This window comes from Georgenia halophila (genome assembly GCF_039541595.1).
Window position 1 is genome coordinate 1 of the sequence record NZ_BAABGN010000015.1, and the last position, 57,671, is coordinate 57,671.

The window sequence follows — 57,671 nt, forward strand, 5'->3', positions numbered from 1 at the left end:
CGGTCCTCCACCTCGGGTGGCCGCTGGGAGATCATCACCATCGAATCGGTGAATCGGGGTGTGCGCTGGTCGGGCTGCCGGTGTGGCTTACGTCGGGTGCGCCCGGTACGCAACGCGGCGGCGACCTGGGTTCCTGCTCCAGGCGGCCACGCGATCTGCCAACCATGTCTCAGCGTTACGCTTCGGCAGCGAATGCACCGGGCTGACCCGGTTAGCCTTGCTCGCGCATGACCGGGCGGACGCTACGCTATGCGAAATCGATTACACTCGTCGGCGAAGCAGCTCGGCGACGCCACGAGAAGTTCGCATGGAAGCCGGCTCGCGTCCGAACATCATCCTCATCTTCATGGACGACATGGGGTACGGGGACCTCAGCTGCACCGGCTCGCCGCTGGTCTCGACGCCCAACATCGAGCAGCTCGCGGCCGAGGGCATGCTTCGAGCAGATGTACTCCACCTCGCCGATCTGCACACCTTCCCGGGCGGGGCTGCTCACGGGCCGCTACGCCCAGCGGGTCGGCCCGCGCTGGGTGGTCTTCCCGGAGGACCCCGAGGGCATCTGCGAGTGGGAGAAGCACTTCGGCGACGTGCTGAGCGACGCCGGCTACCGCTGCGGCGTGTACGGCTAGTGGCACCTCGGCGCCCGCCCCGAGCACAACCCGCTGCGCCACGGCTTCGGCGAGTTCTACGGCCTGCCGTACAGCAACGACATGCACCCGCTGAACCTCTGGGTCTACGCCGACCGGATCGAGGAGGCCGTCGACCACACTACGCTGACCTTCCGGTACACCGACCAGGCGATGGACTTCATCAGCCACCACGCCGACGAGCCGCCGTTCTTCGCCTACCTCCCGCCACCATGCCGTACATCCCGCCCCACGTGGAGGGGAGGTTCCGCGGTACGTCGGGCGCCGGGGCGTACGGTGACACCCTCGAGCTCATCGACTACCACGTCGGCCGGCTTGTCAGTCACGTCGAGCAGCTTGGGCTGGCCGAGGACACCATCTTCATCGTCACGAGCGACAGCGGCCCGTGGTTCGGGGGGCACCGGCGGGCGCCGCGGGCGCAAGATTGATACCTACGAGGGCGGCATCCGCATGCCCTTTATCGCCCGCTGGGTCGGACAGATCGACCCGGGCACGGTGACGAGCGACGTGCGCTCGCTGCTCGACGTGTTCCCGACGCTCGCCGCGCTCGCCGGGGGCAGAGGTCCCCGACGACCGGTCGATCGACGGCGTCGACATGAGCGACCTGCTCCGCGGTGAGCAGGTCCCGCCGCGTCCGCCGCTCTACTTCTTCTCCCACTGGCACCTCAACGCGGTGCGCGGCGGGCGCTGGAAAGCCCACGTGGACCGCTTCCCGAATCCCGGCCTGCGCGAGCTGCCCCAGCTCTTCGACGTCCAGGCCGACACGGAGGAGAGCTACAACCTCGACGACCTGTACCCGGACGTCCTCGAACGGATGCTCGGGCTGGTCGACGACTTCTCCCGGGAGATCAAGTCGCAGCGGCAGGACGCCGAGGCGAGGGCGCGATCGTGACGGCCACGGTCGGCGCGAGCGTGGGTCCCTCGCGTCCCTCGAACTCAGGGAGCGAAGGCCACTCCCCGCACCGAAGGCCACTGTTGCACCAGTAGCCCTCGATGGTGCGAGTGGCCCTCGATGTTGCGAGTGGCCCTCGCCGCGCGCGGGCCGCCGGCGGGTGCCGGTGGGTGCCGGGCGCCCGAGGGGAGGTCAGCCGGTGGGCGTCCTTTCGCCGGGTGGGCCGGTGACGATAGGAATGGCGTACCCGATGGGCCTCCGCGCAGGAAAGCCCGAACCGAGCACCGACGGAGGTCTCATGCTGCCGCTCGTCCCGGCCCCTGCCCACCTCGAGGAGCACGACGGGCCGGGATTCCCGCTCGCCGGCCCGCTCCGGCTGGTCACCCCCGACGCCGGCACGACCGACGCCGACCCGGTCGCCGCGCCGCTCGCGGACCTGGCCGACTCGCTCGCCGCCGCCGGCGCCGCCCTCGGCGCTTCAGCGGGAGCGCCGGAGATCATCGTCGAGCTCGATCCCGACGACCCGCAGTGGGTGCTCGCCCGGGACGTCCCGCCGGCGTCGCTCACCCACGACGCCGCCGCGCTGGAGGCCTACCGGCTCACCGTCGGCGCCGACCGGGTGCACCTCCTCGCCCCCGCACCGGTCGGTCTCGCCCGCGGCCTGACGACCCTCGTCCATCTCGTCCGCGGGTCCGCCGACGCCATCCCCGCCGTCGCCATCTCCGACGCGCCGCGGTACGCCTGGCGCGGCCTGAGCATCGACATCGCACGGCACTTCTTCCCGCTGTCCGTCCTCAAGGAGGTCGTCGACCTCGCCGCGGGGTACAAGCTCAACGCCCTCCACGTGCACCTGACGGACGACCAGGGTTGGCGCCTCGAGCTGACGCGCCGGCCGCTGCTGACCGAACGCTCCGGCGGCACCGAGGTCGGCGGGGGAGAGGGCGGCTACCTCAGCCAGGCGGACTGGGCGGAGCTCGTGGCCCACGCCGCTTCCCGTGCCGTCACGGTCGTGCCCGAGATCGACCTGCCCGGCCACACGCACGCCGCCCTCCACGCCTACGGTCAGCTGACCCCGACCGGGGAGGCGCCGCCGCCCTACACCGGCACCGACGTCGGGTTCTCCCAGATCACCCTGAACGAACCGGCGACCAAGCCCTTCCTCGACGACGTGCTCGGCGAGCTCGCCGACCTCACGCCGGGGCCGTACCTGCACGGCGGGGGCGACGAGGCACACGTCATGACCCGGCAGGACTACCTCGACGTCGTCGCCGAGCTCGGGCGTGTGGTGGCGGGCACGGGCAAGGTTCTCGTCGTGTGGCAGGAGGGTGGCGCCGCGGACCTCCCGCCAGGCTCGTTGGTCCAGCTGTGGGCCTCCGGCACCGACCTCACGCCCGTGCTCGACGCCGCCGAGCGGGGCCACGACGTGATCATGTCGCCCGGCAACCACATCTACCTGGACATGAAGTACACGCCGGAGTTCCCGCTCGGGCTCGACTGGGCCGGTCACGTCGATCTCGAGCGGTCATGGAGCTGGGACCCCGACACCTACGCCGACGGGCTCGACCCGGCCCGGATCCGTGGGATCGAGGCGGCCGTCTGGACCGAGACGCTCGCCACGCGCGACGACCTGTTCACCATGCTGCTGCCACGCCTGGCCGCGGTCGCCGAGGTGGCGTGGTCCCCGCAGTCCGTGCGCGACGCCTCCGGCTTCGCCGGCCTCGTGCCACGCCTGGCGGTGCAGGCCCCCACCTGGCGCGCCCACGACTGGGCCTTCCACCCGGTTCCGGAGGTGCCGTGGCTATGATCGTGACATGGGTTTCGGCATGGCGAACAATCCGTGGAGGGGGCGCCTACATCTGACGGTGTCGGCCGTGGCCGCGCTGTGCCTGGCCGTGCTGACCGGGTGCTCGGCGGCGCCCGCCCGGACCCCCACGCCCGACGACGGCCGGTCACTCGTGCTGACCACCTTCACCGTCCTGGCGGACATGGTCCGCACGGTCGGCGGCGGCCACGTCCGCGTCGAGTCCGTCACCGACGTCGGCGCGGAGATCCACGGCTACCAACCCACGCCCGACGACCTCCGCCAAGGCGCCGAGGCCGACCTCGTCATCGACAACGGCCTCGGCCTCGAGGCGTGGTTCGAGCAGTTCCTCACCGACGTCGACGCCGAGCACGTCGTCGTCAGCGAGGGCGTCGACCCGCTGCCGATCGCCGGCACCCACGGGACCGGCGAGCACACCGCCAACCCGCACGCCTGGATGTCGCCCACGGCGGGTCAGGTCTACGTCGACAACATCGTCGCCGCGCTCAGCGACCTCGACCCCGCGCACGCCGAGGAGTACGCCGCCAACGGCGAGGCGTACGGCGCGGAGCTGGCGAAGGTCCGCGAGCAGATGGTCACGGCCCTCCAGCGACTGCCTGCCGAGAGCCGCGTCCTCGCCACCTGCGAGGGTGCCTTCTCCTACCTCGCCCGCGACACCGGCCTCGGCGAGGCCTACCTGTGGCCCGTCAACGCCGAGCGCCAGTCCACGCCCCGCCAGGTCGTCGGTGTCATCGACCGCGTCCGCGCCGACGACGTCCCCGCCGTCTTCTGCGAGTCCACCGTCGACGACACCGGCCAGCGCCAGGTGGCGGCGGAGACGGGCGCCAGGTTCGGCGGCACCCTCTACGTCGACTCCCTCTCCGGCCCGGGCGGGCCCGTGCCCAGCTACCTCGACCTGCTCCGGCACGACGCCGAGACGATCGTGGCCGGCCTCACCGGGGAGGACCCGCCGTGATGTCCCAAGCACCCCGCGCGACGGCGGACCCGGCTCTCGAGGTCCAGAACCTGTCCGTGCGCTACGGCGCCGTCACGGCGCTCGACGGCGTCACGCTCGACCTGCGACCCGGCACCGTGACCGGCCTCGTCGGCATGAACGGCTCCGGCAAGTCGACCCTATTCAAGTCCGTCATGGGGCTCGTGCCGCCCGAGTCGGGCAGCATCCGCCTCCTGGGCGGGCCGGCAGAGCGGGCGCGTCGCCGCGGCGCCGTCGCCTACACCCCGCAGTCCGAGGACGTCGACTGGAGCTTTCCGGTGTGCGTGCGGGACGTAGTGCGCATGGGGCGCTACGGCCGGCTCGGACTCACCCGCCGACTGCGGCGAGGGGACGAGGAGCAGGTGGCCGGGGCCCTCGAGCGGGTGGGACTGAGCGACCTCGCCGACCGTCAGGTCGGTGCCCTGTCCGGCGGGCAGCGCAAGCGGGTGTTCGTCGCCCGCGCCCTGGCACAGGAGGCCGACGTGCTGCTGCTGGACGAACCGTTCGCCGGCGTCGACCGGCTCACCGAGGACACGCTCACGGCGCTGCTGCGCACCCTGGCCGCGGAGGGGCGCACCGTGCTGATCTCCACCCACGACCTGCAGAACCTCGACGTCCTGTGCGACGACGCGGTCCTGCTGCACCGCCGCGTCATCCTGCACGCGAGCCCGCGAGAGGTGCTGCGACCGGAGAACCTGGCGCTCGCCTTCGGCGCGGCCGACGACGGGACCACCACCAGCGGCGTCGCCCGTGCCGCCGAGCGGGAGGTGGGGCCGTGACGGAGCTGCTGCCCGAGCTGCTCACCGAGCCGTGGGCGTACGGGTTCATGCGGCGCGCCTTCGCCGTCGCCGTCGTCGCCGCCATCGTCTGCGGGGTGCTGAGCTGCTGGCTCGTCCTGATCGGCTGGTCCCTCATGGGGGAGGCGGTGTCCCACGCGGTGCTGCCCGGCGTCGTCCTCGCCTACCTCGTCGGCGCGCCGTTCGCGATCGGGGCGTTGGCGTTCGGGCTCCTCGCGGTGCTGCTGATCGGCCAGGTCCGGGCGAGATCGGTGCTCAAGGAGGACGCCGTCATCGGCGTCGTCTTCACGGTGCTGTTCGCGTTCGGGCTCATGCTCATCTCGGTGGTGCCCAGCCAGACGGACCTCGGCCACATCCTCTTCGGCAACCTCCTCGGGGTCTCGCCGGCCGACCTCCTCCAGGTCCTCGTCATCGCGGCCGGTGCGCTCGCCGTCGTGCTGCTGAAGAACCGGGACCTGACCCTGTACGCCTTCGACCCCACGCACGCCCGGGCGATCGGGCTGAGTCCTCGTCGGCTCTCGGCACTGCTGCTCGTACTGCTCGCCCTGACCGTGGTCGTCGCCATCCAGGCCGTCGGCGTGGTCCTCGTGGTCGCCATGGTCATCATCCCCGGGGCGACGGCGCGGCTGCTGACCGACCGGATCGGCCGGATGCTCGTCGTGGCCCCGTCGCTGGCGGCCGGTTGCGCGGTGGTCGGCATCTACGCCAGCTACGCCCTCGACACCGCCTCCGGGCCGATGGTGGTGCTCGCCCAGGGGAGCGTCTTCGCCGTCGTCCATGTCTTCGCGCCGCGGCGCGGGCTGCTCTGGCGTGGGCTGGTCCGGCGTCGTCCGCAGCGGACCGCTCGCGTAGCGTGGTCGCCGTGATCGGGGAGCTCACCGCCGCCAACCAGGACTACCTCAAGGTGGTCTGGTCGGCCCAGGAGTGGTCGGACGAGCCGGTGACGACGACGCTGCTCGCCCGCCGCATGGGTTTCTCGCCGTCCACCGTCTCCGAGGCGGTCAAGAAGCTCACCGGGCAGGGGCTGCTCACCCACGCCCGGTACGGAGCCATCGAGCTCAGCGACGCCGGCCGGTCCGCCGCGCTGACCATGGTCCGGCGCCACCGCGTCATCGAGACGTTCCTCGTCGAGGAGCTGGGCTACGGCTGGGACGAGGTCCACGACGAGGCGGAGGTGCTCGAGCACGCCGTGTCCGACCGGCTCGTCGAGGCCCTCGAGAACAGGTTGGGCCACCCGGAGCGCGACCCGCACGGTGACCCGATCCCGCGGCCGGACGGGACGGTGCCGGCCCCGGCGGCCCGGCAGCTGCACCTCGTCGAGGCGGGCTCGCACGTGCGCGTGGCACGCATCTCCGATGTCGACCCGCAGGTGCTGCGGTACTTCGCGGGCCTCGGGATCGCGCTGGACACCGTCCTCGACGTGGTGGAACGACGCGACTTCGCCGGGACGCTGTCGGCCCGGGTCGCCGGTGCGGTGCCCGTGGAGATCGGGCTCGCGGCGGCCGAGGCGGTCTGGGTCACCACCGCCTGACGATCGTGAAGAGCTGACATGGCAGACACCGTCCGGATGGTCACCCTCAACGTGCTGGCCCGCTCGCACGCGGACGGGCCGGCGCGCGAGCCGGTCCTGCGACGCGCGCTGCGCGAGCTGCGGCCCGACGTGGTGGCGTTGCAGGAGGTCACCCGCGACGGCGCCGTCGACCAGGCGGTGGACCTCCTCGGCGAGGAGTACACGTTCGTCGACCACCCCGGCTTCTCCCCGGACGGGGTGGGCGCCTGCCTGGGCAGTCGGTGGCCGATGTCCCACCTCGGCACGCACCGGTTCCAGGACGCCGAGGACCTGTCCTGGGCCGGCGCCGTCGCCGTGGAGGTCGACGCGCCGGCGGTCGGGCCGATGCTGGTGGTGCACCACAAGCCGAGCTGGCGGCTGGACCGGGAGGACCTTCGGGAACGGCAGGCAGTCGTCGTCGCTCGGCTCGTCGAGGAGCTCGTCGCCGACCGGCCCGGGCTGCCCGTCGTCCTGCTGGGGGACCTCGACGCCGATCCCGAGGACGCCAGCATCCGGTTCCTCACCGGCCGGCAGTCCCTCGACGGGACGGGAGTGCGCTACGAGGATGCGTGGGAGGCCGTCCGGGCGGGCGATGCGGGCCATACCCTCAGCCCACGGAACCCGCTGGTGCGCGCCGGCGAGGTGCCGCTCGAACGCGGGCGCCGCATCGACCACATCATGATCCGCTCGGGGCCCCACGGGCCGCTGCTGGACGTGGCGGCCTGCCGGCTGGTGCTCGACCGTCCGACGGGCGGCGTCTGGGCGAGCGACCACTTCGGCGTGGTGGCCGATCTGCGGCGCCCGGCGCACCCGCCTGGGACGTGGGCCTGACGGCGGTCGCCACCTGTCGATCACCCTCGCCCGGTGAACGTCTCCATGGACCGGTGGACGCCGAGCACGCCGGCCAGGGCGTCGAAGCCGCGGGTCGGCAGCAACGCCCGCGCCGCCCGGGCCAGGTGGACGGCGGCCGGCGCCACGACGTGCGCGCGGCCGGCCAGCATGGCCCGCCAGCCGATGTCGACGGCCCGCTCGGGCGTGAGCAGCGGGCTGAGCCGCACGGCCGCCGCGCCCGCGAACATGCCGGTGTCGACGTAGGAGGGGTTGTAGGTCGTGACTGTCACGTGGTCGTGCCCGGCCTGCGCAAGCTCGAGCCGCAGCGTCTCGGACCAGTGCATGATCGCGGCCTTGGACGCCGCGTAGCCGGCCATGCGCGGGTTGGGCACCAGACCCGCCGCGGAGGCGACGGTGAGGATGCGCTTGGGCCGTCCGGTTCGCCGTGCGTCGTCGATCATCGCCGGCAGCAGCCGGGTGGTGAGCCGGATCGGGGCGAGGGTGTTGACGGCGAAGGTGCGGTCGGCGTCGTCGGGGTCGAGGTCCCAGGCGTAGGCGTTGGAGCTGATGGTGCCGGCGTTGTTGACCAGGACGTCCGGGGCGGCGCCGTCGGTGATGAGCCGGGCGGCGTCGTCGATCTGCCCCGGGACGGAGAGGTCGACGACGTCCGTGCGGACGGTCAGTCCTGGCCGGACCAGGTCCGCGGCGACGTCGTCGAGCGCCGTGGTGTCGCGGCCCCACAGATCGAGCGCGGTCGCGCCCTCGTCGGCGGCGCGGTGGGCGAAGAGTCGGCCCATGCCACGGGTGGCGCCGGTGATCAGGACACGGGCACCGCGCACGCTCACGTCGTTCTCCTTCGGTCGGGGAGGTTCATGCTCGCAGCCGTGGCGACGGTCGAACGCGGCGACCACCTCGGCCGTGACCCGTCACCACGGTAGCGGGGCACTCAGATCCAGCTGGGCAGCCACATGTGGGCGCGCCAGAAGTCGTACGAGACCGGCTGCGCGGACCACAGCGGCCACCAGAAGGCGGCGGCGACGACGGCGAGGGCCACCACGGCCAGCAGGATCGCCCAGGCTGTCGGGGTGGGACGGACGGAGCCGTCGTCGGTGAGGAAGCGGGCGAGGCGGGTCGGTTCGTCGGTGCGCCACCCGCCGCGGCGGGACGAGGCCGCCGGGCCTGCGGCGAGCCAGCCGTCCGTGTGCGGCGGCGGTCTCAGCAGCCCGGTCGCCCAGCCGACGACGAAGGTCAGGCACAGCACGACGTAGGGGACGAACGCGACGGAGTAGAAGCTGAAGACCGTCCGGTGCGCGTAGGCGAACCATGGGAGGTACATCGCCGCGTAGCCGGCGAGGATCGCCCAGGCGCGCCAGTCCCGGCCCTTGATCGCGGTGTGCAGCAGCACGCCGAGCGCGGGCACGGCGAGCCACCAGATGACGGGGTTACCGAGGTTGGTGATCGCCTCGGCGCAGCGGGCGGCCCCGCAGGCCTCGGGTGGCGGCTCGTTCTCCGGCCAGTAGAACGAGGTGGGGCGCAGCTGCAGGATCCACGTGATCGGGTGCGCCTCGTAGGAGTGCTCGGACCGGAGTCCGTTGTGGAAGTCCCACATCGCGAGGTGGTAGTCCCACCAGGAGTTCAGCCAGTCCGGCAGCCAGGGCCGTGGCACCGGCTCACCGGCCGCGCGCAGGTCCGCCGCCCACTGCCGGCGGTAGGCGCCGGGGTGGGCGAACCAGGACGCCCAGCTCGCGACGTAGGTGAGGGCCGCCGTGGGGACGAGCGCGACGAACGCCGGGATCCCGCCGCGCACGACGCTCGTCGTGAACCACCGACGCTCGCCGATGGCCCGCCGTGCGCTCAGGTCCCATGCGAAGGCCAGGACCCCGAAGACGGCGACGGCGTAGATGCCGGACCACTTCACCCCGCACGCGAGGCCGAGGGCGACGCCGGCCCCCACCAGCCACCACCGCACACCGACGCCCCGCCCGCGGCGCTCCGGCTCGGCGGGGCGGTCCGGTTCGGCGGGGCGATCCGGCTCGGCGGGGCGAGCTGCGGCATCGGCCGCGGCGTGGAAGGCGCGTGACTCCTCGGCGGCGCGGATGGGCGCCGTCCGGTGCGCGAGCCGCGCGCGGCTCGCGTCGCGGTCGCGCAGGACGCACCAGAACCCGACGAGCACCCAGAACATGAGGAAGACGTCGAGGAGCGAGGTGCGGGACTCGGTGAGATGCACGCCGTCGATCGCCAGGAGCAGCCCGGCGACCGTGCCGAGAGCCGCGGAGCCGAACAGTCGCCGTGCGGTGCGGGCCAGAAGCAGCACGGACAGGGCGCCCACGATCGCGGCCGAGAAGCGCCAGCCGGCACCGTTGTCCGCCCCGAAGAGTCGCAGCCCGACGGCGATCATCCACTTGCCGACCTGGGGGTGGACCACATAGTCGGCCTCGGAGACGAGGTCCGAGTAGTCACCGTCCGCGAAGCGGGAGTTGATGGCGTCGTTCTCGTCGTCGTCCTCGGCCGGCCAGTCACCCTCGTAGCCGAGCGTGAGCAGGGAGAACGCCTGCTTGACGTAGTAGGTCTCGTCGAAGATCAGCCGGGTCGGGTGGTTGAGGTCCACCAGGCGCATGACGGCGGCCAGCGCCGTGACGACGAGCGGGCCGAGCCAGCCCCACAGCCACGGCGTCGGGTCCAGGCGTTCACCGAGCCGGCCCAGGCCGAGCCGACGGCGGAGACTGTTCTCGATCTCCCGGGTGCTGCGGGGCGGGCGCCTCACAGTGGTGGCCGCGAGCTCGGTGGTGACGGAACGGCGCTCGCGGAACTCGGTGCGCATGAGCGTGCGGGTCAGGTCGCGCGCCTCGTGGGACCCGGCCGGCCGGTCCGACGGGTGCTCCATCCGGGTCCGGTCCCGTCCGCCGTCGTCGTCATGCGGCGTGGGGGCGGGCGGGGTCACCCGGTGAGTCTAGGTCGGTGAGGGACACTGATCGCGTGACCACGGGCCCAGAATCCTCGACGTCCCGCGCCGTCATGGCACCGGGCGTCATCCTGCTTGCCGCCACCCCGATCGGGGACGCCGCCGACGCACCACCCCGGTTGCGCCACGCCCTCGCGGAGGCCGACGTGGTCGCTGCCGAGGACACCCGCCGGCTCCGGGCGCTCGCCGCACGCCTGGGCGTGCACGTCGGTGGCCGGCTGGTGAGCTATCAGGAGCACAACGAGGCCCGGCGCGCGCCCGAGCTGGTCCGCGCCGCGCAGGAGGGGTCGCGCGTCCTGGTGGTGTCGGACGCCGGCATGCCGTCGGTGTCGGACCCGGGATACCGGCTCGTGAGCGCGGCCGCCGAGGCCGGCGTCCGGGTCAGTGTTGCGCCCGGTCCTTCCGCGGTCCTCACGGCGCTGGCACTGTCCGGGCTGGCCACGGACCGGTTCTGTTTCGAGGGATTCCTGCCTCGCAAGACCGGCGACCGGTCCCGAGCGCTGCGTGCCCTGATCGACGAGCCGCGGACGATGGTCTTCTTCGAGGCGCCGCACCGGCTGGCCGAGACGCTCGGCGCGATGGCGTCCGCCTTCGGCGAGGACCGCGCGGCGGCGGTGTGCCGGGAGCTGACCAAGACGTACGAGGAGGTGCGCCGCGAGCCCCTCGGCGACCTTGCCGCCTGGGCCGCCGACGGCGTGCGCGGCGAGATCACGGTGGTCGTGGCCGGGGCGTCGCCGGTCGAGCCGACCGTCGAGGACCACGTCGCCCGCGTGCTGGAGCTGACCGAGAGCGGCAGCCGGCTCAAGGACGCTGCGGCCACGGTGGCGGGGGAGACGGGCCTGAGCAAGCGGGATCTGTACGAGGCGGCCCTGACCGCCCGCGCTGACTCGTGACTCGTCACCGGTTGCGCCGAATGGTCACCGGTGTGCCGAGTGGTCGTCGGGTCTCAGCGCGTCGAGGCGGACGCCTTGGCTTCGAGCCCAGTCCACGGGGCCTGGAAGTCGTGCGTGCCGCTGCTGACGGCGACGGGCTCGCCGCCGGGTAGCTCCACGGTGGCGGCGGAACCTGTCGGCACCGTGACCTCCACGTGGAGCGTCTCGCCGTCGATCCGCCACGCGATCGCGGCGCGGCCGTACGGAGTCTCGTGCTCCGCGGACGCACGGGTCAGACCGCCGCCGGGCTGGGGACGGAAACGGATGCGGCGGTAGCCGGGCTCCGCCGGCTCCAGGCCGGCGACGACCCGGTGCAGCCAGTCGGCCACGGCCCCGAGCGCGTAGTGGTTGAATGAGGTCATCGTCCCCGGGTTGACCGTGCCGTCAGGACGCAGGCTGTCCCACCGCTCCCAGATCGTCGTGGCGCCCTGCCGGACGGCGTAGAGCCACGAGGGCGCCCGCTCCTCCAGCAGCAGGTCGTACGCGGCATCGGCATGCCCGGTCGCGGTGAGCGCGTCGCAGACCAGCGGCGTACCGACGAACCCGGTCGCGATGCGGTGCCCGGCCTCCTCGACGAGCTCGGCGAGGCGCTCGCCGGCGAAGTCGCGCAGATCCTCCGGCACCAGCTCGAACGCGATCGCGAGCGAGTACGCCGTCTGCGCGTCGCTCGCCATGCGTCCGCCGGGTTCTACGTAAGCGGCGGCGAAGGCCTGGCGGACCTCGGCGGACAACTTTGCGAACCGCGCCGCGTCGTCGCGCAGACCGAGCACCTCGGCCATGCGTGCCACACGGTCCGCGGAGCGCGCGAAGTACGCCGTCGCGACGAGGTAGCGATCGGTACGCGCGTCGGCCGGATCCTGCGGCGGCGCGGCCGGATCCAGCCAGTCACCGAGCTGGAACCCTTCGTCCCAGAGACGATCGGGGCCGGCGACGCGCTCGACGAGCTCGACCCACTTCTTCGCACTCGCGTACTGCGCCCCGAGAAGGCCGGCGTCGCCGAAGCGCTCGTACAACGCCCACGGCGTCAACGCGGCCACGTCGCCCCACGCCGCACCCGGACGGATCGGCGTCCACATGCGGTGTGCGGGGATCACCGGCACGTACCACGGCACGGTGCCGTCGGGAAGCTGCTCGATCGCGACATCGCCCAACCAGGACTCGAGCATGCCCGACACGTCGTAGAGAAAGGACGCCGTCGGTGCGAACACCTGGATGTCGCCGGTCCAGCCCACCCGCTCGTCGCGCTGCGGGCAGTCGGTGGGGATGTCCAGGAAGTTGCCGCGCATGCTCCACACGACGTTCTGGTGCAGGCGCTCGACGGACGGGTCGGAACAGCTGAACCAGCCGGTGCGCTCCATGTCGGTGTGATAGACGCGAGCGACGATCTCACCGCGTGCGACCGCCGCCTCGAGGTCACCGGGCCAGCCCGTGATCTCCGCGTAGCGGAAGCCGTGGAACGTGAACCGCGGTTCCCACTCCTCGACGCCGCGGCCGGCGACCACGTACTCGTCGGTCGACCGGGCGGTGCGCAGCGGGCGGGTGTAGATCTCGCCCTCCTGCAAAACCTCCGCGGTGCGGATGACGACGCGATCTCCGGCAGCCCCGGACAGGCGGATGCGGAGCCGGCCCACGAGGTTCTGTCCGAGGTCGAGCACCCGGGCGCCGGACGGCGTCGTCAGGACCTCGACGGGCGTGACCTCCTCCGTGCAGCGCACGGGCGGCCCGGCGGGAGCCACGAGCGTCTCAGGATCCCGGTGCGCCGCGACGACGCGATACCACGCGGCGTCGTCGAACCCGGGTTCCGACCAGCCAGTCAGCTCGAGCCGTGCGTCGTAGCACTCGCCGTCGTAGTTGCCGGTGTGCAGGATCGGGCTCGGGGCGGCGCGCCACGTGTCGTCCGTCGCGACCACCTGGGTCGAGCCGTCGGCGTAGCGAAGCTCGAGCTGGGCCAGAAGCGACAGATCGTGGCCGTAGATGTTGCGGAAGCCGCCGTACCAGCCGAGCCGGCCGCGGTACCAGCCGTCGCCGAGCCAGGCACCGATCGCGTTCTCGCCGACGGCGATCGCGTCCGTGACGTCGTAGGTCGAGTAGCGCAGCTTGTCCCGGTAGGGCGTCCAGCCGGGTGCCATGGCGTCGTCACCGATACGTCGACCGTTGATCTCCATCTCGAAGACACCGTGGGCAGTGACGTAGAGACGGGCCGAGGTGAGGCGTTCGGAGGCGGAGAACTCGCGTCGCAGGATCGAGGGTCGGCGCTCGTCGAGGTCGGGATCCTCCTCCCACGCCGCTCCGACCGCCTGCGCGACCCAGTCGCACGCCGACAGGAGCCCGGTCTCGACGGCGGCCGGCTCGCTCCACCCGGACGACGTCCCGTCGGCTCCGAGCACGCGCACGCTCACCGTCGCGCGCTCACGGGAGTGCAGGGGGTCGACGGGCCACGGCACGAGCACGGACTCGGGCGACCGCACCGGTGACGGCGTCCGCCAGAGCCGGCCGCCGCGCTCGACGCGGAGCTCGTACGCCGCCTGCTCCCAGCCCGGGGGAGCCGCCGTCTTCCACGACAGGCGTGGGGTCGACGTCCCGATGCCGAACGCCTCGCGGTGGTGCTCGAAAATCGGTGGGGTCACGGCGAGCGTCATCGGTACTCCGTTTCGTGAGTGGCGACCCCATCTTGACGCAACCGGTTGACCGGTACAAGTCCGGTTCGGTGGCGTCGCGTTTCTGCAGACGGCTGCCGCCGGTCGGGTGGACACGCCGCGCCGCTGGCGCGCTACGCTGACCGGTAAACCGGTAGGCCGGTTTGCGGTGAGAGGCAGCGAAGGGGTGCAGCATGCGCGGCGGATCGACGGTGGCTCTCTACTCGGTCGTCGAGCTGCCCTTCACGGGTCCCGCGACGCCCGTGCCAGCTGATCGCACGCCACTCACGGTCACCTTCGCGCACGAGGGCGGGCACGTCGTCGAGGTGCCGGGGTTCTGGGACGGGGCGGACCGCTACCTCGCGCGATTCGCCCCTGAGGTCGAGGGCCGGTGGACCTGGTCGAGCGCGAGCGACGTCCCGCGGCTCGCGGGGCGGTCGGGGGAGCTGGCGGTCGGGCCCGCCGAGCCGGGCGAGCACGGACCGGTTCGCGTGGCCGGCACGTTCCACCTCGCGCACGCCGACGGCACACCGTTTCGGCCCGTAGGGGCGACGGTCTACAACTGGCTGCACCAGGACGAGCCGCTCTTCAGCGAGACGGTCGACGCGATCGCCGGGGCGGGTCTCAACAAGCTGCGTTTCATGGTGTTCCCCCAGGCGGGTGGTTACGTCGAGCACTTCCCGGAGCTGCTGCCGTTCGAGCGTGGCGCCGACGGGCGGTACGACGTCTCCCGGCCGGTCGTCGAGTACTTCCGCCGCCTCGACGCGGCGGTCCGCCTGCTGCAGGCCCGGGGCGTCCAGGCGGACGTGCTCATCTACAACGCCTACGACAACGCCCGCTTCGGTCTGGACACGCTCACGGAGGACGAGGACGCCGCGTACCTGCGCTACCTCGTCGCACGGCTCTCGGCGTACCCGAACGTGTGGTGGTCGCTGTGCAACGAGTTCGACCTGCTCGATCGTCCTACCGCACGGTGGGACCGCGCCGGCGAGCTGCTCGCGGCGACCGATCCGCACGAGCACCTGCGCTCGGTGCACAACTGGGTGCGCCTGTACGACTACAACAAGCCGTGGGTCACCCACGCGTCCATCCAGCTGGGGCAGGCCACCGAGGACGTCGGCCGTGCCTCGCTGTTCCGGGACGCCTACCGCAAGCCGATCGTGCTCGACGAGATCAAGTACGAGGGCGACGTCCCCGAGCGATGGGGCCACCTGACGCCGCAGCAGCTCGTGCACCAGTTCTGGATCGCGACCGTCTCGGGCTGCTACGCCTCGCAGGGCGAGAGCTTCACGCTCGAGAACGGAAGCCTGCACATCGTCCAGGGCGGCCCCCTCCGCGGCGAGAGCCCGCCGCGCCTGGGTTTCCTCCGTGGCCTGCTCGAGCAGGTCGACGGCGCCGGCCTCGATCCCATCGACGGCTGGTGGGACGACGGGTTCGTCGTCGGCGTCCCAGGCTCGACATATCTGCAGTACCTCGGCCGGCGGTCGCCCGCGACATGGACGTTCCGTCTCCCGCAGGGCCGGTGGGGCGCCCGCCTCGAGACGGGGGACCGCTTCGAGGTCGACGTCATCGACACCTGGAACATGACGGTCACCCCGGTGGGCCGAACGTTCGAGCTCACGGACGTCCGGCGCAACGAGGCGTTCGCCGGAGACGCTGCGCCCGTGCGCCTGCCGGCCGGTGAGGCGCTGGCCGTCCGCGTCCGGCGCAGCGGCCCAGCCGCCCCCACATCGACGACCTGAACGGACGGCATGGACGCGTACTGGGAATCCTTCACGCCCGGAGAGGGACGGCGCCGGCCACGAGCCGACGCGCTCTCGGACGCGCGCCGCATCACGCTCAACGGCCGCTGGCGCTTCCGGCTCTCACCCACGGCCGCCGGCACGGGGCCGGCATTCGTGCGCGCCGGCTTCGACGACAGCCGCTGGGACGAGATCACGGTGCCCGCCCACTGGGTCCTCGAACCGGTCACTCCCCTCGCCGGCGGACCGGCGCGATCGCTGCGCGGCACCGGTGAGGGGCCCGTCTACACGAACACCGCGCTCCCCGTGCCGCTCGACCCACCGTTGGTTCCCACCGAGAACCCGACCGGCGACTACCGGCTCGTGTTCCGTGTCCCCGACGACTGGGGCGCCGCCGTGCTCCGGTTCCAGGGCATCGACTCCTGCGCGAAGGTATGGCTGAACGGCGAGCCGCTGGGCTTCTCGACCGGCAGCCGGCTGCCCGTCGAGTTCGACGCACCGGTCGTGCCCGGGGAGAACGTGCTCGCCGTGCGGGTCCACCGTTGGTCGAGCGGCACCTACCTCGAGGACCAGGACATGTGGTGGCTGCCGGGCATCTTCCGGGACGTCGAGGTCATCGAACGCCCCGACGGCGCCATCGACGACCACTTCGTGCACGCCGACTTCGACCACGAGACCGGACTCGGCACCCTCCGGGTGGAGGCTTCGGAGCCGGCCGTCGTCGAGATCCCCGAGCTGGGTGTCCGCATGGCGGCGGGGCAGAGCGCCACCGTACCCGTCGAGCCCTGGAGCGCGGAGTCGCCGCGCCTCTACGACGGCACCCTCACCGGCGCGGGGGAGACGGTCGAGCTCCGGATCGGCTTTCGCACGGTCGCCGTCGTCGACGGCACGCTGACGGTGAACGGACGCCGCGTGCTCCTGAGGGGCGTCAACCGGCACGAGCACGACCCCGACTCGGGCCGGGCGCTCGACCACCAGACGATGGTCCGCGACATCGTCCTGATGAAGCAGCACAACATCAACGCCGTACGCACCAGCCACTACCCACCGCACCCCGACTTCCTCCGGCTCTGCGACGACTACGGGCTCTGGGTCGTGGTCGAGTGCGACCTCGAGACGCACGGATTCATCTACGCCGGCTGGGAGGGCAATCCGCCGGCGGACACCCGGTGGCTGCCGGCGATGCTCGACCGGACGCGCCGCATGGTCGAGCGGGACAAGAACCGGCCGAGCGTTATCATCTGGTCCCTCGCCAACGAGAGCTGGGTGGGCGAGAACTTCGACGCGCTCGAGTCTTGGGTCCGTGACCGCGACCCCTCGCGCCCGATCCACTACGAGCGTGACCCCAGCTACCGGAACTCGGACTTCTACTCGCTCATGTACCCGGCCCAGGAGCTGCTCGAGCAGATCGGCCGCCGGGAGGAGCCCCGCCCCGAGGGGGTGAGCGACGAGGAGGACTCCCGCCGGCGGACCCTGCCCTTCCTGCTCTGCGAGTACGCCCACGCCATGGGCAACGGTCCTGGGTCACTCGTCGACTACCAGCGGATCCTCGAGTCGTCCGACCGCTTCTGCGGAGCCTTCGTCTGGGAGTGGATCGATCACGGCTTCCGGCACCGCGCCGGGGACGGCGAGTACTTCATGCACGGCGGTGACGTCGCGTACGCACCGAACGGCGGGCGCTACTGCCTCGACGGGCTGCTCTTCCCGGACCGCACGCCCTCGCCCGGCCTGCACGAGCTGAAGAAGGCGATCGAGCCGGTCGCCATCGAGATCGACACCACCGTGTCGATCCGGAACCGCCACGACGTGCGCGGCCTCGACCACCTCGCCTTCCGCTGGCGGCTCGAGGTCGACGGCGAGCGTCGGGAGGAAGGCGACCTTCCGGTTCCACCGGTGCCGCCCGGCGAGTCGGCGGAGGTGCCCCTGCCGGCGCGGCCTGGCGGCGAGCCCGGCGAGTGGTGGCTCACCGTCGAGGCGCGCCTGGTCGGTGACACGCCGTGGGCCCCGGCCGGTCACGTCGTCGCCTGGGGACAAGGCCTCCTGGCCGACGGCGCTCCCCGGTCCCGTCCGCCACGAGCCACCACGCCCGCCCGGCAGGCGGACGACGGCCTGATCGCCCTGGGCGACGCCCGGTTCGACCCGGTCTCCGGCGGGCTGGTCCGGCTCGGGAGCGTCAAGGTCGACGGCCCCGTCCTGGACCTCGGCCGTGCCCCGATCGAGAACGACCGCGGGCAGGGCGGCGTCAACGATCTCGCGTCCGTGTGGCGCGCCGTGGGACTGGACCGGCTGCGGCACCGCACCGACCTGGTCGAGCCCGACGGTGACGTGCTACGGGTGGCCGGCCGTGCGGCCGCCTCGGCGCACCCGCACGCGCTCGCGTACCGATTCGACTGGTGCCACGACGACGGCGGCCTGCGCGTCGACGTGAGCGTCGACTTCACGGGTCCGTGGGCCGACACGCCGCACCGGCATCTGGAGATCGTGCCGCCGCGGCTCGGTCTGCGGATGTCTCTGCCGGCTGCGTACGCGCGGGCGAGGTGGTTCGGACGCGGTCCGGGCGAGTCGTACGTCGACTCCTGCGCGGCGGCGCGCGTCGGGCGCTACGACGCGACGGTGGAGGAGCTGCAGGTCGGCTACCCGGTCCCCCAGGAGAACGGCAACCGCCTCGATATCCGCTGGCTCGAGCTCTCCGGCCCCGGCGTGCCGCTGCTGCGGGTGGACGGGTCTCCGACGTTCGGTTTCGCCGCCCGCCGGTGGACGTCGGAGGAGCTCGGGCGCGCCCGGCACCGGCACGAGCTGGTCGATTCGGGGCGGCTGTGGCTCAACGTCGATCACGCCCAGCAGGGGCTGGGCTCCGCGGCGTGCGGGCCGGCGCTGCCAGAGCGGTACCGGGTGCCGCGGACTTCCACGACCTGGAGCGTGCGGCTATCGCTGCACTGAGGTCGAGGGCCCGCCGCGGCCGGGCCGCGATGCGGCCGTCGCGTCGAGACGGCGCACGGTCTCGAACAGGTCGACCGGCCCGACCTGCCCGCCCTTGAGCAGCACGTCCGCGCCGTCGAGCCAGGACTCGGGCGCCGAGACCCGGCACACGACGACGTTGCCGAACGGGTTGGCGGCGATCTCGAGCGACTCCGCGCCGAGCAGGGTGACGACGCGGCTCGAGGTGTCGCCGCCGCACACGACAACGCGCCGCGTCGTGCCCGAGACCAGGGCGGCGCGCACGACGGCCGCGAGCCCGACGGCGATCCGTTCGACGAGGTCGTCCGCGCCTTCGACCTGCGCGCGAACGGTGGAGACCACCACGCTGCGCCCCGCGGCCAGCTCATCGAGGGCCGACGACGTGACGTCCTCGAAGGGGCCGGAGCCGACTGGCAGGTCCAGCTCCGTCCAGCCGTGCTCGACGGCGTGGGCGACCTGGCGCGCCGTCTGCGGGGACCGGCTGCCCGAGACCGCGAGCACGGGACCGGCGGTGCCGAGCCCCGCCCCCACCACGCTCGGCGTCTCGTGGCCGGTCGCGCCGTCGGGAGCGTTGCCGGGCGCGCCGTCGGCGGCCGGCGTCAGCGCGTGAGCCAGCCCGGCACTGAGCCCCCCGGAGCCGATCGCGAGCACGGGCTCGTCCTGGTGCATCGCGGCCACCGCCCGGCCGACGAGAGCCACGTGCCGGTCGTCCATGGCGTCCAGGACCGTCGCCGCATCCGTTCGGTCCCGGAGGGTCCGGCTGGTCGCGGCGGCGTCCGCGTACGCGGTGAAGTCCAGGGAGCCGATCGGAAGCGCCGTCTGACGGGACAGATGGCGAGCCAGGTCGGCCTCGTGCATCGGCGTCACGGGATGGTTCGACATCGTCGGCTGCCGGTCGAGGCGGTAGACGATGCCCTCCTCGGCGGCGAAGTGGTGCCCGAACACCGTGTAGCGGCCGAAGTCGGGCTGGGCGACAAGGACCGGGACGGTGAGCGGACCGAACACCTTCCGGCCGATCTCGATGACACGGCCCAGGCTGCCGACGGTGGGGGACGAGTCCGCCGTCGAGCAGGCCTTGTACTGCACCACGGCGGGATGCAGGCGGCGCAGGCCCTCCAGCGCGGGGCGCACCTCCTCGTCGATGGCGTCGGCACTCAGCGAGCGGGCCACGCCGGCGATGCCGATCACGTCCGCACCGGCGGCGTCCCGCACGAGCGCGTCAGGTCCGGGGTGGCCGACGAACAGGCGGCCGCGCCACCCTGCGCGCGCGAACTGCAGCAACGCGTCGACGCTGCCCGTGAAGTCGTCACCGTAGAAGGCGACGCGCAGATCAGGCACGAGGAGGTCCGAAGGTCTCGAGGGCACGACGGAACGCGGGAGAAGCGGCCAGCGCCTCCTCCACGGACTCTCCTCGTACCGCCGAGGCCCAGGCCGCACGCATGCTCGCGACGCCGGCCGCCGACCCGTCGGGGTGGCCGTGGATGCCGCCGCCGGAGAGCACGAGCACGTCGTCGGTGCCCGTCGCCGCGTAGGTCGCGTGCGCGAGGCCGGCCCACTGCCCCGACGAGAGGACCGGGAGCGTCGGGGTCTGGCCGAGGAGCGGTTCACGCACCGCGGTGATCGAGTCGAGCACCTCGGCGTCGCTCTCGTAGAACTTGTTGCTGATGCCGTTCGTGTGCAGGTGGTCGACGCCCGAGAGGCGCGCGAGCTTCTGCCACGCGCGGAACGAGAAGCCGAGCTGCTCGGAGCGGCTCACGGCGCCGAACATCGCCCGGTGCCCGTGGATCGGTACGGCCGAGTGGCGGCGGAGGAACTCGACTCCCGACAGCCCGACCATGTTCACGCACGCCATCACGCACGTGCCTCCCGCGTCGACCACGAGATCGTGGTTGGCCTCGAGGCGGCCGATGTCGTCCGTGATGTTGAACGCGTACATGGGCTTCACGCCCGTCCGGTCGGCGTGCCGCTCCAGGACGGGAACCACGGCGCGCACCCGTTCGGCGAGCGGCGCGGTGGGGCCGTTGCCCTGCAGCTCGTCGTCCTTGATGAAGTCGATGCCGGCCGAGACCAGCTCCTCGACGAACTGAGCGAGCTCGTCCGGCGAGAGGCCGATGCTCGGTTTGACGATGGTGCCGATCATCGCGCCGTCCGCTCGCGACATGGAGCGTCGCGTGCCGGCGACGCCGAAGGCGGGTCCCGGGTAGCGCTCCGCGAAGGCGGTGGGCAGGTCGAGGTCGACCAGCTTGATGGCCGCGAGCTCCTTCATCTCGAACAGGTTGCCGGCCACGGCGGCCTGCAGGTTCGGGAGCGAGGGACCGAAGTTGTCGAGCGGGAAGCGCAGCGTGATGCGTGCGCGACGCCGTGCCGCCGGGTCGCCGACGGTCCCGGGCAGTGGTGACGAGCCGGTGAGGGGCAGCTCCTCGACGTCGTCGACCTTGGCCGCGAACCGTGCCCGGACGTCGTCGGACTCGCGCGCGACGCGGACGAAAGTGCCCGTGGACTGCTCGCCGGCGAGGATCTCGGCCGCCTGCCGAGGGTCGAGCGAGGTCTCGATGTGGTAGGTCGCGACGACGTAGGTCGTCTGGGCGGCACTCCGTGGCGCGGCGGGTGCGGTATCGGTCTGCGGGATCGCTTGGGACACGTCGCTCACCAGACCAGCGGGAGCCAGACGGACATCTCGGACCGCCCTCGGTTGCCCCAGGCGAAGTACGGGATCAGACGTACCGGGACGGTGCGCAGCGGGGCGTCCTCGAGATCGGCATAGAGCGCGTCGCCGTCGCCCGCGGGCAGGACGGTGGCCTCGCCCTCGAGAGCGACGATCGGGTGACCCTCGATCTCGGTCTCGACCTCGGTGAACCGGGCGTGCCGACGCAGGGCGACCTGCTCGAGCCGTACGCCGTCAGGCAGGTCTGGGCTCTCGAGGCAGTACACCACCGGGCCGCGAACCACTGCCACCTGGTTCGAGACCTCCTCGGCCAGACGGTGGCCGCGCAGCAGCCTGACCGGCATCGGGAGCACGAGCTCGACGATGTCGCCCGCCGACCACTCGCGTTCGAGAGTCGTGTAGGTGCCGGGTCGGCTTGCCTCGACCGGCGTGCCGTTCACCGTGATCGTGGCGCCGTCGCTCCATCCGGGGATGCGCAGCTTCAGCGGCAGCCCGCCGCCCTGGACGTCCCCGACCTCCAGCACCACCCGCCCGCTCCATGGTTGGTCAGCCTCGATGTGCAGCCGGAGGCCGCGACCGCCGAGCTCCGCGGCGACGTCGGCGTCGTCGAAGAGATGTACCCACAGACCTTCCTCGGAGGTCGACATCGCGCGCTCGTGGAACTGCGCGAGCGTGCGGGCGATGTTCGGCGGACAGCAGAAGCAGCTCATGTACTCGGTGCGCAGCCGGGCGTCCGAGGCCGGCGGTTCCGGTACGGGACGCACGGCCGTCTCCCCGGGCATGCGCAGCGGGAAGGGAAGGTCGCGCACCTGCCGCAAGGGGTTGGTGTAGAAGTAGCGCCGTCCGTCGAGGCTGACGCTGGCCAGCAGGCTGTTGTAGGCGATGCGTTCGATGACGTCCGCGTACCGGGCGTCCCCGGTGAGCGCGAGCATGCGCTCCGACCAGAAGATCATGCCGATGTTCGCGCACGACTCGTTGTGCGCCGTCGTGTTGGGCAGCTGGAACGCGCGGCCGTAGGCCTGGTGCACGCGGGAGATCTCGCGCTGCCACGGGTAGCCGTCGGGGGAGGCGCCGTCGTACAGAGCCCCGCATCCGCCGGTGATGTACAGCTTGGTGTCGACGACGTCTCGCCAGAGTCCCTCGAGCACCCGCACGAGCTCTCGGTCCTGGGTCTCGGCGGCGAGGTCGGCGAGACCCGCGTAGAGATAGTTGGCGCGCACGGCGTGCCCGGCCGCGACCTTCTGCTCCCGGACCGGGAGGCGGTCCTGGTTGTCGTCCCCGCCGGCGAACTCGTCCCGCACGTCCACGAAGGCCTTGGCCAGGCGGAGGTAGCGCTCGTCGCCGGTCGCGCGGAAGAGGGTGATCACGCCCATGTAGTGGGAGGGGCAGATCGCGCTTCGTGCCAGCTGGTCGCGGTGATCCTCGGCGAGCGACTCCAGGAACGCGGCGGCTCGCACCGCCGCGTCGAGCAGCACCGTGCTCCCGGTGACGCGGTGGTGGCGGACGGCGGCGGTGATGAGGTGCCCGAGGTTGTAGGTCTCGAAGTTGAAGCGGTCGGCGAGAGCCGCGGCGTCCTCGCCGTTGCGAGTGGCGATGAGGTTCGGCGTGTGGAGATACCCGTCGTCGCGCTGCACCGAGGCGATCGTCTTCGCGATGGCCTCGATCCGTGCCGCCAGCTCGGGGTCGGAGCCGGTCTCGAGCAGGCTGATGGCCGCCTCGAGCCACTTGTAGAGGTCGCCGTCCAGGAACGGCGGGCCCTCGTGCTGGCCCTCCGCCTCGCCGGCGGCGATCAGGAAGTTGCGCCAGCCCGGACCGACCGCCTCGTCGCTCAGCGACTGCCAGATGCCCGGCACGGTCGTGGCGCGCGTGCGCTCGAGGACGTGGCCCCAGAAGCCTCCGGCCCAATGGATGGCGGACGCGTCGAGCGGCTTCAGTGCTGTGACAACGTCCGAGGTCGTGGTGCTGGTCATGGCGCGAGATCTCCCTTCGCTCGCCGACCGTTGCGGCGAGCAACGGCCGCGAGCCTTCATCGGCATGAGTATCCTCGCAGACTTGCATTGATATTCAAAACGCCGCAGACTGTGCTACGTTCGTCGAGAGCACTGCATATTCTGTCAGCGCTGACTGTTGACGCACACGGCGACTCGGTCGCCCGCCTGCCACTCACCAGCAGCCGTCAAGGAGGACGACATGAGAACAAGCCGAAGCCGGCGCGTGATGCTGGCGAGCGTCGCACTGGCGGTCATCACGCCACTCGCCGCGTGCGCAGGGAGCGCGGGCCAGGAGGACGGCTCGGGATCCGGAGGAGGAAGCGGTTCCGACGCCGAAGCCTTCACCGTTCTCAGCGCGAACGAGAACCCCACGGTGAGCGCCCAGCTCGATGCGCTCGCTGCCGACCAGTGCCAGGCAGAGAACGAGGCGCTCCCGCTGGAGCACCGAAAGCTCGCCCAGGCCGACACCGTCCAGAAGGTGACGCTGCTCGCCAGCCAGGACGCTCTGCNAGGAGGCCGGCGCGTGGGACAACGTCCTTCCGGCGGCGGTCTCGACCGAGGAGAACGTCTACGGCGGCTTCGTGTCGATGCCGTACCAGTACAACATCGAGGGCATCTGGTACAACAAGCAGATCTTCGGGGACGAGGGCATCGAGGAGCCGCAGACCTGGGACGAGCTGGTCGCGGCGGCGGAGAAGCTGCAGTCGGCCGGGGTCATGCCGATGACCACGGCGGGCGCCGACGGCTGGCCGGTGACGCGCATCCTCGGCATGTACATCTTCCGTAACGTCGGACCGGACGCCATGACGGCGATCCGTGACGGCGAGGCAAAGCTCACCGACCCGGAGTATCTCGCGGGCGCCCAGGCGCTCGCCGACTTTGCTGCCGCCGGCCACTTCGGCGAGGGATTCTCGAGCCGCGACGGTGACGCGTCGTCGAACCTCTTCCTCACCGGTGAGGCCGCGATGACGTACGACGGCAGCTGGCTCCTCGGCGCGATCAACGACCCGGAACGCAACCAGATCGGCCAGGAGAACGTCGGATTCATGCCGTTCCCCGCGGTCGAGGGCGGCGAGGGCAGCGTCGAGCAGTATCCGGCCAACGCCGGTGCTCCCATGGTCTTCTCGTCCGAGAAGTTCGGCCCGGACGCCGCCAGCTGGGCGGCGTGCATCGCGGAGAACTACGGCGCTCAAGCCCTTCAGGACGCCGGCGTGATCTCCGGGTTCAAGGTCAACGAGGAGGTCACCGACATCTCGCCGAACACCGCCGAGATCCAGGAGACCATCACCGAGATCGACGAGACGCTGCTCTGGTTCGAGGCCCACTTCGACCCCAAGAGCAACTCGCTCGCCTCGACCAACATCACGCTGCTCACCACCGGCCAGATGTCCCCGGAGGCCTACATGCAGGACCTCCAGGGCAGCATCGACGCCGCCGGTTGAGCCGACGCGGGTCGGTCTCCACGAACACTGGGGCCAGCCCTGAGCCAGGAGGCCGACCCGCCCGTGAGTGAAAGAGCTGCCTTATGAATTCGGTGCTCGGAGATCGCAGGACCATCTTGATCCTCCTGGGGCCTGCGCTCCTGCTGTACACCCTGCTGAAGATCGGGCCGGTCGCCTGGTCGTTCGGGCTCTCGTTCTTCGAGGGCAACACCCTGCGGGGGTTCGAGTGGGTGGGTCTGCAGAACTTCGCGACGTTCTTCTCGGACGACGCCGCCCTGCAGTCCGTGGGCGTCAGCGTGCTCTTCTCGTTCGTCGCCACCGTGGGCCAGGTGACGCTCGGCTACCTCCTCGCGCTGCTGTACGTCTTCGTGCTGCGCAAGGGGTCGACCTTCTTGCGGACCATCGTCTTCTTCCCGATGATCCTCCCGACCGTCGCCGTCGCCCTGCTGGTCAAGAGCTTCGTCGCCGTCGGCGAGAACCAGGGGCCGGTCAACGACATCATCAACTTCTTCGGCGGGGACAGCATCGAGGTGCTGGCCTCCACCTCGGGCACGATGATCACCGCGATCGTGATGACCCTCTGGAGCTCCATGGGGTTCTACGCCGTGCTGCTCTACGTCGGCCTGCTCGACATCCCGGAGGAGGTGATCGAGTCGGCGCGCATGGACGGGGCGAAGGGTGCTCGGCTCGTGCGGCACATCGTGCTGCCGCTGTCCCTGCCGATCCTGCTCTCGTCGATCATCTTCAGCCTGAACGCCACGCTGAAGGTCTTCGACAGCCTGCTGGCGCTGAACGGCGGCGGACCCGGGACCTCGACGGCGCCGCTGACCCTGTACATGTACCGCACGGCCTTCGAGTACGCCGAGTACGGGTACGGCAGCACGGTCGCGCTGTTCCTCACCATGCTGTGCCTGGTCTCCACCCTGGCGATCTTCCGGTCGTCACAACGCAAGTCGGAAGACTGACATGACCCTCCAGACCCAGACCCACCCGAAGACCGCCGGGACGCCGGTCCGCTCGGCCCCACGCCCGCAGGGGCCGTCGCGGCGGATGCGGACCGTCCGTCGCCTGACCCGGCGCATCCCTGTGTGGATCATCGTGGCGATCATTCTGGTCGTCGTGCTGTACCCGCAGGTCTGGATGATCCTCGGGTCGTTCAAGACTCAGAGCGAGTTCCTCTCGAACCCGGCGCTCGCACTCCCGCAGACGTGGCAGTTCGACAACTACGTCACGGCGCTCACGACGGGCAACGTCGGGCGCAGCTACCTGAACAGCATCCTGGTCACCATCCCGGCCGTGGTGCTCATCGTGATGATCGGCGTCGCGGCCGGCTACGCCCTCGAGGTGATGGTGTGGAAGCAGCGCAAGGGTGTGCTGCTGTACATCCTGGCGGGAATCATGGTGCCCGGGCAGATGATTCTCGTGCCCCTGTTCATCGTGTACTTCCAGATAGGCATCACCAATACGCTCTGGCCCCTCATCATCACGTACACCGTCATGGGCCTGCCGCTCACGACCTTTCTCATGGCGACGTATTTCCGGTCGGTACCACGAGAGATCTTCGAAGCGGCGACCGTCGACGGTTGTGGCCCGCTGCGCTCGTTCTTCATCATCGGGCTGCCGATGATGCGCAACGCGATTCTCACCATCGGCCTCGTGCAGTTCTTCAGCGTGTGGAACGACCTGCTCATCGCGCTGACCTTCACGACCCGGCCAGAGCTGGCGACCATCCAGGTGGGACTGCTCAGTCTCAGCGACCAGTACGGCTCCACCCAGTACGGACCGCTGTTCGCTGCGGTGAGCATCAACATCGTCGTCCTGCTCGCGGTCTTCCTCGCGCTCAACAAGAAGATCATGGCGGGCATGGCCGCCGGCTCCGTCAAGGGATAGGGAGAACGAATGGCTGACGACACGCGCATCGCGATGCTGCACACCGGGGCGGTGGTGATCGCTCCGCTGATGGAGCTCGTCCGGCGGGAGCTGCCAGGGTCGACCACGATCAACTACCTCGACGACCGCATCGTCGCCGACCTCCGGGATCCCGACGCGTCCGCATCGGTGCCGGACCGCGTGACCGGCCTGGCCAGGGCGGCGGTGGCCGCGGGGGCCCGGGCCATCCTGCTCACGTGCTCGTCGATCTCCGAGCTTGCCGCCCAGACCTCCGAGGAGGCCGGAGTGCCCGTCCTGCGCATCGACGAGGCGATGGCGGACGAGGCGGCAGCCTTCCACCGCGTCGCGGTCCTCGCGACACTGCCGACGACGTGCGAGCCCACGACGCGGCTGATCCGTGAGCGGGCCGCCCTGGCGGGGCGTGACCCGTCGATCCGCAGCGAGGTCATCGATGGCGCGTTCGCCGCCGTGTCCGCCGGGGACCGCGCCGAGCACGACCGGCTGGTCGTGGCCGCGATCGAGGCCGCGGCCACGGGCTGCGACGTGATCGTGCTGGCCCAGGCGTCGATGGCCGGCGCCGCAGCGGCGACCGAGGTGGCGGTGCCGGTGCTGACCAGCCTCGAGCCGGGTGTCAGGCGTCTGCGTGAGTTGGTCGAGTCGCTCCCTGCTCGTCGCTGAGCGGCGGGTCAGCATCCGTCGGCTCTTGGCCGTCGTCCCCGGCAAGTGCCTCGGCCGTGCGCAGGTCGGTGATGAGCACGTTGACCCACCGGCCGTTGAGGGCGCCGAGGATCGGCTCGTGCTTGCGCCGTCCGCCGGCGATCCCGATCCGCCGGGGGATGGCGCGGAACTCCTGGACCGGGATCGCGATGGTGCGGTCGGCGAGCTCGCCGGTCACGCTGGTGCCGTCGACGGTGAAGACGTGATGGCAGATGTCGCCGACGGCGCCCGCCCCCAGGAGGCGGCGCCGTTCGTCGGCCTCGAACGCGTTGCCGCTCTCCGCGAGGAGATCGGACGGCTCGATGCTGCCGATCCCGACGATCGCCATCGTGAGGTTGCGCCAGCGGCTCGTCACCTCGGCGAGCGACGAGTCCTTGAGCAGTGCATCGCGGATGCCGCGGTCGGCGACCACGCCCGGCGCCTGGACGTACACCGGCTCGGCACCGAGCATGCGCGCGAACTCACCCACGAGGCGCTGCGCCTGGTTCTGGACCTCCGGAACCCCGATACCGCCGAGCAGCTGCACGACCTCGCTGGCTCCGCGGGCGGAGAGCGGGCGCATCCGGTCGACCAGCGCGAGCAGCGTCTGGCTCCACGAGGAGGTCCCGATCCGGTCGCCGCCCGAGAGCGTCGCCTCGAGATAGCTGGCGGCGGCCGATCCGATCGCTCCGATCACGGCGCGTTCGTCGTCGTCGCTCTCGACGTCGACGACGACGGCCTCGAGCAGGCCGAAGCGCGCCTCGAGCCGTTCCTCGAGCTCGGTATGGACGCCCGGGCTGACCATCACCGTGGTTCGCACGACCCCCACCGCAGCGGCACGCTTGAGCAGGCGCGAGACCTTGGCCTGGGAGATGTGGAGCGACTCGGCGATGTCTGCCTGTCGGATGCCGCGTTCGTGGTACATCCGTGCCACCTTGATGAGGAGGCGCATCTGGCCGTCGACGGGGGCGGCGTAATGATTGGGTGCCACGACGACTCCGATCGTTGGTTGTTTCGCAGCCGGATGTTGCGGAGCGTGTTCCTCCGGCCGTCTCGGCGCATTCTCTTCCCACAGTATCATTGACATTCGCGCGCGAAAGTTTATGCACCGCTTTGGGTGTCCCTGCGGCATTCAGATGTACCAGCGAGAAGGAAGAGGGAGACGAACCCATGCGAATCGCCGTCACCGGGAGTTCCGGCAAGCTCGGACGAGCCACCGTGCAGCGGCTCCGCGCCGAGGGGCATGCGGTCGTGGGCCTCGACTCCACCGGCACGCCGGGCGACGGCTTCACACGCGTCGACCTCGCCGACTACGGCCAGACCCTCGACAGCATGCTGGGCGTCACGGCCCGTTACGACCGGTTGGACGCGGTCGTGCACCTGGCGGCGATCCCCGTCAACGGCCTCGTGCCGGACGCGGCGACGTTCCACAACAACATCGTGGTGAGCTTCAACGTGGTGCATGCCGCTCTGCGGGCCGGCATCCGCAGCATCGTCACGGCGTCGAGCATCACGGCGATGGGTTTCCCGTTCGACGTTCCACCGTCTCGGCTGCCGGTCGACGAGAGCACCACCGAGGCGAACAACACCTACGGCCTCGGCAAGGTCGCCGAGGAGGCCATGTGGGGGCAGCTCGCCCGATGGGCGCCGGGTCTCGCCATCACGTCTCTCCGGTTCACGAACGTCGTCGCGGCAGGAGAGTACGCGACGTTCGCTCGCGCGTCCGACCCCGACTACCGCCGGGATCTGCTCTTCAGCTACGTCGACGCGCGTGACGGTGCCGCAGCGGTGGCGCTGGCGCTGAGGCACCCGGAGCCGGGCTTCGAGGTCTACAACGTCGCGGCGCCCGAGACGGGCAGCGCGATCCCGACGGCGGAGCTGATCGCCCACCACTTCCCGGACGTGCCGGTCCGGCCGGGTCTCGGTGAGTTCGAGTCCCTCGTCTCGGTCGACAAGGCGCGCGAGCGACTCGGGTACGTGGCCGTGCACGACTGGCGTCGGGAGTATTCCGCCGACCCGGGGGCGTGAGGGGACGCGCGACCGCGGCGTCGGGGGGTCAGGCCGTCGAAGGGTCCGAGGATGCCGTTCCCCTGACCGTCTCGACGGCCGCCAGTCGCGCCGACGCCGTCGCCATGTGTCTCGCCATCGTCGAGGCGGCACGGTCGCCGTCGCCCGAGGCGAGGGCGGTGTAGACGGCCTCGTGCTCCTCGAGCGCCGTGCGCGCGTGCGCCTCGTCCTCCACTGCGCGATCGACCCACACGCGCAGCAGCGACCGCACGATCTGCAGGAGGTCGAGAAGAACCGAGTTGTCCGCGCTCAGGGCGATCTCGCGGTGGAAGGCGAGGTCGGCCCGCACGAAGGTCCTCAGCTCTGCGACCGACTCGCGCATGTCGTCGAGGTGGCCCGCGAGGGAGGCGAGCTGCTCGTCGGTCAGCCGGTCGGCCGCGAGCCGCGCGACGTAGATCTCGAGACCCGAGCGGAGCTCGAGCAGCTCGGCCGTGCTGCGTTCACCGATCAGCACTCCCCAGCTGAGGCTCTGGGGGAGCAGCTCGCTCGCTGTTCCACGCAGGTAGGTCCCGGACCCGGGGCGCACGTCGACGACGCCGAGGATCTCGAGCGCGGCGAGGGCCTCGCGGACGGCCGACCTCCCCACCTCGAGGCGCGCGGCAAGCTGGCGCTCGGGAGGTAGGCGGGTGCCGGGTGCTATCGAACCGCTCGTGAAGAGGTCGAGAAGCTGGGTGGCGACCACCGACACCGCCGAACCGGAGGGGACCGCGCCGAGAGTGGCCGCGATCTCGGCCGAGCTGTCGTCGCGAAAGACGGGCATGGGGAGAACCTATCAACCGGATTACCGCGCCCCGGGTACGGCGGAGTCGATTCCGGGTGCTGCGCTGATTGCAAGAGGTCAACCGGTTTGGCACTATGCCGTTGTGCACCAGCAATGCCGGCAACGACGGCGCACCGCCGACATCAGGCGCCTCGCGCCGCCCTCGGTCAGCGCGAGGCGGGCGCCCTCATGATCGGTCTGGGCAGCTACGCGTTCTTCTGGCAGCAGAGCGAGCAGGCCGAGGCGCCGCTGGCGTTGATCGGGGCTCTCGAGCGGACGGCCGAGCTGGGCGTGGGGCTGTTCCAGATCTGCGACTACGCGCCGCTGCTGGCCATGTCGCCCGCGGAGATCCGTGAGGTCGCGCTCGCTGCCAGGAGGCTGGACATCCGCGTCGAGCTGGGCACCAAGGGAGTGGCACCCGACCACCTCCGGACCTTCCTGCGCCTCGCCGAGGAGTTCGACGCCGAGCTCGTTCGCAGCATGGTGTACGCGCCGGGCTTCCGTCCGAGCCTCGACGAGGCGGCCGAGCTTCTTGCCGCCGCGATGTCCGACTACGAGTCCGCGGGCACCACGCTCGCGCTGGAGACGTACGAGCAGGTGCCGACCCGCGACCTCGTCGCACTCGTGGAGCGCGTGGGCAGCGACAAGCTCGGAATCTGCCTCGACCCGGCGAACGTCGTCGCGGGCCTGGAGCTGCCACGCGATGCCGTCGAGCTGTGCGGGCCGCTGACCCGGAACGTGCACGCCAAGGATTTCGCGTTCGCGCGGCAGGACGGCTGGGTCGGCTTCACGTACGGCGGGGCACCCATGGGTCAAGGCCTGCACGACTACCCGCACCTGCTCGCCGCGGTACGGCCCGAGCAGCGAGGCATCAACGAGATCGTCGAGCACTGGCTGCCCTGGCAGGGCGACATCAAGACCACCGTCGAGGCGGAGATCGCCTGGACAGTCACCGCACTGGACTACCTGAGGAGCAACCGATGACGACCACGACCCAGACCTACAGCATCGCGGTGATCGGCGCCGGCGGGAAGATGGGCACACGGGTCTCCGACAACCTCGTGAAGACCGATCACACGGTCTTCTACAGCGAGAGCTCCCCCGCCGGCCAGGAGCGCATTCGTGCCGCCGGTCGGAAGCTGACGGACACACCCGAGGCCGTGCGGGACGCCGACATCGTGGTGCTCGCCGTTCCCGATCTCGCCCTTGCCGCCGTCACCGCCGACATCGTGCCCCAGCTCAAACCTGGCGCCATCGTCCTCACCCTCGACCCGGCGGCGGCCTACGCGGGACTCCTGGCCACCCGCGATGACGTCGTCCAGGCGGTGGCTCACCCGTGCCATCCGTCGATCTTCCTCCAGCGCACGACGCCGGAGGAGTACGCCGACACGTTTGGCGGCATCGCCGCCCCGCAGGACGCGATCGCGGCGATCGAGTCAGACGACCCGGCCAAGCGAGAGATCGTCGAGGCCACGGTTCGAGCGATCTACGCTCCGGTCGTCGACGTGCACTGGGTGACGATCAAGCAGCTCGCGCAGCTCGAGCCGACGCTCGTGGAGACGATCGCGTGCATGATCGGCGACCTCCTGAAGGAGGCGCTCGACGAGGCGGTCGACACGATGGGCGTACCGGAGCCGGCGGCACGTGCGATCCTCCTCGGCCACACCCAGGTCGCTCTGGCGAACGGACTGCGCGGGGACAACCCCTTCAGCGACGCGTGCCTGATCGCGATGGAGTACGGCCGCGAGGCGATCATCAAGGACGACTGGAAGCGGGTCTTCCGGGACGACGAGCTCGACAAGAACCTCGCACGCATGCTGCACCTCGAGGCGATCGAACGCTGACGCGCGAGCCCAACGCCGGGACTGCGTCGCCACTGCCTTCGTCCACGAGGCGGCGCTGACCGCCCGCCGCAGTGCCGCGAGTCGTCACCGATGTGCCGACTCGTCATCGGTGTGCCGAGTCGTCATCGGTGTCGGTGGGGCCCGCTACCGTCGCCGTGTGCAGACGGGTCCTCAGTCCGGCGCCGAGGCGGCGTCGGAGGTGACGGTGCGCTCCGCCGTCGGCCGCTATGACGGGTTCTTCGAGGTCGTGGGCGTCAAGAAGCCGGGCGGCAAGGGCTGCTGGTGCATGTCCTACCGGGACTCGCGCGTCTCGACCGAGGAGCGCCCCGCGTACATGCGGGACCTCTGCGCGACCGAGCCGGGACCGGGCGTGCTCGCCTACGTCGACGGCACGCCCGCCGGCTGGTGCTCGGTCGCCCCGCGCAGCACCTACCGGCGCCTGATGAACGCCCGCACCATCCCCTTCGTGGACGACCGTGACGCCTGGGTCGCTGTCTGTTTCGTGGTCCGCGCCGGATACCGTCGCCGCGGCCTCATGCACGCGTTGCTCGACGGCGCGGTCGCGCACGCGGCCGAGCACGGCGCCGAGGTGGTCGAGGGCTACCCGGTCGAGGTTCCCGACGGCGAACGTGTCGACGTGATCAGCGGCTACGTGGGCACCACACGACTGTTCGAGGCCCACGGCTTTCACCGTGCCGCGCCGACGACGGGCCGCAGCGGCCACCGCCCGCGGTGGGTGATGCGCCGCGAGCTGGCCTGACGTCGTCGCGCACGGCGCGGCCGTGGTGCGATCAGCGGTCTTGGACCACTCCCACGGTCGAGGCGCTGACCGGGTCGCGGTTCGTGAAGTCGCCGGGCGGGATGCCCGGATGGTGGCCGTCGGGTGCGTCCGACGAGGACGGCGAGGGGGCGAGGCTCAGACGCGAGACGATCCGGTAGCGGTCACCGCGGTAGAGGGAGTGCACGTACTCGACGGGCCGGCCGTCGGTGTCGGTGGTCAGGCGGTCGAAGAGCAGGGCGGGGGACAGCTCCGGCAGGTCGAGCAGCTCGGCCTCGTACCTGGTCGCCACCGTCGGCTCGATCACCTGGACCGCCTCGTGCACGTGCACTCCGTGGTGCTCACGCAGGTGCTCGTAGAGGTCGCCGCTCTCCAGCTCCTGGGCGCTCAGTCCTTGTGCCCGGTGGGCCGGGATGTGGAGGTGCTCGATCGCCATCGGGTCGCCGTCCACGAGCCGCAGCCGCGCGACGTAGACGATCTCCGCGGCGGGCGACATCCGCAGCTTGCGACCGATCCGGGCACCGGCCGGGCACCGGGTGAACTCGAGCAGCCGGCTCGACCAGCTGCCCTGTGCAAGCGGCACCCGCATCTCCTGCCGGCCGCCGACCAGCTCCTGGGTGATCTTCGCCGGCGCGACGAACATCCCCCGGCCGTGCTCACGCACGAGCCGGCCGGCGGCCACGAGCTCGTCGACGGCCGCACGCAGTGTGGGCCGCGACACGCCGAGCTCCGCGCACAGACTGCGCTCGGAGGGGATCGGCTCGCCCGCCGTGCGCGCCTCGATGAGCTCGAGGATCACGCTGCGCACCCGCTCGCGCTTGAGGATCGCTCCCGGTGCTGTCATGTGCGTGTACGACGCTCCCACTCGCGGGTTCCGGCCGAGGAACTGCTGACCAGTTCTCGCCGATTGTACTACTGGTCAGCCGTAGCTCTGACCAGTCGTGCTCTCCCACTCAAGGGACCTGCGCACGTCTGCGCGCCTGTTGACACGTTCGAGGTGCTGTGCCACCTTTCTTCCACCCGGCGGGTCATATGACCAGTTGGGCAACTGGTCAACTGGACGCATCGCTGGCGGTCCCGCACGGGCGGCTTTGGTTGCACGACCCAGGAGGAACGATGTCGATCCGCCGTACCGGCTGGCGCTTGCCCAGCTCCGCCCTCGCTCTGCTGCTTCTCGCCTTCGTGCCCTCGGCACCACTGACCGGGGCCCAGGCGGCCACGCCGGCAGACGGCTGCGAGGTCACCGGCCCGAGCTCCGGCGATCCGGTGACGGGACCGGTCACGATCACCGGTACCTACACCAACGCGTACGGGGTGCAGGTGGCGTTCGACGCCGGCACGATATTCGACGCCCACACGGTCGACCCGGACGGCGATGGCACCGGGACCTGGTCCTACACTCTGGATCCGGCGTCGGCCCGGTTGTCCGGCGAGGTCGAGGTGACCGTGCGGTGCTCCTCGATCGAGACTCGCTACTGGCTCTGGGGCGCTCCGGTCTACCTCGACGTCGAGGTCCCGGCTCACGAGGCTCCCACGGTCGAGATCACCTCACCGGCGGACGGGGCGACGGCCCGCGGCGTGCTGCGAGTGACCGCCGACGCGGCCGACGCGCAGGGGCTAGCGTCGGTGCAGGTCCGGGTCGACGCGGGCGAGTGGCAGACCGCGAGACGGACGCGGCCCGGCACATACATGTACCTGGAGCGCGCGCCGCGCGAGGACATGACGCACTCGATCGAGGCCCGGGCGATCGACACCGACGGCAACACCACGACCACGGCGACGACGTACGTCAAGACCGGGTCCGGGACCAGGGAGTCGCCGGCGGTGCTGCAGTCCGACCGGGCGATGTGGGTCTGGGAATCGGCCACCGCCCGGCTGCTGGAGAACCCCGGCGCCCGCGAGGTGCTCGGCGAGTTCATGGACGACGAGTCGCTGGCTCCGCAGCAGACCGCGACGATCTACCTCTACGCCGACCGCTACGACGACGCGTACGCCCTGCTGGAGAACCCGGACCGGTACCGGTCGCTGATCGCGTGGGCGCACGACCGTGGCTACAGGGTCCACGCCCTGCTCGGCTCCGGTACGTACATGGCGCCGATGTGGGTCTACGGCCGCCATCACGACAAGGCGGTCCGGCTCGTCGAGAACGTGCTCAACTACAACATCGCGTCGGCGCCGGACGAGCAGTTCGACGGCATCAACGTCGACATCGAGCCACACGTTCTGTCGGACTGGCACACCGACCGGCAGGTCCAGCTCCAGTACCTCGACATGCTGGCGAAGATGATGGAGCGAAAGCAGGTGACCGGCCAGAACCTCGACATCGGTCCGGCCATCCCGCGGTGGCTGGACGACAGCGCCTCGTGCCAGGACGTCAGCTGGAACGAGAAGACCCAGAACTGCGCGCGGCACGTCATCGACACCACCGACTACATCTCGCTGATGGACTACCGCGACGTCGCGACCGGCCCGGCGGGGATCATCCCCCAGGCCCAGCACGAGATCGACTACGCCGCGGCCGTCGGCAAGGAGGTGATGATCGGCGTCGAGACCGACCAGCTGTCCGCGTCCGGCGACCCGGAGGTGATCACCTTCCAGGAGGAGGGCCGTACCGCGATGGAGGCCGAGCTGGCCCAGGTGTACGCGGCGTTCGAGTCCTCACCGTCGTTCCTCGGCGTCGCGGTGCACCACTACGACTCCGCCCGCGCCCTGCCCAGCCGGTGGTCTCCGGACGGGACACGTTGGCAGCACTCGATCGCCGACAGCGCCGGCCCGACCACGCCCGGGCAGCTGAGTGTCGAGACCTTCGACTGGCAGCGCGCCGATCTGCACTGGGCCAGGAGCACCGACGACACGCTGGTCGACCACTACGAGGTGCACCGGTCGACCGACGCCGGATTCGCACCCGGGCCCGACACCCTCGCGCGGACCACCGGATCCAACGCCGTCGAGGACGAGGGCCTGCAGCCCGGGACCACCTACTACTGGCGAGTGGTGGCCGTCGATGCCGGCGGGAACACGAGCGCGCCGTCGGCACCGGTCTCCGCGACGACACCCGAGGGCACGGGGCTGACCCCGCTGCGGATCGACGCCATCACCTTCACCGACGGGGCGAACTTCTCGACCGCCACGGTCACGGTGGTGGACGCGGTCACCGGTGAGCCCGTCCCGGGGGCGACCGTGTCCGGGCACTGGGAAGGGGCCGCGGGACGCAAGTTCGACCTGACGACCGGCGCGGACGGCACGGCTGCCACGGCCACCGAGGCGCTGCCGCCGCCCTACACGATCACCTTCGTGCCGGAGCGGATCCTCGCTCCCGGGTACTATTGGGCGTCCAGCCTGGACGCGACCGGCTCCGCGACCTGGGAGCGGTCCTGACCGACCAGCTCTACCCGAGGCCGGACTCGACCAGCTCCACGCCCGCAGCCATCATCCGCTCCCGCGCCAGCGCGCCCAGCTCGGGACTCACCGGCACTGTCATGTCCGTCAGCACGCGGGTGTCGAACCCCAGCTCCCTGGCATCGAGCGAGGTGTCCTTGACGCAGTGCGACTCGACCAGGCCGACCACGTCGACCGCGTCGACGCCGGCGTCGCGCACGACCTTCTCGAGCGTGCGTCCGTCCTCGTCCGTGCCCTCGAAACCCGAGTAGGCGCCGGAGTACTGCCCTTTCTTGACGGAGGCGCTGAAGGTCAGTCCCTCCAGCGCCGGGTGCAGCTCGGCCTCCGGCGTCCCCGCCAGGCCGTGCGGCGGCCAGGTGTCGACGTAGTCCGGGTCCTCCGAGAAGTGGCCACCCGGATCGATGTGCCAGTCCTGCGTCGTCACCACCGCCGCGTACCGCGAGCCGCGCTCGCGGACGTAGCGGCTCACACGCTCCGCGACGGCGTTGGCGCCGGGGGACGGCAGCGCGCCGCCCTCGCAGAAGGTCGGCTGGACGTCCACGACGATGAGCACGCGGTCGTCGAGGCGCTTGCCGGGGGCGGTGTCCGTGTCACTCACGATCGTCCTCCAGTCCCCGTCCCGCTCCGGTGCCGGGACGTCTCACCATTGTCCGCCGTCGGGCGTGGTCCGTGGAGGCACGCGTGACGGATGCCGCGGGCAGCCGGCCCTCAGGCCACCCGTGCGCGTAGCCAGGCGATGTCCGCACCCTGCCCCTCGGCCCCTCCCGGGGTCTCCACGATCACGGGCGCACCGGCGTCCCGCACCACACCCGCGAGCTCGTCGGGGTCGAGGCTCCCCGAGCCCAGGTTCGTGTGCCGGTCCGCCCCGGAGTTGAACGCGTCGCGACTGTCGTTCGCGTGCACCAGGTCCACGCGGCCCGTGACGGCCTTGACCCGTTCGACGATGCCGCCCAGCTCCTCGCCACCGGCGAAGGCGTGACAGGTGTCCAGGCAGAACCCGACCGTGTCGCCGCCGTCGGCCTGCAGCACGGCCTCCCACACGCCCGCGATGCGCTCGAGGCCGCGCGTCATGGCGTTGTTGCCGCCGGCCGTGTTCTCGATCAGGACGGGCACGGCCATGTCGAGGCTGTCGATGGCCTTGCGCCAGTTGTCGAACCCCTTCGCGGGATCGTCGTCCTTGAGCACGTGGCCGCCGTGCACGACCACCCCGGCGGCACCGATCTCGGCCGCCGCGCTCACGTGCTGCTGGAGGATCTTCCGGCTGGGGATGCGGATACGGTTGTTCGTCGTCGCGACGTTGATGATGTACGGCGAGTGCACGTACAGCGTCACGCCCGCCGCCTCCGCCGCGGCCCTCAGGCCCTCGGCGCCGCCCGGGTGGTCGACCACCGGCTTCTTCCAGCCCTGCGGGTCGCCGAGGAAGATCTGCGCCAGATCCGCCCCGCGGGCCTGAGCCTCGGCGATGGGATCGCCGCCGTGGATGTGTGCACCGATCTGTGGCCCTGTCGTCATGGCACCGAGCGTAATCGGGCACGGTGACGTGACGGAGACCTCCGCCATCGTCCCGCCCCGCGGTCAGCACCCGAACGCCGACGGATCCGTCGTGACGCCCGAACTAGGCTGCTCCCCATGACGCGCATCCTCTCCGCACTGGCCTGGCCGTACGCCAACGGCCCACGCCACATCGGTCACGTTGCCGGGTTCGGCGTCCCCGCAGACGTCTTCTCGCGCTACATGCGGATGGCCGGTCACGACGTGCTGATGGTCTCGGGGACCGACGAGCACGGCACGCCGATCCTCGTGGCGGCCGACGCCGCCGGAGTCAGCGCCAAGGAGCTCGCCGACAAGAACAACCGCCTCATCGTCGAGGACCTCGTCGCGCTCGGGCTCAGCTACGACCTCTTCACCCGCACCACGACCCGCAACCACCACGCCGTCGTGCAGGAGATGTTCCGCACCGTGCGCGACAACGGCTACATGGTCGAGCAGGTCACCAAGGGCGCGGTCAGCCCGTCCACGGGCCGCACCCTCCCGGACCGCTACATCGAGGGCACCTGCCCGATCTGCGGCTACGACGGCGCCCGCGGCGACCAGTGCGACAACTGCGGCAACCAGCTCGACCCGACCGACCTCATCGAACCGCGCAGCAGGGTCAACGGCGAGACACCGGAGTTCCGCGAGACGACCCACTACTTCCTGGATCTGCCCGCGCTCGCCGACGCGCTCGGCACCTGGCTCGACGAGCGCGAGGCGTCCGGCACCTGGCGGCCCAACGTCATCCGGTTCAGCAAGCACATCCTGGAGGAGATCCGCCCCCGCGCCATGACCCGCGACATCGACTGGGGCATCCCCGTCCCCGGCTGGGAGGAACAACCCACCAAGCGGCTCTACGTGTGGTTCGACGCCGTCATCGGCTACCTCTCGGCGTCGATCGAGTGGGCTCGCCGCAGCGGCGACCCGGACGCGTGGCGCAGCTGGTGGAACGACCCGGAGGCTCTGTCCTACTACTTCATGGGCAAGGACAACATCGTCTTCCACTCCCAGATCTGGCCCGCCGAGCTCCTCGCGCAGAACGGCGCCGGGGACATCGGAGGCAGAGCCGGTGCTCTCGGACGTCTCAACCTGCCCACCGAGGTCGTCTCCAGCGAGTTCCTCACCATGGAGGGCAAGAAGTTCTCGTCCTCGCGCGGCGTGGTCATCTATGTGCGTGACGTGCTGTCCCGCTACCAGACCGACGCGCTGCGCTACTTCATCTCCGCGGCCGGCCCCGAGACGCAGGACGCCGACTTCACCTGGGACGAGTTCGTCCGGCGCACCAACGGCGAACTCGTCGCCGGCTGGGGCAACCTCGTCAACCGGATGGCGTCGATGATCGCGAAGAACTTCGGCGAGATCCCCGAGCCCGGCGAGCTCGAGGACATCGACGCCGCACTGCTCGACAGCATCCGTGACGGCTTCGGCACCGTCGGTGAGCTGATCGGCCGCCACCGGCAGCGGGCCGCCCTCGGCGAGGCCATGCGGCTGGTCGGCGAGGCGAACACCTACGTCACCCGCACCGCACCGTTCACGCTCAAGGCCCCCGAGCAGCGCACCCGGCTCGCCACCGTCCTGCACACCCTCGCCCAGGCCGTCAACGACCTCAACGTCATGCTCAGCCCGTTCCTGCCGCACTCGTCCAACGACGTCGACCGGGTCCTGGGTGGGGACGGCCGGATCGCGCCGCTGCCGCGCATCGAGGACGTCGACGACCTCGACGGCGGTGACCCGTACGTCGTCATCACCGGCGACTACGACCACGGCGACGGCGGTGCGTACCCCTCCTGGAGACCGCGGCCGGTCACGCCCGGAACACCCGTCGCCAAGCCGGCACCGGTGTTCACCAAGCTCGACGAGAGCGTCGTGGACGACGAGCTGGCCCGCCTGGAGGTCGACGAGCACGAGTGAGGAACGAGCGGAGTGCGAGGAGACCGACGATGAGACTGGAGGTCGACGAGCACGAGTGAGGAACGAGCGGAGTGCGAGGAGACCGACAATGAGACTCGGTCTCTGAACGGTATGAGCAGGAAGAAGCACCGCGGCTGGCCCGCGGACCCCCAACCGCTGCCGGCCGCCGTCGTCGACAACCACACGCACCTGCCCGCTCTCGACCAGAACGGCCGGGCGGTCGACGTCGACGATGTCGCCATCCCGCCCGGTGAGGAGCCGATGACGACGGCGGAGCAGGTCGCCCGGGCCGCACGCGCCGGCGTGGCGAGGTTGCTGACCGTCGGGTGCGACGTGCCGTCGTTGCGCGGTTCGGTCGAGCTCGCCCACGAGCACCCCCAGATCGCGGCCGCGATCGGGATCCACCCGAACGAGGCGCCCCTGCACGCCGGGGTCCGCGAGATCGGCCCCGACGGGCTCGATCCCGCCGTACGCGCCCACCACGGTCTCTCGCTCGACGACGCGATCGCCCGCGTGGCCGACCTCGTCCGAGACGAACGGGTCGTCGCTGTGGGGGAGAGCGGACTCGACTTCTTCCGCACCGGCGAGGAGGGCCGCTCGCACCAGATCCGCGCCTTCCGCGAGCACATCGCTCTCGCGAAGGAGCTCGAGAAGCCGCTGCAGATCCACGACCGCGAGGCCCATGACGCCGTCGTCGAGGTGCTCCTGGCCGACGGTGCCCCCGAGCGGACCGTATTCCACTGCTTCTCCGGCGACGTCGAGCTGGCCCGCACCTGCGCCGAGCACGGCTGGTACGCCTCGATCGCCGGCCCCGTCACCTTCAAGACGAACGACGCCGGACGCGCGGCTCTGCGCGAGCTGCCGCCCGAGCTCGTCCTCGTGGAGACCGACGCCCCGTACCTGACCCCGGCGCCCTTCCGCGGGCACCCGAACGCCTCCTACCTCATGCCGCTCACGGTCCGCACGATCGCGGAGCAGCTCGAGCTCGACCTCGCCGACACGTGCGCGAGGCTCACCGCGAACACGGACACCGTCTACGGCACCTGGTAGCCGAACCGGCGCCCGTCGGACCGCGTTCAACCGCTGTTCAGCCAAGGTTTCCACAGGGTCGGTGTGCGCGAGGCCACCGCAAAGATCGAGGCTTGTACTTCCCAACGAGATAACGGATCGGTTACGGTCGGCGTGCTCCGTCTCCCCTCCAGACAGGACACCAAGACTCGTGGTTAGCAGTATTTCGGCGCGCGACACCTCCGCGCACCACAGCGACAGCAGTTCCGACGCGCCAGATTCCTCGGTGCCCGGGACCCGACGCGCCCGGCGCCAGGCCGAGCGGCGTCGCCGAACTGCGGGTGCCCTCGGCATCCCGGGCGGCGTCGTCAAGGCGATGCGACTCGGCGTTCTCGGCGCCGTCGTCATCGGGACGGGCGCCTTCACGGTCAGCCAGGTCGCAGCCGACCCGCAGGTGAGCGAACCCACCCATGTCTCCGCGCTCGAGGCCGGCACCCTGAACCTGCGCGACGGCGGCGCCGAGGCCTCACGGTCCCAGGCCGCCGGTCGCCTCGCTCTCGAGGCGGAGGGCGGGGTCACGTTCACCGTGAAGGTCGACGGCCAGACGCGAGAGATCACGACGACGGCCGCCGACCTGGGCGAGGCGCTTGCCGAGGCGGACATCGTCATCGGCAAGGACGACGTCGTGAGCGCGTCGTTGAGCGGTCCGGTCCCCGCCGGCGAGACCGTCGAGGTCGACCGGGCGAGGCTCGATCACGTGACCGAGGAGAAGGTCGACGAGTACAAGGTCGTCGAGGAGGAGGACCCGAACCTCCCCGAGGGCGAGCGTGAGGTCGAACGCGAGGGTCAGAACGGCGTGACCACCACGACCTTCCGCGTGCTGACCGCTGGTGACGACGAGATCTCCCGCCAGCGCGTCGCGACCGTCGTCGAGAGCGAGCGTGTGGACGAGCTGGTGCGGGTGGGCACCATGGAGCCGGTGCAGGAGCCCCCGACGACGTCGGAATCCACCGGTTCGGAGTCCTCCGGCTCGGACGTGCCGGAGGCGCCGGCCACCTACTCCGGCGACCCGCGGTCGATCGCCCGGTCCATGCTCGGCAACTACGGCTGGGGCGCGGACCAGTTCTCCTGCCTGGACTCCCTCTGGCAGCGCGAGTCCGGCTGGAACCCCCACGCGGAGAACCCGTCCTCCGGGGCCTACGGCATCCCGCAGGCGCTGCCCGGCAGCAAGATGGCTACCGCAGGATCCGACTGGGCGACCAACCCGGCGACCCAGATCGAGTGGGGGCTGGGCTACATCTCCGCCCGGTACGGCAGCCCGTGCGGCGCCTGGGCCCAGAGCCAGAGCGTCGGCTGGTACTGAGTCGGCTGGTACTAAGCCGGCTGGTACTGAGCCGCTCTCGATCCCGGGTGCACGCTGACCCCTCCCGGGCGCAGGGTGACGGCGGTGCCATAGCACACGTTGTGCGGCAACACACATAGACCGTGGATCACAGTTCAATTACAGTTTTCGAGGCCGCCTCGGCGGACCCCACATCGACTTCGACAGCCGGATCGGACCGGTCGTCGGGCTGTGCGTGAGCGCACGCGAGGATCCCTCCTCTTCGCCCGTCGTCACTTCCCGTACCCGGGTGGCACGACCAAAGGACTCGCGTTGAGCGACACCAACGTCCTCGGACCCCCCACCGACAACACACCCTCCGGCCGACGCGGTGAGGGCACCACAGGTAACAGACGTGGCCTTCGCTGGCTGCTCCTTGGCCTGGTGCCCGTACTGATCGCTGCTAGCGCCGTCGCCGCGCAGGCTCACAAGACCGTCGAGGTCGAGGTCAACGGTCAGGCCCGCACCGTCTCGACCTGGGCCGGGTCGGTGGACGGACTGCTCGCGGACCAGAACATCGAGATCGGACCGCACGACCTGCTCGCTCCCGGCGGCGACACGGCACTGTCGGACGACGCCGAGATCGTGGTGCGTACGGCGCGCCAGGTCACCGTCGAGGTCGACGGCGAGCCACGCCAGATCTGGACCACGGCCATGACGCAGAGTGACATCGTCTCGCGCCAGTTCGAGTCCGGCCGCAACGTGACTCTCACCGCCTCCAGGTCCTTCGACCGGACCGCGCTCGAGCTGCCGCTGGTCATCGACGGCGAGGCGGAGGTCGTCGCCGACGGCGAGACCTCCCGTGTCCAGCTCGAGGGCTCCGCCGACGTTGCCGACGCTCTCGAGGCGGCGGACGTGGAGCTGAACAAGAAGGACCACGTCGACATCGCGTCCGCCGACGACGGCACCGTCCAGGTGATCGTGACGCGCGTCGTCAACGGCGAGCGCACCGAGACGGAACCGATCGACTTCGAGACCGTCGAGCGGAACGACAGCTCCCTCTACGAGGGGGAGACCCGGGTCGTACAGGAAGGCGCTCCCGGCGAGCGCACCCGCACGTTCGCCACCATCACCGTCGGCGGCAAGGAGCGCACGTCCACGCTCGTCAGCAACGAGGTGACCACCGAGCCGGTCGACCGGATCATCGCGGTCGGCACCGCCGAGCGGCCCGCCCCGGAGCCCGAGCCGGCGCCGGCGCCCAGCTCGCCGTCCCCGTCCGAGTCCGGGTCCAGCTCGTCGGGCTCGTCTGACTCGAGCTCCGGCTCCGCCGACTCCGGCGGTGTCTCCGGCGGCGTCTGGGCGGCGCTCGCCCAGTGCGAGTCGGGCGGCAACCCGCAGGCGGTCAGCGCCAGCGGCACGTACTACGGGCTCTACCAGTTCAGCATCAGCACCTGGCAGTCGGTCGGCGGCACCGGCCTGCCGACCGAGGCCTCGGCCTCCGAGCAGACGATGCGCGCACAGACGCTGCAGGCACGTGCCGGCTGGGGGCAGTGGCCGCACTGCGCGTCCCAGCTCGGCCTGTACTGAGGGCCTGCCTGTACTGAGGGCCGCCTGTACTGAGCCGTGCCGGGAAAGCGACGGTCGGCCGAGCACCAACAGCGGCACCATGGTCCGGTCGAGCGACATCACGCCATGTCGCTCGACCGGACCGTGACGTTTACCCGCGGCGACGGTCGACGCCGGAACGGGGCATCTTCCGAAGGACTGTCCTTCGGATGTCCAGCCGCAAGTCCGGGGGAGCGGCGGGACGGTCTGGTCCGATCCGGGCGTCGGCGTCTACGGCTGGCTTTTCGAAGGACTGTCCTTCGTTTGTCTCGCCGAGTCCGCGGCCGCTCGCCCAACCCGCTACTGGCCGGCAGCGAGCTTGTCCCGGGGCACCTGGTCAGCCGACCGCTCCGTCGTCGTTACGCTCTGGAAGGTGACTGACAGCGACCAGGGCCTGCTCGGCGTCGGTGACGTGCGCCGGATCGCGGAAGCCCTCGGCGTCCGGCCCACCAAGACTCTCGGCCAGAACTTCGTGCACGACGCCGGAACTGTCCGTCGCATCGTCCGCACGGCCGGCGTGACCGCCGACGACGTCGTCCTCGAGGTCGGTCCAGGCCTCGGCTCGCTCACCCTCGCGCTGCTCGAGACGGGGGCGAGCGTGGTCGCCGTCGAGATCGACCCGGTGCTGGCCTCCGCTCTCCGGGGGACGGTCGAGGCCCGCATGCCCGACGCGGCCGATCGCCTCTCCGTGCTGCAGGCCGACGCGATGACCGTCGCCGGTCCCGAAGATCTCCCGGCCCCGGCGGGCCTCGCGGGCCCAGTCGACCCGAGGAGGCCAGTCGAGCCCAGCAAGCTCGTCGCGAACCTGCCGTACAACGTCGCCGTCCCCGTGCTGCTCACGCTCCTCGAGAACCTCCCGAGCCTGCACAACCTCCTCGTCATGGTCCAGGCCGAGGTCGCCGACCGGATCGCCGCGCCCCCGGGCTCACGCTCCTACGGCATCCCGTCGGTCAAGGCGGCCTGGTACACGGAGGCGGTGCGCGCGGGAACCATCGGCCGGACGGTGTTCTGGCCGGCGCCCAACGTCGACTCCGCCCTTGTACGGCTGAAGCGCCACGAGCCGCCGCAGACCAGCGCGACCCGCCGGGAGGTCTTCGCCGTCGTCGACGCCGCGTTCGCCCAGCGGCGCAAGATGCTGCGGGCGGCGCTCGCGGGCTGGGCCGGCACGGCCGCTCGCGCCGAGGAGGCGCTGCGCGCCGCGGGTATCGACCCCACCCTGCGCGGCGAGCGGCTCCGTGTCGCCGACTTCGCGCGCATCGCCGAGCACTCGCCCACCGGCGCCGAGCACTCGCCCACCGGCGCCGAGGGCTCGCCCACCGCCGCCGCGGGCTCGCCCACCGGTGCAGAAGACCCGTCCACCGGTGCAGCAAACCCGGCCACCGAGGGCGGTGCGGGTCGGACCTCTGGCACGCTGGGCCCGTGAGACATGTCCATGTTCGTGCGCCGGGGAAGATCAACCTCACCCTGCGCGCCTGGCCGCCCACCGAGGACGGCTACCACCCGCTGGAGACGGTGTTCCAAGCCGTCTCGCTCTTCGAGGACGTCGTCGCGCGCCCGGCCGACGAGGTCTCGGTCGAGATCCACGGCCGCGGCTCCGACCTTCCCACCGACGGCAGCAACCTCGCAGTTCGGGCCGCCGAGCTGCTCCGGGAGACCGCCGGAAGCGAGTCGGGCGTGCACCTGACCATCACGAAGCAGGTGCCCGTCGCCGGTGGCATGGCGGGCGGCTCCGCCGACGCGGCCGCGACCCTCATCGCGTGCGACCAGCTGTGGGGTACCGGGCTGGGCCGCGAGGAGCTCGCCGAGCTCGCCGCCGAGCTCGGCGCCGACGTCCCCTTCGCGCTCACCGGGATGTCCGCCATGGGCACCGGTCGCGGCGACCTCATCAGCCCGGTGATGAGTCGCGGCCAGTACCACTGGGTCCTGGCGCTCCAGAAGGAGGGGCTCGCGACGCCCGACGTGTTCGCCGAGCTCGACGCTCGCAAGGACTTGACTCGGTCCTCGTCCGAGAACGCCGAGGACGACGGCGGAGCCACCATCAAGGCCGGCGGCGAGGTCGTCTCCGCATTGCTCAGCGCCGACCCCCTCATCCTCGCGCGCACCCTGCACAACGACCTCGAGGAGGCGGCGCTCGCCCTTCGCCCGGAGCTCGGTGACGTGCTCGCCGCGGCCGAGCGAGCCGGCGCGCTGGCCGCCGTCGTCTCCGGCTCCGGGCCGACGGTCGCCGCCCTGGCCTTGGACGCACCGCACGCCGCGAGCGTCGCCGACGTGATGCGCGGCGCCGAGGTGGCCTCCGAGGTCCAGGTGGTGACCGGGCCGGTGGCCGGGGCGCGGGTGATCGAGCAGGTCGGACGGCACTGAAGCTCGCTCACCGGCACGCCGAAAATCAGTTCGCGCGCTCCGGTGGGAATGACTCACGATAGGTAGACGTTCCCGAGACGTCGTGTGCAGTGTCGCCGCGGCTCACAGCCCGCCGCGCGCACCAGGAGATTGATGGATACGACCACGCGACACGACCGTTCCCCGACGAAGGCTCGGGGTGCGGTCGCGCCCGGCGCTGCCGCTCCCGGCGCTCCCGGCGGCACGGACGCCGCGACGTCGGACAAGCTGCCCCGCGAGCACGTCGTCGTCATCGGGCTGCTGCTCGCGTCCGCGTTCGTCGTCATCCTCAACGAGACGACGATGGCGGTCGCCCTGAACCCGATCATGGACGACCTGGACATCACGGCCAGCACCGGCCAGTGGCTCACGACGGCGTTCATGCTCACGATGGCGGTCGTCATCCCGACCACGGGCTTCGTGCTCCAGCGGCTCGGGACCCGCACCACGTTCATCATCGCGATGTCGTTGTTCAGTACCGGGACGCTGCTGGCCTCGCTGTCGCCGGGCTTCGCGTTCCTGCTCGCCGGCCGCGTGGTGCAGGCCACCGGCACGGCCATCATGATGCCGCTGCTCATGACGACGGTCATGACGATCGTCCCGGCCAGCAGGCGCGGTCGCGTCATGGGCAACGTCGGCCTCGTCATCTCGGCCGCCCCCGCGCTCGGCCCCACCTTCTCCGGCGCGCTCATCGAGCAGCTCGGCTGGCGCGGCGTCTTCACCGCGGTGCTGCCGATCGCGCTCGTGGCCCTGATCGTCGGCACGATCCTCGTCCGCGACGTCTCCGCGGGCGCGCGGGTCCACCTCGACCCGATCTCCCCCGTGCTCGCCGCGTTCGGCTTCGGGGGCCTCGTCTACGGCCTCTCGAGCCTCGGCGAGTCGGCGGGACACGAGCCCTTGATGCCGCCGTGGATCCCGCTGCTGGTCGGTGTTGTCTTCCTGGCTGCGTTCGTCCTGCGCCAGCGCCACCTCCAGGGCGGTAGCCGCGTCCTGATGGACATGCGGGTCTTCGCCGCCAGGCAGTTCAGGATCGCGCTCGCCGTCCTGGTGACATGCATGATCTCCTTGTTCGGCGTCATCATCCTGCTGCCGCTGCTGCTCCAGGACTCGGTCGGCATGTCTCCGCTGGCCTCCGGTCTGGTGGTGCTGCCCGGCGGTCTCATCATGGGCCTGCTCGGACCGGTCGTCGGAAGGCTGTACGACCGCGTCGGGCCACGGCCGCTCGCGCTGCCCGGTATGGGCATCGCGGCCGTGGCGTTCGTGATGCTGTCGTTCGTCGGACCGGGTATGTCGTGGGGCCTGGCGCTCGGCGGGCACATGATCCTCAGCGTCGGTCTCGCGCTCATGTTCACGCCCCTGATGACCACGGCCCTCGGGGCGCTCGAGCCACCGCTGTACTCGCACGGATCCGCCATGGTGACCACGATCCAGCAGCTCGCGGCCGCGTCCGGGACCGCCGCGGCAGTCGCGGTGATGACGATCCGCTCGGCCTCCCTCGCCGAGGACGGCGCCGACCCGGCGACCGCCCTCGCCGGCGGCACGAGCATGACGTTCCTCCTCGGCGCGGCCCTGCTCGTGCTGTGCTCTCTGCTCGCCGTGCGGCTCCGTCAGCCCGCGCCGACATTCGGGCCGGGACACGGCCAGGCAAGCTGAGCGGGGCGCACATGGCTCACCTGCTCGGACTGGAGTCGGTCGGCGTCGTCCGCGGCGCGCGCCCGATCCTGGCTGATCTCACCCTCGGCCTCGAGGACGGCACGCGCGTCGGCGTCCTCGGGCGCAACGGCGCCGGCAAGTCCACCCTGCTGGCACTGCTGGCCGGGACCCTGCCCCCCGACCAGGGGCGCGTCACCCGTGCCGGCGGGACGCGGGTCGTGGTCCTCGACCAGAGCGACGAACTGCCGGTCGGCACCACGGTCCGCGAGGTCATCCACCCGGGCGTCGAGGACCACGTGTGGGCCTCGCAGCCCGAGGTGCGCGAGGTCCACGGCGGTCTCCTCGCCGACGTCGCCCTCGGCTCCGACGTCGGGGCGTTGTCCGGTGGCCAACGCCGCCGGGTGGCGCTGGCGCGTGCCCTCACCCAAGACACCGAGGTGCTCGTCCTCGACGAGCCCACCAACCACCTCGACGTCGAGGGCGTCGACTGGCTTGCCCGGTACGTGCAGGGCCGGTTCGGCCGTGGCAAGGGCGCGCTGGTGGTCGTCACGCACGACCGCTGGTTCCTCGACGCCATCTGCAACCACGTCTGGGAGGTCGTGCCCGGCCACGACGGCCCGGGCGGGCGGGCGCCGGTCGCCAGCCACGTGGAGGCCTACGACGGCGGATACGCGGCCTACGTCCTGGCGCGTGCCGAGCGGGAGCGCACCGCCGCCGTCGCCGCGGAGAAGCGCTCGAACCTCATGCGCAAGGAGCTGGCGTGGCTGCAGCGTGGCGCACCCGCCCGCACCACCAAGCCGAAGTTCCGGCTCGACGCCGCAGCGGAACTGATCGCCGACGAGCCGCCGCCGCGGGACCCCCTGGAGCTCACTCGCCTCGCCACGACCCGGCTGGGGAAGGACGTGGTCGACCTCGAGGACGTCACCGTCACATATCCCATGACGGACGGCCAGGGCGGTGCCAGCACGGTGCTCGAGGACGTCACCTGGCGTCTCGCCCCCGGTGAGCGCGTCGGTCTCGTGGGTGTCAACGGCGCCGGCAAGTCCACGCTGCTGCGGCTGATCGCCGGCGCCCAGGACCCGACGTCCGGTCGGGTGCGTCGGGGCAAGACCGTCCGCGTGCGGACCCTGTCCCAGGAGACCCGCGAGCTCGACGAGGTCGCACACCTGCGGGTGGTCGAGGCCGTCGAGCAGGTGCGCGGACGCGTCGAGGCCGCCGGCAAGGAGCTGACCGCGTCCCAGCTGGTCGAGCGGCTCGGGTTCACCCGCGAGCGGGCCTGGACACCGGTGCGCGACGTCTCCGGCGGTGAACGACGGCGGCTGCAGCTGCTGCGGCTGCTGGTGGACGAGCCCAACGTCCTGCTCCTCGACGAGCCGACGAACGACCTGGACACCGACACCCTCGCCGCCGTCGAGGACCTCCTCGACTCGTGGCCCGGCACTCTTGTCGTCGTCTCCCACGACCGTTACCTCCTCGAGCGCGTCACCGACCACCAGATGGCTCTCATGGGCGACGGCCGACTGCGTGACCTACCGGGCGGCGTCGAGCAGTACCTGCGGCTGCGGCGTGAAGGCGTCGGCGGGCTCGGCGGCGGGTCGGGTGCTCCCGGGGTCCGGGTCAGCGGCGGCGCCACGAAGCCGGCCGCCGGCAACGGGCGGGCGGAGCCTGCCGACGCGGTGACCGGCTCGGCGAAGGCGACGACGAGCTCGTCGGACCAGCGCGCCGCGAAGAAGCAGATGGCTCGGGTGGAGCGTCAGCTTCGGACCGCCGCCACCCGGGTGGAAGAGGTTCACCAGCGGCTCGCCGAGGCGTCCGAGGCCGGGGACGTGGACGCGATGACGCGGTTGAGCCGCGAGTCCCGCGAGGCCGAGGACGCCCACGCGGCGCTCGAGGAGCAGTGGCTCGTCGCCGCCGAGGAGGCGGACTGAGGCGTGCTCCCGATCGAGGGAAGCGGTCAGCTGCGCCGTCTCGGTGGGGCAGCCGCGCCCCGCCCTTCCGGTGTCAGCCGAGGACGAGTGTCGCCGGCGTGAGAACCCGCCTGTCCACGACCCGACGTTGCTACTGTGACGTGACGAGCTCGGTGAAAGGACATTGGGGTGCTGGACGTCTTCGTGCTGGGCTCGGTGCGAGCCGGCACGAGCGGCTGCGACTACTCCCTGGGTGGACCGAAGCAGCGGGCACTTCTGGCGCGACTTGTCCTCGCTCGTGGTCGTTCCTTGTCCACGGAACGGTTGGTCACCGACCTGTGGGACGGGTTCGCACCGCGTGACCCGGCCCATGCGCTGCAAGCGCGAGTCTCGAGGCTGAGGTCGGCGGTACCGGTCAAGATCGAGTGGCTCGACGGCGGATATCGGCTCGATCCGGCACAGGTCCGGACCGATGCCGAACGTTTTGAGCGATGCTGTCAGCACGGTGGCGTGTCGCTCGGCGATGGAGACCTCTCGCAGGCGGCCGAGTCCTTTCACACGGCACTTGACCTCTGGCGTGGACAACCTTTCGCTGGTCTCCTCGACGTCACCGCGCTGCGGGTGGAGTCGGTGCGGCTGGAAAAGCTCCGTGCGGCGGCGCTGGCAGACCGGATCGACCTGGACCTCGCCCTCGGTCGGAGCTCCGCGGTCATTCCCGAGCTCCATGCCCTGGTGGAAGAGCATCCGTTCACCGAGCGGCACTGGGGTCAGCTGATGACCGCGTTGTATTGCGACGGTCGTATGCAAGAGGCTCTCGACACCTTCTCGCGGGCTCGATCGACATTCGCCTACCATCTCGGTGTCGAACCGAGCAGTGAGCTCGGCCGGTTGCACATGGGGATCCTTCGCGAGCAATCGCCTGAGTCGCTCCTTCGCGTTCCGGTGGCAGCTTCGGTGTTCGGCGCGCCGGACGAGGCGGATACCCACGCGAGAGACCTGTCCGAGCGCGTTGTGACCTCGGCTCAGCCCGACAACTTGGCCGCGCTGCTCCGTGATCGACGAAGCCTGCTCCTCACCGGACCTGCGGGCATCGGAAAGACTCATCTGCTCCGCGCGATCGGCACCCGATTCGAGTCGCGGCAGTGCTCGGCGCCGCTCGTGACAGCCAGCCCCCTCAGCCAGGCGGTCCCGCTCGGCGTCTTCGCCGGCACACTGCCTGAGAGGTGGACCTCGCCCGCCGCTCTCATCGAGCATTTCACCCGCCATCAGTCGACGACGGTGCTGCTCGTAGACAACGTGGATCAGCTGGACGAGGCTTCCCTCTTCGTCGTCGGCCAGCTCGTCCGCAACTCCCGACTGCCCATCATCCTGGCCGCACGCGACCTCAACGATGCGCCGGACGAGATTCACGCGCTCTACGACAGTGGTGAGCTCACCGAGATCGCAGTCGACCCCTTGTCAGATGCCGGCTGCGACGAATTCGTCACGCACCTGCTGGGCGGTACTCTCACACCCGACAGCCGTCCGCGCGTGTTCGGTGCGGCAGGGAACATTCCCTTGCACCTGCGCGAGATCCTCACTGCCTCGCTGGACGCGGGGCACCTCGTCCGCACCCGACACGGCTGGGAGCTGCGCGGCGCTCCGGCCTCGACATCACGACTCGCACGGCTGGTCGGCGAGCGTTTCAGCGGCCTGGACGACGCCGGACTGGAAGCGGCAGCGAAGGTCGCCATTGCGGGCGAATACCCCCCTGCTGCACTCGAAGACGCCGAACGCCGGGCGCTGGCCCGCGCGGGCGTCGTGGACTACTCCGCGCACGGCTGGCTTCGGCTGTCGCACCCGCTGGACGGGCAGGTCCTTCGCACCCGCTGCTCCACCGCCCTGTGGCGCGACCTCTCGCACGAGGTGCTGCAGGTCCTGCTCAGTCATACGACGGCCGACCGGCCCGCGGCACGTCGCCGCGCCCACATCTTGGCCCTCGATCTTGGGGAGCCGGTCGACATCGACGCCATGCTCGCAGTGGCGGAGCACGCGTTCGGTGCCTTTGACGAGCGGCTCGCGCTTCGCGCCGCCCAGGCCGTCACGGCGTGTGATCCAGGAAATGCCCACGCTCACCGAGTCGCGGGCCTTGCCGCCTCCTCGCTGGGGAAGAGCGAGGAGGCCGTCGCTCACTTCAAGACAGCTCGCCGCAATGCCAGGACGGCAGCCGAGCAGACGGCAGTGGCACTCGCCCATGCCCGGCACCTCGGGTTGCGTCACCACGATGCCGCCGGTGCCCTGGCCATCGTCCAGGAAGCGCTGCGCACGGTGGAGAGCTGCGCCGAAAATTCGGGCGAGGCCGATCACCTCCGGCGCGATGCCACGCGCTGGGCCGCCAGCGCGGGGCAGGGCAGCGAAGCGATCGAGGCCCCGGTGGAGGTGCCCGATGCCGTGGCGGCTCTCGGGCTGATCACCGTCGGTGTGTCCGGGGTGATCACCGGCCCGCTCGACGAAGCCGAGGTCGCCCTCGCGCGGTTGCGCCGAGTGCCCCCCGAGGTCATCGAACTGGTGCCTGGCGGCGCGTCGCTCATCGCGCTCACGGAAATCATGGCGTTGTCCAACACCGGGAACGTCATGGCGACGCGGCGCCGACTGCAGCAGATGATCACCGATGCGGAAGTCAGCGCGCCCGAGTCGCTCGGGGTGTGGGAGTACGCGCTCGGCTTCAGCGAGCTGCTATCGGGCGACGTGGAGCGAGCATACGAGCTCGGACGGTCGGCGTCGGCGCACCTCGAGTGGCGCGACACCAACGGGCTGCTGCCCGCAGCCAGGGCACTCACCGGCGCTGCCGCGCAGGCAACCGGTCGTAAGACGTCGGCGCAGCAGGAGTTCGACGACATCCCGCACGCGGCCGGAACTGATCCCAAGGTCGTCATGCTGCGCGCCTGGGCCGAGGCTTGGCAGGAGAACACCGAGGGTCGTGGTGACTGCGCCTCCCGGCGGCTGGTCGACACCGCTCGTTGGCTTCTCGCGGCGCAGCACAGCTATTTCGCCGGGATGCTGGCCCACTGCGCCGTCCGAATCGGTCGCGAACTCACCGATGCGGTTGCGGTGCTGGAGGAGGCGAGACTGGTCGCGGGAGGCGGTCTGCTGGACCTCTTCGCTCGCCACGCGACAGCGACCGTCGCGGGCGACAGCATGGAGCTCGGCGCCATCGCACGCGACACCCGAGAGCTCGGGATGGCGACGACGGCCGTCGATACCTCGCTCACCCTCTTGCGGCTGTCGGACAGCGGCAGCGCCGCCGAGCTCGACGCACGGCACGAACGAGCCTCGGCCGAGGAACTACGCAAGGAGGCGCCGACGATGGCCCTGTGGTCTCCAGCGACCTTCTGACACCAGCGGAGTCAGGAAGTGGATGCCCGGGCGAGTGCGAACGAGCCGGTGTGAGCGCTCTGTGAGCGCTGCGTGTGACGGTTGGCGCGACCATCCGTAGTGCACACGACAGGAGTTCTTCGTTGAGAAGATCGGGACCGGCGAGGCGAGTTGAGCGAGCTGCGCGCAGATTCACGACGACGATCGGGCTAGGGGCAGCGGCCGCCATGACGCTGCTGGGAGTCGCGCCGGCGGCGTACGGCGCACCCGACGACCCGATCGGCATGCCCGATCCTGCGCTGTTGGCGTGCGTCAACGCGGCGATCGACCCAGATCGGGACGCCGACGCGGCCGTCACCGAGGCTGAGGCCGCCGGCATCACGTCGGTGAGATGCATCGGCAAGGGTGTCGAAGACCTTGCCGGCATGGAGCATCTGGCGAATCTGCAAGACCTGAACCTGCTGAACAACGACAACCTCGACGATGTGAGTCCGCTGAGCGGCCTGCCATCGCTTCGCCGGTTGTATCTCGGGGACTCTGGTGTCACCGATCTGAGCCCGCTGGGAAGCATCCCGTCCCTCGAGGTGCTGAACCTGATCCGCAACGGCATCACCGATGTGAGCTCGCTGGGGAGCCTGTCCTCGCTCCGGCGGTTGATCGTCCAGGGCAACGACATCTCCGACCTGAGTCCCCTGTCCGGCCTCGCCTCCTTGGAGCAGCTGAACCTCAGCGAGAACCAGGTCACCGATGTGGCCCCGTTGTCGGACCTGACGTCGCTGAGGAGGTTGGACCTCGGGCAGAACCGGATCAGCGATGTGAGCGACCTGTCGGGCCTCACTGCGGACATCGACGCCACGGGTCAGAGCGTTGACCTGGGCGATCTGATCGTCGGCGTGGCCGAGGACAACCCCGTGGTCGGTCTCGACGGAGACCCGGTGGAGCTCGATGCTCTCTACGACACAGCTACGAACACGTTGACCCCGACCACTGTGGGTGCGGGCAGCGTGGGCTGGTCGGACAGTGCCGTCTTCAGTGGCACGTTGTCGTTCAACGCATCGGAGCAGCCTGTCCTGATCACCATCCCGGACGACGCCTTGCGCGGCTGCGTGAACGGTGAGCTCGGTCAAGGCCCCGACGATCCGATCACCGAGGCACAGGCCGCGAGCATCACGATGCTGAACTGCACCGATGACGGCGTAAGTGACCTCACCGGCGCCGAGCATCTGACCGGTTTGCAGAAGCTGTACCTCAGCGACAACAGCATCACCGATGTCAGTCCACTGGTGAACCTGACCTCCCTGAAGATGCTGTTTCTGAGCAACAACGACATCACCGACGTGAGCGACCTGGCGAACCTCGACGCCCTGCAGTTCCTGGCGCTCAGCGCCACGGGCATCACCGATGTCAGCCCGCTGGTGAACCTGACCTCGCTGCTGTCGCTGCGGCTCCTGAGCAACGGCATCAGCGACGTGAGCGACCTGGGAAGCATCACCTCCCTGCAGTGGTTGTATCTCGACGACAACGACATCTCCGACCTGAGCCCGCTGGCGAACCTGACCTCCCTCGAGTGGTTGACACTCGACGACAACGACATCTCCGACGTGAGCGACCTCGCAGGCCTGACTTCGATGTGGGAGCTGCAGCTCGAGCGGAACAGCATCACGGATCTGAGCGTGCTGAACAGCTTGAGCTCAGCCACCATCCGGGCCGCGGACCAGTCCGTCGACCTGGGGGAGCTCGTCGTCGATGCCGCGGAAGGCAACCCCGTGGTCGACATCGATGGGAACCCGGTGGAGCTCGATGAGCAGTACGACGCGGGCACGAACACGTTGACCCCGACCACTCTGGGTGCGGACAGCGTGGCCTGGTCGGACGGTGCACTCTTCAGCGGCACGCTGTCGTTCACCGCGGTCGAGGCCGACGACCCCGGCAACGGTGACGCTGGCGATGACCCCGGCAACGGTGACGCTGGTGGTGACGACGGTGACGGTGTCGGTGGTGGTGACGCCGGTGACGGTGGCGGTGTCGGTGGTGGTGACGACGGTCTCGGTGTCGATGACGACGGCAGCGGCCGGACCTTCAACTCCTCGGGCCTCCCGGCGACCGGCGTGGACTCGTCGACGATGACGGCAGCAGGCGTGGCTGCAGCGGTGCTGCTGCTCGCCGGCGGGCTGCTGCTTGGTCTCGCTCGGCGCCGCCGAGCGTAATACAGCGCACGTACGACGATGAGGCCCGGATCTACCCGATCCGGGCCTCATCACATCCGGGATTGAACGACAGCGCGAGACAACCGCGGTCAGCCGCCGTACACCCCGTATGACACGGCTGAGCCGCCCTCGGAGCCCGCAGTGACGCCGACAGTGACGACCATCTCGTCCATCCTGTACTGGGCGGAGATCAACTCTCCCATGTCGGTCCAGACCACTTCTTCCCAGCCGGAGAAATCGGCCTTGATCTTCTGCGCTACCTCCGACGGCTTGCCGGCGTCCGCGACGATGACCATGATGCCGCTCCCCTGCTCATCGTTGACCGTGGTGCTCTGCATCACGTCAGTCGAGACAAGTGGGACTTCATCGGGAAAGTTTTCGGGCATCTCACCGTATTCGACGTCCACCTGCCCATCGGTCACGCCCTCGACCAGTTCCTCCGCCCCCTGCTTGGCAGCGTCTTCGGATACCTCGTCCACGAGATCTTCCGCCGGGTTCGCAAAGCATCCCGCCAGCGTCATCGACGCGGCGGCCGCGAACGTCGCGGTCGCGAACCGAATAGAACCTTGTTTCCCCATTGCTGCTCCTTAGGAAGAATGTGTTGTCGCCGCGGCTGCACTGCCGGTGCACGATTGCGAGCTCAGCCCACCACCTCACGCTCACAGACCGCTCACACGGCGACACCGCCGAGCTCACGCCGTGGCCTGACGCGCGGAGTCGACGACGGCAGGGAATGTGTGAGCGGCCTGTGAGCGTGACCTGCTTCGATGAGGCACCGACGCCCGCGAAGAGCCGTGAGCGCCCCTGTCGGGACGACGGCTCGAGCAACACAGAATGAAGGAGAGCGATGGACTACCCAGGTATTTTGGCGGCCAATCTGGCGATCTTTGCCGGCACCGCCCTCATCGGCATACTCGGCTACGTCGTCGGATCGGTCTTCCTGTCGATGATCTTCGCGAAGGCCGGTGTCGAGGGCACCTGGCGGGCATGGGTGCCCGTCTACAACATGATGGTGTTCTTTAAGCTTGGCGATCTGAGCCCCTGGCTCGTGCTCTACGGCTTCGGCGGGGCAGTCCTGCTCAGCTGGATCGGCATCGGCTTCTTGTTCTCTCTCGCGCTGTTCGTCGCGTCTGGGCTGGCCGCCTACCGAATCGGCCTCAAGTTGCAGACACAACCGGTGTGGGTCGTGCTGTGGCTGATACCGATCGTGTGGCTCGGGGTGATGGCCTTCAACAAGGCGCATTGGAACGTGGCCGTGGCACCGGCGCAGTGGGCAGGGAACGCGTTCCTCGGCGACCGCACCGTGTGGCAAGGGCTCCCCGCCCAAAGGCGGGACGAGCCTGGTCACCTGAATCAGGCCGCTTGGCCGCAGCCCGAATACCCGCAGTAGGGGAGCGGTCAAGCATTCTCTGAAGGGACACCGCTGAGAACGTCATCGACCGCATTGACGAACGTCGCTGTCTTCGCCGGCAAGGCGCCGTTGCCTACTCGGCAAGGCGCAGGGTGCCCGCCCACGCTCGAGGAGCAGTGGCTGGTCGTCGCCGAGTCGGCCGACCGAGGAGGCGTCCGCGTACGACGTGCGGGCAGCCACCTACTCAACAGCCTCAGTCCTCGAACGGGATGAGGAGCGCGCGCAGGGACGCGGTCAGTCGCGCCGTCTCCTCCTCGGGCAGTCCCGCCAGCAGCTCGTGCTCGGACTCGAGGAGCTGGGACATCGTCGCATCGACGCGTGCCCGGCCCTCCTCGGTCAGCCGCACCTTGACCACGCGACGGTCGGTGGCGTCCGTGGACCGCACGACGAGGCCATGGGCGACCATGCGGTCGATACGGTTCGTCATCGTTCCCGAGGACACCAGCGTCTCGGCGATGAGCCGTCCGGGCGTCAGCTCGTAGGGCCGACCGGCGCGGCGCAGCGCGGAGAGGACGTCGAACTCCCAGGCCTCCACGCGGTTCTCGACGAAGGCCCGACGGCGGGTCAGGTCCAAGTGCCGAGCGAGGCGGCTGACCCGCGAAAAGATGTGCAGGGGTAGCGGGTCCATGTCCGCGCGCTCGCGCTGCCACGCCTCGACGATCCGGTCGACCTCGTCGCGGGGCGCGCTGAGCGTCCCGTCGTCGGTCGGCTCCGCGGCGTCCATCATTCGCAAAGATTACTCGACGTCGAGATACATGGTCTTGGCGGGTCGGGCGTCGCCCGGCGTCCGCGTGCCTGGAACCTCGCCGCTCCCACCAACGCCGCAGTGGCGGGATGTTGGCAGGAGTGTCCTGCGGGAGTCGCGCCGATGTGGGGCTGGGCGTGGCCCGCCGCGCCGCCTCACCCGCCGAACAAGCGGTAGTTGCCCGTCGACGATCTCGGACGAGCAGTTAGGGCTTGTTCGGCGGCCGGCCCGGGCTGCTTGTTCGGCGGCCGGCCCGGGCTGCTTGTTCGGCGGCCTGCCCGGGCTTCGCGTTCGACGGGCTGTCCGGGGAGTCGTCAGCGGCGCCGCTCGAGCGTGGTGAGCGTCGGCGACTTCTCCAGCCCGG

General features: G+C 70.7%; 45 protein-coding genes and 2 pseudogenes (1 of these 47 running past the window's edge). 32 read left to right on the forward strand and 15 right to left on the reverse strand.

Annotated features, from left to right (window positions below; all coding sequences use genetic code 11):
• A pseudogene (locus ABD907_RS21195) lies at nt 1-116 on the reverse strand (IS30 family transposase); the annotation flags it as partial.
• Between the two features lie 239 nt (nt 117-355).
• On the opposite strand from ABD907_RS21195, the pseudogene ABD907_RS20230 reads away from it, so the two are divergent.
• The 9 genes and pseudogenes from ABD907_RS20230 (at nt 356) to ABD907_RS20270 (ending at nt 7,511) form a co-directional block, all read left to right on the forward strand.
• Nucleotides 356-629 (forward strand): annotated as a pseudogene (locus ABD907_RS20230) (sulfatase-like hydrolase/transferase).
• A 230-nt stretch (nt 630-859) separates the two neighbouring features.
• The gene (locus tag ABD907_RS20235; protein ID WP_345219056.1) at nt 860-1,075 is read left to right on the forward strand and encodes a sulfatase-like hydrolase/transferase; all 216 of its coding nucleotides are present in this window, start codon (nt 860-862) and stop codon (nt 1,073-1,075) included.
• Nucleotides 1,076-1,242: 167 nt separating this feature from the next.
• Nucleotides 1,243-1,539 carry a hypothetical protein gene (locus tag ABD907_RS20240; RefSeq protein WP_345219057.1) on the forward strand — a complete coding sequence of 99 codons (297 nt, stop codon included), beginning with the start codon at nt 1,243-1,245 and terminating at the stop codon, nt 1,537-1,539.
• Nucleotides 1,540-1,837: 298 nt separating this feature from the next.
• A complete protein-coding gene (locus ABD907_RS20245; protein WP_345219058.1) occupies nt 1,838-3,343 on the forward strand; it encodes a family 20 glycosylhydrolase in 1,506 nt (501 codons plus the stop codon).
• 7 nt (nt 3,344-3,350) lie between these two features.
• Nucleotides 3,351-4,316: a metal ABC transporter substrate-binding protein gene (locus ABD907_RS20250; protein ID WP_345219060.1), complete on the forward strand. Its 966-nt coding sequence runs from the start codon at nt 3,351-3,353 to the stop codon at nt 4,314-4,316.
• Nucleotides 4,316-5,113: a metal ABC transporter ATP-binding protein gene (locus ABD907_RS20255; protein WP_345219063.1), complete on the forward strand. Its 798-nt coding sequence runs from the start codon at nt 4,316-4,318 to the stop codon at nt 5,111-5,113. The genes ABD907_RS20250 and ABD907_RS20255 overlap by 1 nt, the downstream gene beginning before the upstream one ends.
• A gap of 47 nt (nt 5,114-5,160) precedes the next feature.
• Entirely contained in the window at nt 5,161-5,997 is an 837-nt protein-coding gene (locus ABD907_RS20260; protein ID WP_345219141.1) for a metal ABC transporter permease, read from the forward strand.
• Nucleotides 5,994-6,662 (forward strand): metal-dependent transcriptional regulator, encoded by a 669-nt coding sequence (locus tag ABD907_RS20265; protein ID WP_345219065.1) that lies wholly within the window; start codon nt 5,994-5,996, stop codon nt 6,660-6,662. Before ABD907_RS20260 ends, ABD907_RS20265 begins: the two co-directional genes overlap by 4 nt.
• A gap of 18 nt (nt 6,663-6,680) precedes the next feature.
• On the forward strand, nt 6,681-7,511 hold the full coding sequence (locus ABD907_RS20270) for an endonuclease/exonuclease/phosphatase family protein (RefSeq protein WP_345219067.1): 831 nt from the start codon (nt 6,681-6,683) through the stop codon (nt 7,509-7,511).
• A gap of 20 nt (nt 7,512-7,531) precedes the next feature.
• Here ABD907_RS20270 and ABD907_RS20275 read toward each other — a convergent pair whose 3' ends face one another.
• Both ABD907_RS20275 and ABD907_RS20280 read right to left on the reverse strand, forming a co-directional pair.
• Nucleotides 7,532-8,356 (reverse strand): SDR family NAD(P)-dependent oxidoreductase, encoded by an 825-nt coding sequence (locus ABD907_RS20275; protein WP_345219069.1) that lies wholly within the window; start codon nt 8,354-8,356, stop codon nt 7,532-7,534.
• A 101-nt stretch (nt 8,357-8,457) separates the two neighbouring features.
• Entirely contained in the window at nt 8,458-10,452 is a 1,995-nt protein-coding gene (locus tag ABD907_RS20280; RefSeq protein WP_345219071.1) for a dolichyl-phosphate-mannose--protein mannosyltransferase, read from the reverse strand.
• 74 nt (nt 10,453-10,526) lie between these two features.
• On the opposite strand from ABD907_RS20280, the gene rsmI reads away from it, so the two are divergent.
• Nucleotides 10,527-11,366: a 16S rRNA (cytidine(1402)-2'-O)-methyltransferase gene (gene rsmI, locus ABD907_RS20285; RefSeq protein WP_345219142.1), complete on the forward strand. Its 840-nt coding sequence runs from the start codon at nt 10,527-10,529 to the stop codon at nt 11,364-11,366.
• Nucleotides 11,367-11,419: 53 nt separating this feature from the next.
• Here rsmI and ABD907_RS20290 read toward each other — a convergent pair whose 3' ends face one another.
• A complete protein-coding gene (locus ABD907_RS20290; RefSeq protein ID WP_345219073.1) occupies nt 11,420-14,044 on the reverse strand; it encodes a family 78 glycoside hydrolase catalytic domain in 2,625 nt (874 codons plus the stop codon).
• 191 nt (nt 14,045-14,235) lie between these two features.
• Between ABD907_RS20290 and ABD907_RS20295 the strand changes: the two genes are divergently transcribed.
• Together ABD907_RS20295 and ABD907_RS20300 are read left to right on the forward strand one after the other, a co-directional pair.
• Entirely contained in the window at nt 14,236-15,783 is a 1,548-nt protein-coding gene (locus tag ABD907_RS20295) for an apiosidase-like domain-containing protein (protein ID WP_345219075.1), read from the forward strand.
• Between the two features lie 9 nt (nt 15,784-15,792).
• Nucleotides 15,793-18,723, forward strand: coding sequence for a glycoside hydrolase family 2 TIM barrel-domain containing protein (locus tag ABD907_RS20300; protein ID WP_345219076.1), 2,931 nt, complete (start codon nt 15,793-15,795; stop codon nt 18,721-18,723).
• Here ABD907_RS20300 and ABD907_RS20305 read toward each other — a convergent pair.
• The 3 genes from ABD907_RS20305 to ABD907_RS20315 are packed head-to-tail and all read right to left on the reverse strand — an operon-like array spanning nt 18,709 to nt 23,376.
• Nucleotides 18,709-20,079, reverse strand: coding sequence for a four-carbon acid sugar kinase family protein (locus ABD907_RS20305; RefSeq protein WP_345219078.1), 1,371 nt, complete (start codon nt 20,077-20,079; stop codon nt 18,709-18,711). The genes ABD907_RS20300 and ABD907_RS20305 overlap by 15 nt on opposite strands.
• A complete protein-coding gene (locus ABD907_RS20310) occupies nt 20,072-21,391 on the reverse strand; it encodes a RuBisCO large subunit C-terminal-like domain-containing protein (RefSeq protein ID WP_345219080.1) in 1,320 nt (439 codons plus the stop codon). Before ABD907_RS20310 ends, ABD907_RS20305 begins: the two co-directional genes overlap by 8 nt.
• The gene (locus ABD907_RS20315) at nt 21,388-23,376 is read right to left on the reverse strand and encodes a glycoside hydrolase family 127 protein (protein ID WP_345219082.1); all 1,989 of its coding nucleotides are present in this window, start codon (nt 23,374-23,376) and stop codon (nt 21,388-21,390) included. The genes ABD907_RS20310 and ABD907_RS20315 overlap by 4 nt, the downstream gene beginning before the upstream one ends.
• Before the next feature lie 602 nt (nt 23,377-23,978).
• Here ABD907_RS20315 and ABD907_RS20320 point away from each other — a divergent pair.
• The 4 genes from ABD907_RS20320 to ABD907_RS20335 all read left to right on the forward strand — a co-directional run bounded on the left by ABD907_RS20320 (nt 23,979) and on the right by ABD907_RS20335 (nt 27,407).
• On the forward strand, nt 23,979-24,839 hold the full coding sequence (locus ABD907_RS20320; protein WP_345219083.1) for an ABC transporter substrate-binding protein: 861 nt from the start codon (nt 23,979-23,981) through the stop codon (nt 24,837-24,839).
• A gap of 83 nt (nt 24,840-24,922) precedes the next feature.
• The gene (locus ABD907_RS20325) at nt 24,923-25,804 is read left to right on the forward strand and encodes a carbohydrate ABC transporter permease (RefSeq protein ID WP_486334146.1); all 882 of its coding nucleotides are present in this window, start codon (nt 24,923-24,925) and stop codon (nt 25,802-25,804) included.
• A 1-nt stretch (nt 25,805) separates the two neighbouring features.
• Nucleotides 25,806-26,729, forward strand: a complete 924-nt coding sequence (locus ABD907_RS20330; protein ID WP_345219085.1) for a carbohydrate ABC transporter permease — start codon at nt 25,806-25,808, stop codon at nt 26,727-26,729.
• Nucleotides 26,730-26,738: 9 nt separating this feature from the next.
• A complete protein-coding gene (locus tag ABD907_RS20335) occupies nt 26,739-27,407 on the forward strand; it encodes an aspartate/glutamate racemase family protein (RefSeq protein ID WP_345219088.1) in 669 nt (222 codons plus the stop codon).
• On the opposite strand, the gene ABD907_RS20340 is transcribed toward ABD907_RS20335, so the two are convergent.
• Nucleotides 27,361-28,416, reverse strand: coding sequence for a sugar-binding transcriptional regulator (locus ABD907_RS20340; protein WP_345219090.1), 1,056 nt, complete (start codon nt 28,414-28,416; stop codon nt 27,361-27,363). The two genes, ABD907_RS20335 and ABD907_RS20340, sit on opposite strands and share 47 nt — an antisense overlap.
• A 179-nt stretch (nt 28,417-28,595) precedes the next feature.
• Here ABD907_RS20340 and ABD907_RS20345 point away from each other — a divergent pair, with 179 nt between their 5' ends.
• Nucleotides 28,596-29,453 (forward strand): NAD-dependent epimerase/dehydratase family protein, encoded by an 858-nt coding sequence (locus ABD907_RS20345; RefSeq protein WP_345219091.1) that lies wholly within the window; start codon nt 28,596-28,598, stop codon nt 29,451-29,453.
• Between the two features lie 28 nt (nt 29,454-29,481).
• Here ABD907_RS20345 and ABD907_RS20350 read toward each other — a convergent pair whose 3' ends face one another.
• On the reverse strand, nt 29,482-30,252 hold the full coding sequence (locus tag ABD907_RS20350; protein WP_345219093.1) for a FadR/GntR family transcriptional regulator: 771 nt from the start codon (nt 30,250-30,252) through the stop codon (nt 29,482-29,484).
• Between the two features lie 114 nt (nt 30,253-30,366).
• Between ABD907_RS20350 and ABD907_RS20355 the strand changes: the two genes are divergently transcribed.
• From ABD907_RS20355 to ABD907_RS20365, 3 genes are all read left to right on the forward strand, one after another.
• Nucleotides 30,367-31,236, forward strand: a complete 870-nt coding sequence (locus ABD907_RS20355) for a sugar phosphate isomerase/epimerase family protein (RefSeq protein ID WP_345219095.1) — start codon at nt 30,367-30,369, stop codon at nt 31,234-31,236.
• Nucleotides 31,233-32,096 carry a phosphogluconate dehydrogenase C-terminal domain-containing protein gene (locus ABD907_RS20360; RefSeq protein ID WP_345219096.1) on the forward strand — a complete coding sequence of 288 codons (864 nt, stop codon included), beginning with the start codon at nt 31,233-31,235 and terminating at the stop codon, nt 32,094-32,096. Before ABD907_RS20355 ends, ABD907_RS20360 begins: the two co-directional genes overlap by 4 nt.
• Nucleotides 32,097-32,253: 157 nt before the next feature.
• A complete protein-coding gene (locus ABD907_RS20365; protein WP_345219098.1) occupies nt 32,254-32,856 on the forward strand; it encodes a GNAT family N-acetyltransferase in 603 nt (200 codons plus the stop codon).
• Between the two features lie 31 nt (nt 32,857-32,887).
• Here the strand turns inward: ABD907_RS20365 and ABD907_RS20370 are convergent, their stop codons facing one another.
• Nucleotides 32,888-33,718, reverse strand: a complete 831-nt coding sequence (locus tag ABD907_RS20370; RefSeq protein ID WP_345219101.1) for a GntR family transcriptional regulator — start codon at nt 33,716-33,718, stop codon at nt 32,888-32,890.
• 272 nt (nt 33,719-33,990) lie between these two features.
• Between ABD907_RS20370 and ABD907_RS20375 the strand changes: the two genes are divergently transcribed.
• Nucleotides 33,991-36,252 (forward strand): Ig-like domain-containing protein, encoded by a 2,262-nt coding sequence (locus ABD907_RS20375; RefSeq protein ID WP_345219102.1) that lies wholly within the window; start codon nt 33,991-33,993, stop codon nt 36,250-36,252.
• A 10-nt stretch (nt 36,253-36,262) separates the two neighbouring features.
• Here ABD907_RS20375 and ABD907_RS20380 read toward each other — a convergent pair whose 3' ends face one another.
• Both ABD907_RS20380 and ABD907_RS20385 read right to left on the reverse strand, forming a co-directional pair.
• Nucleotides 36,263-36,874: an isochorismatase family protein gene (locus ABD907_RS20380; RefSeq protein WP_486334147.1), complete on the reverse strand. Its 612-nt coding sequence runs from the start codon at nt 36,872-36,874 to the stop codon at nt 36,263-36,265.
• Between the two features lie 107 nt (nt 36,875-36,981).
• On the reverse strand, nt 36,982-37,785 hold the full coding sequence (locus ABD907_RS20385; protein ID WP_345219107.1) for a deoxyribonuclease IV: 804 nt from the start codon (nt 37,783-37,785) through the stop codon (nt 36,982-36,984).
• A 117-nt stretch (nt 37,786-37,902) separates the two neighbouring features.
• On the opposite strand from ABD907_RS20385, the gene metG reads away from it, so the two are divergent.
• From metG to ABD907_RS20435, 10 genes are all read left to right on the forward strand, one after another.
• Entirely contained in the window at nt 37,903-39,717 is a 1,815-nt protein-coding gene (gene metG, locus ABD907_RS20390) for a methionine--tRNA ligase (RefSeq protein WP_345219109.1), read from the forward strand.
• A gap of 111 nt (nt 39,718-39,828) precedes the next feature.
• Nucleotides 39,829-40,767 carry a TatD family hydrolase gene (locus tag ABD907_RS20395; RefSeq protein WP_345219111.1) on the forward strand — a complete coding sequence of 313 codons (939 nt, stop codon included), beginning with the start codon at nt 39,829-39,831 and terminating at the stop codon, nt 40,765-40,767.
• Between the two features lie 244 nt (nt 40,768-41,011).
• Entirely contained in the window at nt 41,012-42,088 is a 1,077-nt protein-coding gene (locus ABD907_RS20400; RefSeq protein WP_345219113.1) for a resuscitation-promoting factor, read from the forward strand.
• A 291-nt stretch (nt 42,089-42,379) separates the two neighbouring features.
• Nucleotides 42,380-43,633 (forward strand): resuscitation-promoting factor, encoded by a 1,254-nt coding sequence (locus tag ABD907_RS20405; RefSeq protein ID WP_345219115.1) that lies wholly within the window; start codon nt 42,380-42,382, stop codon nt 43,631-43,633.
• 391 nt (nt 43,634-44,024) lie between these two features.
• On the forward strand, nt 44,025-45,074 hold the full coding sequence (gene rsmA, locus ABD907_RS20410) for a 16S rRNA (adenine(1518)-N(6)/adenine(1519)-N(6))-dimethyltransferase RsmA (protein WP_345219117.1): 1,050 nt from the start codon (nt 44,025-44,027) through the stop codon (nt 45,072-45,074).
• The gene (locus tag ABD907_RS20415) at nt 45,071-46,012 is read left to right on the forward strand and encodes a 4-(cytidine 5'-diphospho)-2-C-methyl-D-erythritol kinase (RefSeq protein WP_345219118.1); all 942 of its coding nucleotides are present in this window, start codon (nt 45,071-45,073) and stop codon (nt 46,010-46,012) included. The genes rsmA and ABD907_RS20415 overlap by 4 nt, the downstream gene beginning before the upstream one ends.
• 132 nt (nt 46,013-46,144) lie before the next feature.
• The gene (locus tag ABD907_RS20420; RefSeq protein WP_345219120.1) at nt 46,145-47,683 is read left to right on the forward strand and encodes an MDR family MFS transporter; all 1,539 of its coding nucleotides are present in this window, start codon (nt 46,145-46,147) and stop codon (nt 47,681-47,683) included.
• Between the two features lie 11 nt (nt 47,684-47,694).
• Nucleotides 47,695-49,611, forward strand: coding sequence for an ABC-F family ATP-binding cassette domain-containing protein (locus ABD907_RS20425; RefSeq protein ID WP_345219121.1), 1,917 nt, complete (start codon nt 47,695-47,697; stop codon nt 49,609-49,611).
• Nucleotides 49,612-49,779: 168 nt separating this feature from the next.
• The gene (locus tag ABD907_RS20430; protein ID WP_345219123.1) at nt 49,780-52,965 is read left to right on the forward strand and encodes a BTAD domain-containing putative transcriptional regulator; all 3,186 of its coding nucleotides are present in this window, start codon (nt 49,780-49,782) and stop codon (nt 52,963-52,965) included.
• Between the two features lie 206 nt (nt 52,966-53,171).
• Nucleotides 53,172-55,151 carry a leucine-rich repeat domain-containing protein gene (locus ABD907_RS20435; RefSeq protein WP_345219125.1) on the forward strand — a complete coding sequence of 660 codons (1,980 nt, stop codon included), beginning with the start codon at nt 53,172-53,174 and terminating at the stop codon, nt 55,149-55,151.
• A gap of 89 nt (nt 55,152-55,240) precedes the next feature.
• On the opposite strand, the gene ABD907_RS20440 is transcribed toward ABD907_RS20435, so the two are convergent.
• Entirely contained in the window at nt 55,241-55,729 is a 489-nt protein-coding gene (locus ABD907_RS20440; protein ID WP_345219127.1) for a hypothetical protein, read from the reverse strand.
• Nucleotides 55,730-55,998: 269 nt separating this feature from the next.
• Between ABD907_RS20440 and ABD907_RS20445 the strand changes: the two genes are divergently transcribed.
• Nucleotides 55,999-56,541, forward strand: coding sequence for a large exoprotein (locus ABD907_RS20445; protein ID WP_345219129.1), 543 nt, complete (start codon nt 55,999-56,001; stop codon nt 56,539-56,541).
• A gap of 214 nt (nt 56,542-56,755) precedes the next feature.
• On the opposite strand, the gene ABD907_RS20450 is transcribed toward ABD907_RS20445, so the two are convergent.
• On the reverse strand, nt 56,756-57,289 hold the full coding sequence (locus tag ABD907_RS20450; protein ID WP_345219131.1) for a MarR family winged helix-turn-helix transcriptional regulator: 534 nt from the start codon (nt 57,287-57,289) through the stop codon (nt 56,756-56,758).
• Between the two features lie 332 nt (nt 57,290-57,621).
• A protein-coding gene (locus ABD907_RS20455; protein WP_345219143.1) for a TetR/AcrR family transcriptional regulator crosses the window boundary here: on the reverse strand, nt 57,622-57,671 show its final stretch. It continues 559 nt past the right edge of the window; the window shows 50 of its 609 coding nt (coding positions 560-609); the start codon falls outside the window, past its right edge; it ends in the stop codon at nt 57,622-57,624.

Bases quoted from the DNA above. Each gene is read 5' to 3' on its own strand.
- ABD907_RS20425 (WP_345219121.1), top strand. From the start codon at position 47,695: ATGGCTCACCTGCTCGGACTGGAGTCGGTCGGCGTCGTCCGCGGCGCG.
- ABD907_RS20440 (WP_345219127.1), bottom strand. From the start codon at position 55,729: ATGGGGAAACAAGGTTCTATTCGGTTCGCGACCGCGACGTTCGCGGCC.
- ABD907_RS20330 (WP_345219085.1), top strand. From the start codon at position 25,806: ATGACCCTCCAGACCCAGACCCACCCGAAGACCGCCGGGACGCCGGTC.
- ABD907_RS20420 (WP_345219120.1), top strand. From the start codon at position 46,145: ATGGATACGACCACGCGACACGACCGTTCCCCGACGAAGGCTCGGGGT.
- ABD907_RS20385 (WP_345219107.1), bottom strand. From the start codon at position 37,785: ATGACGACAGGGCCACAGATCGGTGCACACATCCACGGCGGCGATCCC.
- ABD907_RS20335 (WP_345219088.1), top strand. From the start codon at position 26,739: ATGGCTGACGACACGCGCATCGCGATGCTGCACACCGGGGCGGTGGTG.
- ABD907_RS20250 (WP_345219060.1), top strand. From the start codon at position 3,351: ATGGGTTTCGGCATGGCGAACAATCCGTGGAGGGGGCGCCTACATCTG.
- ABD907_RS20445 (WP_345219129.1), top strand. From the start codon at position 55,999: ATGGACTACCCAGGTATTTTGGCGGCCAATCTGGCGATCTTTGCCGGC.
- metG (WP_345219109.1), top strand. From the start codon at position 37,903: ATGACGCGCATCCTCTCCGCACTGGCCTGGCCGTACGCCAACGGCCCA.
- ABD907_RS20240 (WP_345219057.1), top strand. From the start codon at position 1,243: ATGAGCGACCTGCTCCGCGGTGAGCAGGTCCCGCCGCGTCCGCCGCTC.
- ABD907_RS20450 (WP_345219131.1), bottom strand. From the start codon at position 57,289: ATGATGGACGCCGCGGAGCCGACCGACGACGGGACGCTCAGCGCGCCC.
- rsmI (WP_345219142.1), top strand. From the start codon at position 10,527: ATGGCACCGGGCGTCATCCTGCTTGCCGCCACCCCGATCGGGGACGCC.
- ABD907_RS20395 (WP_345219111.1), top strand. From the start codon at position 39,829: ATGAGCAGGAAGAAGCACCGCGGCTGGCCCGCGGACCCCCAACCGCTG.
- ABD907_RS20235 (WP_345219056.1), top strand. From the start codon at position 860: ATGCCGTACATCCCGCCCCACGTGGAGGGGAGGTTCCGCGGTACGTCG.
- ABD907_RS20355 (WP_345219095.1), top strand. From the start codon at position 30,367: ATGCCGGCAACGACGGCGCACCGCCGACATCAGGCGCCTCGCGCCGCC.
- ABD907_RS20245 (WP_345219058.1), top strand. From the start codon at position 1,838: ATGCTGCCGCTCGTCCCGGCCCCTGCCCACCTCGAGGAGCACGACGGG.
- ABD907_RS20270 (WP_345219067.1), top strand. From the start codon at position 6,681: ATGGCAGACACCGTCCGGATGGTCACCCTCAACGTGCTGGCCCGCTCG.
- ABD907_RS20315 (WP_345219082.1), bottom strand. From the start codon at position 23,376: ATGACCAGCACCACGACCTCGGACGTTGTCACAGCACTGAAGCCGCTC.
- ABD907_RS20435 (WP_345219125.1), top strand. From the start codon at position 53,172: ATGACGCTGCTGGGAGTCGCGCCGGCGGCGTACGGCGCACCCGACGAC.
- ABD907_RS20260 (WP_345219141.1), top strand. From the start codon at position 5,161: ATGCGGCGCGCCTTCGCCGTCGCCGTCGTCGCCGCCATCGTCTGCGGG.
- ABD907_RS20375 (WP_345219102.1), top strand. From the start codon at position 33,991: ATGTCGATCCGCCGTACCGGCTGGCGCTTGCCCAGCTCCGCCCTCGCT.
- ABD907_RS20255 (WP_345219063.1), top strand. From the start codon at position 4,316: ATGTCCCAAGCACCCCGCGCGACGGCGGACCCGGCTCTCGAGGTCCAG.
- ABD907_RS20300 (WP_345219076.1), top strand. From the start codon at position 15,793: ATGGACGCGTACTGGGAATCCTTCACGCCCGGAGAGGGACGGCGCCGG.
- ABD907_RS20370 (WP_345219101.1), bottom strand. From the start codon at position 33,718: ATGACAGCACCGGGAGCGATCCTCAAGCGCGAGCGGGTGCGCAGCGTG.
- ABD907_RS20290 (WP_345219073.1), bottom strand. From the start codon at position 14,044: ATGACGCTCGCCGTGACCCCACCGATTTTCGAGCACCACCGCGAGGCG.
- ABD907_RS20345 (WP_345219091.1), top strand. From the start codon at position 28,596: ATGCGAATCGCCGTCACCGGGAGTTCCGGCAAGCTCGGACGAGCCACC.
- ABD907_RS20295 (WP_345219075.1), top strand. From the start codon at position 14,236: ATGCGCGGCGGATCGACGGTGGCTCTCTACTCGGTCGTCGAGCTGCCC.
- ABD907_RS20350 (WP_345219093.1), bottom strand. From the start codon at position 30,252: ATGCCCGTCTTTCGCGACGACAGCTCGGCCGAGATCGCGGCCACTCTC.
- ABD907_RS20325 (WP_486334146.1), top strand. From the start codon at position 24,923: ATGAATTCGGTGCTCGGAGATCGCAGGACCATCTTGATCCTCCTGGGG.
- ABD907_RS20360 (WP_345219096.1), top strand. From the start codon at position 31,233: ATGACGACCACGACCCAGACCTACAGCATCGCGGTGATCGGCGCCGGC.